We start from the raw sequence: 56737 nt of genomic DNA, 5'->3' as shown, positions 1-56737 counted from the left end.
CAGGAGAGGTGATGAAAGCGTAGTGTGACGTTGTCACTAATGGCGGCTCCAACCCGGGGCCGCATCAACGCGGGTTTTTACCCTGCATTGCAATCTGTCCTTTCGCCCCCATATCTTATCAAACTCGTGATTTTGAGAAGCTTTCTCATTAATTTGCTCAGGCGCTGCATTTGTTGCTGAATATCCCAGCAGATCTGCGGTTTTATCGTCTGCCAGGGTTTCCCTGCTACGACGGGAAATGCTAACTTAAGTCATAGGGACGCCACTTAGCGGCAATTACCCGTGGGCGGCAAACCCTGTATTGGGTTCCGGTTTGTGGCCTTGAGGGTAGAGTTCATCCGATTCACTCGGCATTGCGGGAAAGAATGTGAAATATTTACTGATTTTTTTACTGGTTCTGGTGATTTTCGTGGCTTCAGTCACGCTGGGCGCGCATAACGACCAGGTGGTGACGTTTAACTATTTGGTTGCTCAGGGCGAATATCCGGTATCAACCCTGTTGGCCACCCTGTTTGGTGCTGGCTTTGTGCTGGGTTGGATTATTTGTGGGTTATTTTATCTGCGCACACGCATCGCTCTTGGGCGTGCAGAGCGGAAAATCAAAAGGCTGGAACTGCAGCTCGAAGCACCTGTCGAGCCGGCATCGTTGCCCGCAGTCAGCAAGGAATAATCTGTTATGTTAGAGCTGCTGTTTCTGTTGCTGCCTGTAGCTGCCGCGTACGGTTGGTACATGGGGCGCAGAAGTGCTCAGCAGGATAAACAACAGGAAGCCAACCGCCTGTCGCGTGAATACGTGGCTGGGGTTAACTTCCTGCTTTCCAACCAGCAGGATAAAGCGGTCGATCTGTTTCTCGACATGTTGAAAGAGGACAGCAATACCGTTGAAGCTCACCTTACGTTGGGCAATCTGTTCCGCTCTCGTGGTGAAGTCGATCGCGCCATCCGCATCCATCAGGCCTTGATGGAAAGCGCTTCTTTAACCTTCGAACAGCGTCTGCTGGCGATACAGCAACTGGGGCGTGACTATATGGCCGCCGGGTTGTATGACCGCGCCGAGGACATGTTCAGCCAGTTGATCAATGAAGAAGACTTCCGAGTTTCCGCGCTGCAGCAATTACTGGTGATCCACCAGGCCACCAGCGACTGGCAGAAAGCCATCGAAGTGGCAGAGAAGTTGGTCAAGCTGGGTAAGGAAAAGCAGCGCGTCGAGATCGCGCATTTTTATTGTGAGCTGGCCCTGCAGGCGATGGGCAGTGACGATCTGGACAAGGCGATGGGCCTGCTCAAGCGCGCGGCCTCGGCGGATAAACAGTGCGCCCGTGTGTCGATCATGGTTGGGCGTATCTTCATGGCGCAAGAGGAGTATGCCAAGGCGGTAGAAACCCTGACGCGCGTATTGGATCAAGATAAAGAGCTGGTCAGCGAAGCGTTACCGATGCTGCAGGAGTGCTACCAGCATTTGCCTCAACAAGAGCAAGACTGGGCGGACTTTCTCAAACGTTGTGTGGCGGAGAATACCGGAGCCACGGCAGAATTGATGCTGGCGGAAGTGATCGAGCAACGGGAAGGGAGCGATGTGGTACAGGTGTACATCAATCGCCAGCTGCAGCGCCATCCGACCATGCGCGTGTTTTATCGCCTGATGGATTATCATCTGGCTGATGCAGAAGACGGTCGCGCCAAAGAAAGCCTGCTGTTGCTACGGGATATGGTAGGCGAGCAGATCCGTACCAAACCGCGCTATCGCTGCCACAAATGCGGTTTTACCGCCCATTCACTTTACTGGCATTGTCCTTCGTGCCGGGCCTGGTCTTCGGTTAAACCGATACGCGGGCTGGACGGGCAATAAAACAGCTTGTTAGCTAGGGACGCTGCACATGCGGCGCCCGCCAAGATTGTCCGGGTTACTTTTTCTTGCCGCTTTTCGCGCCGCCTTTCAGCAGTTGACGCAGCTTCTTCAGCTCTTTCTGGCTAAGAGGTTGTTCAATCTCCTCTTCGGTGCCCTGATTATCGATATCGTCATGATGCAGCGGAGCCGCTTTCTTACTGGCTTTGGCAGGGACTTCGAAGCTATGTTCCAGCCGTTGGCAAACCTCTGCACTCAATGAAAGCTGGTTCTCCAAGGCAATCGCCTTGATTTGCTCTTTCAGTGCCAGAGGGATCTTGATGGTTAGTGTCGATATCTCGCTCATTTTGCTGCCTTTTACGCGGGAGGTTACCATCAAGCTAAGTCAGCCGTGCAGATCTGTCCAGTGTGTAATAAAAATTTAATAATTTTGTAACATAAATGGGCTACACCAATGCGCTACGCTTTCCTCATTTTTTTGGCCGAGATACTATGAGCCATGACTGAACCCGATCTCAATTTACTTATCGCCCTTGATGCGCTGCTCGCTGAGGTCAGCGTGGCTGGTGCTGCGCGTCGTCTTGGTTTAAGCGCTTCTGCCATGAGCCGCACGCTCACCCGGCTACGCACCGTTACCGAAGATCCCTTGTTGGTGCGTGCCGGCCGCCACATGGTGCTGACGCCTTATGCCGAGGAGCTGCGGGAACGTACGCAAAATGCCGTATTTGCGGCGCGTTCGGTGCTGCGCCCATCCGCCACAGAATTGAACCTCGCCACGCTGGAACGCACCTTTAATATTCGTGCCAATGAGGGGTTTGTGGAGGCATTTGGAGCTTCACTGATTGCGGCAGCCGCCAAGGCTGCGCCTTTGGTGCGCCTGCGTTTTTCGCCCAAGCCAGAGAAAACCTCAAAGCCTCTGCGTGAAGGTCTGGTTGATCTTGAGATTGGTGTTTTGGGGACCATGGGGCCGGAAATACGCGTGCAGGCGCTGTTTAGGGATCGCTTCGTTGGTGTGGTAAGAGCGGGGCATCCGCTGGCGCGGGAACCAGAGGTGAAGGCCAGCCAGTATGCCGCGTTGGGCCATGTTGTCGCTTCCCGGCGTGAGCGTACCTACGGGCCGGTAGACGAAGCATTGGCTGAACTAGGTTTGCGGCGCAACATTGCCGCCGTGGTACCGAGTTTCCCGGCAGCCTTGGCCGTCGCTCAGGAGTCCGATCTGGTGGCGTTGGTGCCTGCCTCATTCCTTATCAATCAACCAGTGACCAATATTGATGGGGGCGTAGCGACACTCTGGGCTTTTGAACTGCCGGTTACGACCAGACTGATTACGATATCGCAGCTGTGGCACCCACGTGCCGAGGCGGATCCGGCTCATCGTTGGTTGCGGCAATTGGTACTGAATGTCTGTCGCAAGTTGGTACCAGAATAAAAACAGGTGGGCTGTGGTGTCGAAGGGGATGGGCGCCTTATGCAGCGCCCGTTCAGATAATCTAGAGGGTGACTCGAACTTATTTATAGATGATCGCGTTGCCATGCAGCATGTTGTTACCACCGGCGGCGACAATGCGATAGCTGCTAGCGCCTTGGGCTTTGGCTTTAGCCGCCAGCTTGGCTTCCAGGCTGCTCAGCGTGGTAACACCACCGGCAGATACTACGCCAACTTCAGTCAGGCTCTGTGCCTGTTGCTGGCTGACTGGTTCAGCGGCAACGCTGGCAAATGAGGTTAGGACCAGAACGGTAGCTGCTGCAAAATATTTGATGCCTTTCATGAGTATCTCCAATTTGGTTTTGAGGGTGAAAGTGTTTCCGCTTTCGATGTGTTGAATGATATAGCATTTATAAACGGATGAAATCGGATAGGCTTGAGCATGTTAATCAAATTATTTGATTAAGAATTTACGCTTCTTTACCGCGTTTTACTCACCCTGGGTTAAGGGCGCAAGGCGTTATTGACAGTCGATGACCAACGCTGTGTTAACATTACGTAACGGCAACGGGTTGCGTGACTGGGATTTCCGCTGTCTGGCATGTAGAATGCGGCGGTCAGTTTTGCTGGCGGCTCACTCATCACGTCCATTTCACACAAGGTAGAAGCTATGAAGTCTGAAAATAACTCAAATAACAATGACTTAAAATCATCGCCCATCATCGTGGCATTGGATTACGCCGACCGTTCCGCCGCATTGGCCTTTGCCGACCGTATCGATCCGCAAGATTGCCGGCTAAAAGTGGGTAAAGAGATGTTCACCCTGTTCGGGCCTGAGATCGTGCGCGATCTGCATCAGCGCGGATTTGAGGTGTTCCTCGATTTGAAATTCCACGATATTCCTAACACCACGGCGCATGCCGTAGCCGCTGCGGCGGAGTTGGGCGTATGGATGGTGAACGTACATGCCAGCGGTGGTGCTCGCATGATGAACGCAGCCAAAGAGGCGCTGCTGCCTTATGGCGCGGATGCACCGCTATTGATTGCCGTCACCGTGCTCACCAGCATGGAGGCGGAAGATCTGCGCGCCATTGGTATCGAACTCAGCCCGGCAGAGCAGGCGGAAAGACTGGCTCGCCTGACGCGCGACTGTGGCCTGGACGGTGTGGTCTGTTCTGCGCAGGAAGCTTCACGCCTGAAAGCTGCTTGTGGCGACCAGTTCCAACTGGTTACTCCTGGTATTCGCCCTGAAGGCAGTGCCGCAGGCGATCAACGCCGCGTGATGACACCGGTGCAGGCTCTGGCCGCCGGAGTTGATTATATGGTGATCGGCCGTCCGATTACGCAATCCGCCGATCCCGCGGCAGCGCTCAGCGCTATTCGAGCCTCACTGGTTTAAGGAACCCAGCATGAATGATGATAACAGCCGCCTGGTGTACTCTACCGACAGCGGGCGTATCAAGCAGGAAGAAGCCAAGCCAGAGCGTGTCAAAGGCGATGGCATCGTGCGTATTCAACGCCAGACCAGCGGCAGAAAAGGCAAGGGGGTTTGCCTGATCACCGGTGTCGATCTGGATGATGCGGCACTGGATAAACTGGCTGCCGAACTGAAAAAGAAATGCGGTTGTGGTGGCTCGGTGAAGGATGGTGTGATCGAAATCCAGGGCGACAAACGTGACCTGCTAAAGCAATTACTGGAAGCCAAGGGCATGAAGGTTAAGCTGGCTGGCGGTTGAGCAGCTAAATGAAATATGCCGCAGTGTGTCACTGCGGCTGCATTCATCGAAATGATAAACGTAAAAATAGACCTGAAAGTTTTTTTCAATTAGACGTCAAAGCGTGAACGCTTTTGTCAGCCTATCGGCAGAGGTATCAGCAAGCCGTGGCTTATTTACTCACCTGGTGACCGATGATGCCACCAACAGCGGCACCGCCGACGGTCCCCAACGCGCTGCCGTTAGTCAGCACCGCACCGCCTACCGCACCTGCACCAGCACCAATCGCCGTGTTGCGGTCACGTTTAGACATATTCGAACAGGCACTCAGCGACAGAGCCAGGGTGATCACCACTGCGGCAGTGGCCAAACGTTGATTAATGATCATAATGAATTCTCCTTAGCATCGGCTATATGGAACTACTTTACTGGCATAGCACAGCTTTAGTATAGGCAGTAATCAGCAAACTGGCCTGAGACTGTCTTCCAGACGACCTTGAAATAAAAAATGGCATTTATTGCACAAAACAGGGCAAATAAAAAATCAGGGCGGTTTTTTCGCCTTGTTTCAGTATAAATCTCTGACGAGGGATAAATAGGGAAATAGTCTTAATTTAGCCTAGGTCGGCAGGCGATTATTCCGAATCCGCCGCCACACATCTTGGTGTATCCAGCAGAAATCTACGTGGTCTTTAGCGATCTATCCCATACCGGCTTGTTGCCCACCTGCTGACAATAGTCGCAGACCAAGCCACAAGGACAAGATCATGCTCAACGAACTAAAACAACAGGTGCTGGAAGCCAACCTTCAACTTCCGCGCCATCATCTGGTGACCTTTACCTGGGGCAATGTCAGCGCCGTAGACCGCCAGCAGGGGCTGATGGTGATCAAACCTTCCGGCGTTGAGTATGATGCCATGACCCGTGAGGATATGGTGGTGGTGGAACTGGAGAGCGGCAAGGTGGTGGAGGGGAGTAAAAAGCCTTCTTCCGATACGGATACCCACCGGGTGCTGTACCTGAACTTTGCTGCAGCGGGTGGGATCGTTCATACCCACTCGCGCCATGCCACCATTTGGGCACAGGCCGGATTAGCCATCCCCGCGTGGGGAACGACACATGCAGACTACTTCTATGGTGATATTCCCTGTACTCGGCTAATGCGGGACGAAGAGATCAATGGCCGTTATGAGTGGGAAACCGGGCAGGTGATCGTCGAAACCTTTAAAGAACGTGGGTTGGATGCCGCTCAGATCCCGGCGGTGCTGGTACATTCCCACGGTCCATTTGCCTGGGGCAAAGATGCTGACGGCGCGGTGCATAATGCCGTGGTGTTGGAAGAGTTGGCTTATATGGGGATCTTCTCGCGTCAGCTAGCGCCAGGGCTGGGCAATATGCAGCAGAGCCTGTTGGACAAGCACTATCTGCGCAAGCACGGAGCACATGCCTATTACGGGCAGTAATCTCACCACGGGGCCGAACGGCCCCGCAGCCGTTATTCGTTAACCAGATCCAACTTGATACCCTGGCGTTTAAGCAACTGCTGGTAGTCGTTGGCGATACGCGAGTCGGTGATCACCCGCCCAATCTGGCTCATGGGTTCCAATGGATTAGGTTGGATCTGGCCGAATTTTGACGAGTCGGTCAGCACTATGTTCTCTACGCCTTTGGCTAATACCGCATTGACCACGTCGGCACGCATCATATCGCGGCCGGTGAAGCCGGTCTCCGCGTGATAGCCATCCACCCCGATAAACGCCTTGCTGAAGTGCACCTGCTGGATACACATGCGGGTTAACGGGCCGACCACGGTTTCACTCTTCTTCTGGAACATGCCGCCGAGAACGATCACATCGCAGTCGGTCTCTTTCAGCAGATGGGCGATGTAATGGCTGACGGTGATCAGCGTGACGCGCTTGCGCTCGGCCAGATAGCGGGCCAGTAAGGCGTTGGCACTACCGCTCTCGATAAAGATGGTTTCGCCATCGTTGACCAGCGATGCAGCATTTTGTGCCAGCTTCTGCTTAAGCGTGAAGTTGGACATCATGCGGGCATCAACGTCGTCGCTTTCCAGCGCAACGGCAGAACCGTGAACGCGTTTCAGATAGCTGCGTTTTTCTAACAGATTGAGATCCTGACGGATCGTCACCTCAGAAACGCCAGAGGCGCGCGCCAGTTCGCCAACGCTGATGCGCCTGCGGTCATTCACCAACTGCAAAATGGTTTGTTGTCTTGAATTCATAGCGGCCTGATAGGCGGCCACCAAAGGGTGACCGCAACGATTCACTGATTAAAGAGTATGTTCGGTACGCGCGATAATGTCATCCTGCGCATCTGGGGATAATGCGGTAAAGAAGGCAGAATATCCAGCTACGCGTACCACTAAATCACGATATTGGTCAGGATGTTGCTTCGCGGCCAACAGCGTTTCCCGCGACACGATATTATACTGCACGTGCCAGCCATGGTAAGCCTCGAAGAAAGTGCGCAACATCAGCATCAATTTTTCTCGGTCACGCGGGTTCTCCAGCGTGGACGGGTTCAGCTTCTGGTTCAGCAACACGCCACCCAGAATCGATTCGGTAGGCAGTTTGCTCAGCGAGTTGAACACTGCCGTTGGGCCTAGATGGTCGGTGCCGGAAGCCGGGCTAGCCCCTTCCGCCAATGGCGTATGCGCTTTACGGCCGTCTGGCGTAGCCATGGTGGCAGCACCAAACGGAACGTTGGCCGAAATGGAGGAGGTGCCCGCATAGTAGGTACCTCCGATCGGGCCACGGCCAAAGCGGGTGTTGTGATACTGCTTCAGCTCGTCGATATAGGTCTGATAGGCACGTACCAGCAGCTGATCGACATCATCCACGTCGTTGCCGTACTTTGGCGCCGCATTGATCAAGCGTTGGCGCAGCTGTTCGCCGTCCAGGCCAGCAAAATCGTTAGCAAGAGCCTGAGCCAGCTGTTGCTGACCAATAATCCCCTGATCGAACACCAGCTTGCGTACCGCTTCCAGGCTGTTACCCAGGTTGGCGATCCCGACCTGCAGACCGGATACCCAGTCATATTTCGCACCGCCTTGTTTGACACTCTTGCCGCGCTCGATGCAATCATCCACCAGAGCCGAGCACACAATGTCGTGGGCATTTTCTTCCAGCACGGTATCGACTACACACTCAATCTCAATCGATTTGCGGGTGTAATAGCGGATCTGCGTATCCCAGGCATCCAGCACCTGGTCAAACTGGCTAAAGTTACCCTGAGACAGCCCCAGCTCCTGCGGCAGGAAAATCTTGCCGGAGGTGGCGTCGCGCCCTTGCTCCAGTGCTGCCAACATCACGCGGGCAAAGTTGATAAAGCTCATCCCGGTGCAGCGGTAGCCCCATTTGCCGCCAACGGCGGTCTCGATACAACCGATAGCGGCATAATCGTAGGCATCCTGTGGTTCGACGCCCAGCTTGATAAACTCGGGGATCACGATCTCATCGTTGTTAAACGCCGGCATGCCGAAGCCGCAGCGGATCACCTGCACGCAGGCGTCAAGGAAATCATTACTGATCCCGGCGTGATAGCGCACGCTGAGGTTAGGCTGCGTTGAACGCAGACGGCCACAGGATTCCAGAATGGTGTAAGAGAGCGGGTTGACCGCGTCACAAGGCTGGCCATTGACCAGTTTCTGGCCGCCGATGGTGACGTTCTGATACAGCGGGCTACCGGCGGAGGCTTTGGAGTGCGAGCCGGAACGGATCTTGTTCACTTCCAGCAGTTTCAACCAGCAGCTGTGCAGCATCTCGATGGCTTTTTCGCGCGGCAGGCTTTGCTCCAGCTCCACGTCACGGCGATACCAAGGATACAGATATTGGTCGAGGCGGCCGAAGGAAACCGAGTGGCCGTTGGATTCGATCTGCAGGAACAGCTGAATGAAGTAACACAGTTGCAGCGCCTGCCAGAAGGTCTGTGGCGGTTGATGGGCGATCAGTTCGCAGTTGGCTGCCATGGTCAACAGCTCTTCACGCCGCCAGATGCGTTGCTCTGCCTGGGCCATTTCACGGGCCAACTGGGCAAAGCGCAGGATGTGCTCGCTGAGAGCGTCCAGCGAGATGTCGACGGCCTTGAGGAACTGTTCCTTATGCAGGTCGTCCCAGTCCGTCAGGTGCAGGCGTTCACGGCGCTCAGACACTTTCTCACGCAGGCCATCCAGACCTTTTTCCAGCAACAGCGGGAAGTTGACCGCCAGGTGCGCATCGCCAGACGTCATGTTGCCTTCCGCCTTGATGATACCGGTAGCCAGCAGGGCTTTTTGCTCATCGGTGAACATGCCGTAGCAGCGATCCTGCACGGTCTGACCACGCCACCATGGGCACAGGGTGTGTAATACCTTTTTATCCTGTTCGCTGACGGAGAAGCCAGCGCCGGGGCGATCGGCCAACTCGTCAATTTCGCTTTCGATCCAACTGACGGTGTATTCCGGGAAGATCGGCGCGGCACGTAACTGGCTAGCCTGGTTACCGATAATCAGCTCATCATTCTTGATCCAGATGCTCCGTTTGGCCAGATGGTTGGCCAACGCCATGGCACGCCTTACCGGCAGCGGCTTATCCTGATGCTGCTGGTACGTTTCGGTATAGTGCTGTGCGCGTTCGGTACAGACCGGTGGCTTGACGATATGGATCAGCGCGTTCTTGTGCGCTAGCGTGCGTTCGGTCAGGGTAGTCAGATCCAGCGTTGTCATGGTGTTATCCTCGCAAAATGGCGGTCAGACCTTTGGCGCTGGCGTAATCTTCGGCATAGGCCAGCAGTTCGGGGTCGTCAAGTGGGGTACGGGAAGCGTAATAAGGCGCGCCGAGCAGATGGTATTTATTCATCCCCAGCGTGTGGTACGGTAAAAAATGGATCTCTTTGACGCCGATTTCATCGGCGGCAAAGTCGGTAATGGCGCGGATTGAGTCGCGATCGGCGTTAAATTCGGGGATTAACGGCACCCTCACGGTGATCTGAGTGCCAGCGGCGGCCAAACGGAGGAAGTTATCCATCACCCGTTTGGCGGAGCCTTCGGTCCATTGCTTGAAGCGAACTTGATCGACGTGTTTCAGATCGGCCAGCATCAGGTCTAGCCAGGGCAGAGATGGCTCGATATAGGACCAAGGCGTATGCAGGCAAGATTCTACGGCGGTATGGATACCGGCCTCGCGCCCGCGTTTGAGCAGTTCAGCCGCAACCTCTGGCTGCATAAACGGCTCGCCACCGGATAGCGTCAGGCCACCGCCGGTACGCAGATAGTAAGGTTTATCGCGCATCACTTCGGCCATCACCGCATCAAGGTCGAGCGCCGTGCCGCAGACGCTCAGCGCGCCAGTTGGGCAACAGCCGTTTAATGCGTCATAATCGGCGGCAGTCAGTAACGAACGTTGCAGGGTTAGGGTGTTGTCGTCAACGCGGGTGATAGCGTGCGGGCAACTCTCACTGCACAGGGTACAGGCCGCCAGACACAGGCGCTCATCAAACAGCAGTTCTTGCTGGCGCGAACGGCTTTCCGGGTTCTGGCACCAGCGGCAGCCAAGCGAGCAGCCCTTAAGGAACACCACGCTGCGGATGCCTGGGCCGTCATGTGTTGAGTAGCGCTGTAGATTGAAAAGCATTCGTCACCTGTGAAGTCTAAAATCTTCTTACGTAAATTAAATAGGTTTCGAATGAAAGTTGATTTGATTTTAATCAAATGATGGCGGCTTTTTTCGCTTATTATGTTCAGAGTTTGAATCTGCCCACAAAAGAATCAGGAGAAGGTTATGGAACTGTATCTCGATACCGCCGACGTCAGCGCAGTGAAACGTTTGGCGCGCGTCTTGCCGCTGCACGGCGTGACCACCAACCCAAGCATCGTTGCCAAAGAAGGCAAGCCGATCTGGGAGGTTCTGCCGGCCTTGCGTGATGCGTTAGGCGGTACCGGCAAGCTGTTTGCCCAGGTGATGGCTAACGACGCAGAACGTATGGTTGCCGAAGCCGTCCTGCTGAGTCAACGGGTGCCGGGCCTGGTAGTCAAGATCCCCACCACCGCAGAAGGGCTGGCGGCAATCAAGAAGCTGAAATCCATGTCGATCCCCACTTTGGGTACCGCCGTTTACGGCGCTGGTCAGGGGCTGCTGGCGGCGTTGGCCGGGGCAGAGTATGTGGCACCTTACGTTAACCGTCTGGACGCACAGGGTGGCGACGGCGTTGAAATGGTGCACGAGTTACAACAGCTGTTGTCGCTGCATGCTCCTCACGCCAAGGTGTTGGCGGCCAGCTTCAAAACGCCACGTCAGGCGTTGGAGTGTCTGTTGGCAGGTTGCCAGTCGATCACTTTACCGGTGGATGTGGCAGAACAGTTTATTTCCACTCCGGCGGTTCAGGCGGCGGTAGAGAAGTTTGAACAGGATTGGCAGGGGGCTTTCGGCACGACGCTGATAAGCTAAAGTGCATTGAAAAGGGCGGCACCTGGCCGCCCTTGTAGGCATTCGATGAGACTGTTTCAACTGGCTCATCCCGTAGCCTGGCCGTTCAGTTAGACACGCCCGGTTTCCTCACGCAGTACAATAGTGCTTTCACGTACCGTAGGCGTTTTGGAACCCAACGCGCGGCGCACCACGAAGAAGGCCGAAACCAGCATCGTCACCGCAACCAGCATAAAGAAGGCGCACAACGCGGCGTTAATCTGATTGGCAAACACGATGGTCTGCATATCCGCAATGGATTTGGCCGGGGCGATAACCGTGTTCGATTCAATCCCGGCAGAGAATTTCTTCGCCTGCGCCAGGAAGCCGATGCTTGGTTTTTCATGGAAAATCTTTTGCCAGCCCGCCGTCATTGAGGTGATAAACAGCCAGATGGTCGGCAAAATGGTCACCCAGGCGTAACGCTGTTTCTTCATCTTGAACAGCACTACGGTGCCCAGGATCAGCGCCATTGAAGCCAACATCTGGTTACCAATGCCGAACAGCGGCCACAGCGTATTGATCCCACCTAACGGATCCACGACGCCCTGATAAACAAAGAAGCCCCAACCGGCCACGGCCACGGTGGTGCCAGCCAGGTTGCCGAACCAGGAGCGGTTGTTCGCCAGTCGTGGAATGGCTACGCCAACCAGATCCTGCACCATAAAGCGACAGGCGCGGGTGCCCGCATCCACCGCAGTGAGGATAAACAGGGCTTCAAACAGGATGGCAAAGTGATACCAGAAGGCCATCATCGCCCGGCTGTTAAACACCTCGCTGATGATATGAGCCATGCCAACGGCAAAGGTTGGCGCGCCACCGGCTCTGGACAGCACCGACTTCTCGCCCACATCATGGGCAATCTGCGTCAGCGTTTCCGGGGTGACCATAAAGCCCCAGCTGTTAATTGCCTGTGAAGCACTTTCCACCGTGGTGCCGATCAGCGCCGCCGGTGAGTTCATGGCGAAGTAGACGCCTGGGTCGATCACCGAAGCGCAAATCAGCGCCATGATGGCCACGAAGGACTCCATCAGCATGCCGCCGTAGCCGATAAAGCGGATATGGCTCTCACGCTCAACCAGCTTCGGTGTGGTGCCACTGGAGACCAGGGCGTGGAACCCGGAGATTGCGCCACAGGCAATGGTAATAAACAGGAACGGGAACAGTGAACCGGCAAACACCGGGCCGCTGCCATCGATAAAGCGTGACACCGCCGGCATTCTCATTTCCGGCATCGCGAACACAATGCCCACCGCCAGCCCCACGATCACACCGATTTTCAGGAAGGTAGAAAGATAGTCACGCGGAGCAAGCAACAACCACACCGGCAGCACCGAAGCGACAAAACCATAAATCACCAGCACCCAGGTCAGGGTGGTGCCGTGCAGGGTAAAGAACGGCCCCCAGTATGGATGCATGGCGATGTTGCCACCGTAGATGATCGCCATCATCATCAGCACAAAGCCGATCAGCGAAACCTCGGCAATCTTGCCTGGGCGGATAAAGCGCATGTAAACGCCCATAAACAGCGCAATCGGGATGGTGGCAGCAATGGTGAACAGACCCCAAGGGCTGTCTGCCAGCGCTTTAACGACCACCAACGCCAGCGCCGAGAGGATGATGATCATCACCCCAAGTGCGCCCAGCATGGTTACCACACCGGCAAAGGCGCCTAACTCCTGCTTGGCCATTTCCCCCAGCGAGCGTCCGTCGCGGCGGGTGGAGATAAACAGGATCAGGAAATCTTGCACCGCCCCAGCCAACATCACCCCAACCAATATCCAGATGGTACCAGGCAGGAAGCCCATCTGCGCAGCCAGGATCGGCCCAACCAGCGGGCCAGCACCGGCAATCGCGGCAAAGTGGTGACCAAACAGCACCCATTTGTTGGTGGGTACATAGTCCAGGCCATCGTTATGGCGTTCCGCTGGCGTTAACCGACGGTCATCGAGTTCAAAGACGTTCTTGGCAATAAACCGGCTATAGAAGCGGTAGGCAATGCTGTAGCAGGCGACGGAAGCCACCACCAGCCAGACAGCGTTGACGTGTTCCCCACGGCTCAAGGCAAGCATGCCGAAAGCGAAGGCACCGACCAGCGCCACCGCGAGCCAGATTATGGCTGACTTGACGTTTTTCATGTTCCGCAACTCCTTGTTGTGCAGAGGTAGAAAGGTGATTTTTTTAGTTTGTGAGTCCGTCAAAACGTTAACGACTCATTAAACGTAGGAGGTTTGAACGCGGACGGTGGCTGGTCGGATCAGAAATGTGAACTCAGTTGGAGTTTGCTGAAAGAAGCGTGCCATACGGGGACAGAATAGGTTGTTGCAGGCATAAAAAAAGGCGATACCGAAGTATCGCCTTGATCGAACACGGATAACGTTAGGCCACCGGTCTGGCAATTACGCTGCGGGTTTCCATACGCACTTCGGCAATGTTCACCTGCAGACTATCGCTCTGGCGATAAACCACTTCGCCCTTCACCTGCACGGTGCCGGTCTCTTGGCTACACACCATCTCGTCGCGAACCGCGTGGATAAACGGGGCAGGGATAAAGGCCATCGCGCCGTTGTCCAACAGGCGTACGCGCAGGCCACCACGGGTTACGTCGATGATCTCGGCGTTGAAACGTTCATCGGTTCCGGCCTTATCCTTGAGGAAACGGGCATACAACCAGTCACCAACGTCGCGCTCTGCCATGCGGTTCAAACGGCGACGCTCGGCCAGTTGCACGGTGACGTCGTCCTGCGGTTTTTCCGCTGCCTGCTCGCTGATAATAGCTTTCAGCAGACGATGGTTGACCATATCGCCATACTTACGGATCGGAGAGGTCCAGGTGGCGTACGCCTCCAGCCCCAGACCGAAGTGCGGGCCAGGCGTGGTGCTGATCTCGGCAAAGGTCTGGAAGCGGCGGATGCGGCTGTCCAGGAACTGGGTTGGCTGCGAGTCGAGGTGACGGCGCAGTTCGCAGAATCCTTCCAGGGTCAGCAGCTTCTCGGCATCGGCTTCAACGCCGTTGGCCTGCAATACGGCGACCGCTTGCTCAACCAGGGCCGGATCAAAGCCGTTATGCACGTTATAGATGCCAAAGCCCAGACGATCGCGCAGCACCAGGGCGGCACAGACGTTGGCGGCGATCATGCACTCTTCAACAATACGGTTGGCGGTGCGGCGCTGTTCGGTCACGATGTCCAGCACTTCGCCTTTCTCGCCTAGGACAAAGCGGTAGTCCGGGCGATCCTTGAATACCAGGGCATGCTGATGGCGCCAGGCGCTGCGTGCATCGCAAACCTGTTTAAGCAAGGTGATCTGCAGTGCGATGCTCTCGCTCGGTGGCTGCCAGCCTGCGACGCCGTCCAGCCAGTCAGAAACCTCGTCATAAACCAGTTTGGCTTTGGACTCGATTTCGGCGGCGAAGAAATGGATATCGTTGCCCAGCGCACCGTCTGCGGCGATAGTCACGCGGCAAGCCAGCACCGAGCGGCGTTCATTCGGGCGCAGCGAGCACAGGTTGTCGGACAGATCGCGCGGCAACATCGGAATATTGAAGCCCGGCAGGTAGTTGGTGAACGCGCGCTTGCGGGCGATTTCATCCAGATTGCTGCCTTGCTCGACGTAGGCGGTAGGATCGGCAATGGCGATGGTCAACAGCAGCGAGCCGTCACCGTTGTCTTGCACGTGCAGCGCATCGTCCATATCTTCGGTGCTGGCGCTATCGATGGTGACGAAGTCCAGCGCGGTCAGGTCCTCACGGATCAGAGCGGTCTCTTGTTCGGAGATCGCGACCATGTCTGGCGCTTCTTTTTCAAGATTATGACGAGCCAGCGTGACCCACCACGGCGCGAAGTGATCTTCACCGTCGGTGATGAACTGAGTCAGATCGGCATTGAAAGTGCGATCGCCTTTCAGTGGATGACGGCGCATTTCTGCGACGGCCCAGTCACCGGCCTGGAAGTTATGGGTGACTTCACGCGCCGGACGGCATGGGATCGCGTCTTTCAGCAACGGATGATCGGGGATAATCGACAGGCGATCGTCTTTTTTCTGCACCCGGCCAACAAAGCGCGACAGGAAAGGCTCAACCAGGGTTTCCGGTTCAGCGATTTCGCGCTCTTTTTCGGTATGCAGGGTGGCGACGATACGATCCCCATGCATGACTTTTTTCATGTACGGCGGCGGAATAAAGTAACTTTTCTGCCCGTCGACTTCTAAAAAGCCAAAACCTTTCTCAGTCCCTTTTACTACGCCTTCAACACGCGGGGTTTGAGAGTGAAGTTGCTGTTTAAGCTGCGCCAGCAGCGGGTTATCTTGAAACATATCGTCCAGTGAATGGGTTGTGAGTGGCAAGATTTGCGGCTGACAGTTTTACGCGAATCACTCCTTGCGGGCAAGCCAAACGTCACGCTTTTCCGACGAAGGCTCGCGATTATTAACGCAATACTGCTCCAGGGACGCGACATGCCACGTCCGTTCAAACTAAACGATACGCAACGTAGGGGCTTGAGCGCAGCGGCGGATGGCGACGGGAACCGATTTGGAGGTCGGCGTGCCGGTGCCATCACCAAAACTGGCCAGCGGCACCAGCGGGTTGGTTTCGGGATAGTAGGCTGCCAGATTACCGCGTGGGATATCGTAGCTAACCAGCTTGAAGCCGCTGACCTTTCTGGTTACGCCATCGTTCCACAAGGTTTCGATTTCCACCAATTCCCCATCCTGCAGACCAAGATCGGCTAAATCTTCGGGATGAATAAACAGCACTTCGCGCTGGCCGTAAACACCGCGATAGCGATCGTCCAGTCCATAGATGGTGGTGTTGTACTGATCGTGTGAACGCAGGGTTTGCAGTACGAACGGCGCTTTTTCTGCCCCGATTTGCGGGAACAGCGTATCGGGTAGTGGAGCGGCACTGAACTCAGCTTTGCCGCTCTGAGTTGCAAAGCGCAATTCGGCAGCGGCGTTGCCCAGATAGAATCCTCCTGGTTGCTCACAGCGTTGGTTAAAATTCTCAAAGCCGGGAATGGTGGCCTGGATATGCTGGCGGATCAGTGAATAATCGTCGGCCAGCTCCAGCCAGTCCAACTGTTGGTTGCCCAGCACTGCGTCGGCAATGCCGCAGACAATCGCGGTTTCAGAACGCTGGGTGTCTGCCAGCGGTTTGCCGATGCCTTCGGAGGCGTGCACCATGCTGAAGGAGTCTTCCACCGTAATGTATTGCGGGCCGCTGGCCTGCATATCCAACTCGGTACGCCCCAGCGTCGGCAAGATCAAAGCATCTTTGCCGGTGATCAGATGGCTGCGGTTCAGTTTGGTGCTGATATGCACCGTCAAATCACAACGGCGCAGGGCTTGAGCGGTACGCTCGGTATCCGGTGCCGCTGCTGCAAGGTTACCTCCAAGCGCAATCAGCACCTTGACCTCACCACGCAGCATCGCTTCAATGGCCTCGACCGTATTGTGACCGATCTCGCGGCGTGGGCTAAAGCCAAAATGCTGCTCCAAACTATCCAACAGCGCCTTGGGGGCTTTCTCATCGATGCCCATGGTGCGGTTGCCTTGCACGTTGCTGTGGCCGCGTACCGGGCATAGGCCCGCACCTGGCTTGCCCAACTGGCCGAACAGCAATTGCAGGTTGGTGATCTCGCGCACCGTCGGTACGGAGTGCTTATGCTGCGTCACGCCCATCGCCCAGGTGCAGATAACTCGCTCTGCGCCTTGGTAAATCGCCGCCGCATGACGTAGCTGGGTTTCACTCAACCCGGATTGCGTGGTGATCTGTTGCCATGAGGTGGCATCCACCTGAGCCAGATAATCTTCGATGCCCACGCAATGCCGATCGATAAACGGCTGGTCGAACAGTCCTGGTTTTTTGGCGGCAATCCGCTGGCGATGGGTTTCCAGCAGTGCCTTCACCATGCCGCGCACTGCCGCCATATCGCCACCCAGGTTGGGCTGGAAGTAGGCCGAACTGATGGGGGAGGATTTGGGCGTCAGCATCTGGATCGGGTTTTGCGGGTCGGCAAACCTTTCCAGCCCGCGTTCGCGCAGGGTATTGAAACTGACGATGCGTGCCCCCCGGCTGGCTGCGTGTTTCAGGCTGTGCAGCATGCGCGGATGGTTGGTCCCGGGGTTCTGGCCAAAGACAAAAATCGCATCGGCTTGCTCGAAGTCATCCATACGGATGGTGCCTTTGCCGACGCCAATGCTCTGCTTGAGGCCTACGCCGCTGGCTTCGTGGCACATATTGGAACAGTCCGGGAAGTTGCTGGTGCCCAGCATCCGGCCAAACAGCTGGTAAAGGTAGGAGGCTTCATTGCTGGCGCGGCCTGAGGTGTACAGCTCAATCTGGTTGGGATTATCCATTGCCTGGATATGGCTGGCGATAAGTTTTAGGGCATCCGGCCAGGTGATGGGCTGATAGCGATCGGTCTTGGCGTCGTAGCGCATTGGATGCGTCAACCGGCCTTGATACTCCAGGAAGTAGTCGCTTTGCTCGCGCAGGGTGCTGACGCTGTGGGCCGCAAAGAATGCCGGTTCCACCGCATTGCGGGTCGCCTCCCAACTGACCGCCTTGGCCCCGTTCTCGCAGAAGCTGAAGGTGCTGTGGTTGTCATCGCCCCAGGCACAGCCGGGGCAGTCAAAACCGCGCGCTTTGTTAACGCGCATCAGGTTGCGCAGATTTTTTAGCGCCTGTTTGCTGTCGAACACATAGCGGGTGGTGGCTTCCAATGAGCCCCAGCCGCCCGCCGCGCCGCGATAAGGCTTGATTGACGGTTTAAATTTCATGATTTTCTTCGCAGGTGATTAATGTAGCTAAAAGGTAAATGCCTTTTTAAGCATTTTGAGTATTTATGTGGCAAGTCTAGGGGCGTGAGGGCTTGGCGTCTAATCGAATAGAGCAATGATGGGATAGACGACACTTATCGCAACTGCCAGCAAGGCCATAGCAAATGATATACTTCGTGCAGAAACCATTTTCCGGGCCAATACATGGATATTAAGCAACTGATCTACCTGTGTAATCTTGAGCGGGAACGCCACTTCGGCCGCGCCGCAGAGGCCAGCTTTGTCAGCCAGCCGACCTTATCCATGCGGCTGAAAAATCTGGAAAAAGAGCTGGGTGTCTCGTTGATCAACCGTGGCAACAACTTTGAGGGCTTCACCGCCGAAGGTGAGCGGGTCTTGGCTTGGGCGCGGGAAATTGTTTCCGTTTATCAGGGGCTGAAGCTGGAAGTAGAGTCGCTGAAACACGGGTTGAACGGCACGTTGCGCATCGGCACCGTGCCGCAGTGCAGCATTTCGTTAGCGCAAATGTTGAAGGCGGTCAGCGAGCGTTACCCGCAGTTGGACTATCGCGTAGCGGTATTGAGCGCCGATCAACTGCTGGAAGCGCTGACCGCGCACACGGTGGATATCGGCATCGGTTTCTTTGAGCTACCAACGCTCAAGGAACTGCATTTCCAGTCCCAATCTTTGGCCGACAGCGGCATTGACCTGGTGTTTCATCCGCAGCATTTTCCCGAGCTGGTGGGGGAAAGTCCACTAACGCTGGCAACCGTGGCCGAACTGCCATTATGTCTGGCTGAACCGACGCGTTACTTCCGTCGTTACCTGGATCAGCAGTTTCGTGATGAGGGCTTAACGTTGCATACCCGGATGGAAACCACCTCGATCTTCCAACTGCTACAGGGGATTTTTGTCGGTTTGGGATGCGGGTTATTCCCCAGCGGAAATTTGCAGATGGAAATGGTGCCGCAGCTGCAACGGCGCAGCGTTGCCATTGCGCCGATGTCACGTCATGCCGCCTTGGTGATCGCCGAGCCAGCAAGGGCCACGCCGCTGGCACAGCACTTTTTTGATGCGGCTCAGGCGTGGTTATTGCGCTAGCTCGACTTCTACTGCATCGCCAAGACTGTAACGCAGCCGGTTTTCCCAGGCGTACAGCGCGCCGGTTAAAATTACGTCCAATGCCTGCGACCGATCCAATCCGCTGTTAAGCAACGGCTGCACGTTTTGTGCCGTGAATTTCTCAGGTGTTCGCGTCAGATCGGCTGTCACGCCGATCACGGCAGCGGTCACCGGATCGTCGGCCACCTCAAGCGCGTTATCAATCCCAGCCACTAATGCCAGTGCCAACTCCCGATCGGCAATGTTATGGGCTAGCGTGCCGGCACAGTAATGGCTGCCATTAATGCGTGATGTCACCAGAGCAACCAAAGCCTTCAGGCGTGCAGATAGTCCGTTAACTGGGTGATTAATACTGTTAAATACCGCATTGCGCTCATGTAGGGCAGGCGCGTCGTGAGCCAACAGCAGGTAATAAGACTCGCTGCGGGCGTCCGGGTGGCTTTGGTCCAGAATGTCGAGCTGCCGAGCCTGGGCCTGCTCGACAACGATCTCCGGCAGGCGAGCTTGCCATGACCGTTCCGTACAGGAAAATCCTGCCGGAGCGGCATCTTCGATTTGGGGAAAACCGGGTAACACCACGGCGGGTCTGCCTGCAAGTGCTGCAATACCGGCGACCACCCGTGCTTGATAGCTAATGAAACCGATGATTTGCGAAAAGGTCACAGTATCTTGCGTGCTCAGGCCAACTTCGCCGAGCTGTTGTATAGCCTTGGAGCAAATCAGGGTCGGCTGGCTGGCGAGTTGGCGGGCGTATTGGGTGATTTGTGCCAGGCGGACATTGCTTTCCCGCGTAGCATCCGGGCTGTCCAGAGGGGCGAGGCGAGCGGCGTAATGGCTACAAAGCGATTGTACGCCGGTGACCTGCGCCACCGTCAGGGCCGTCGACAGACGATCGTAAGGTGACAATGTCACTTCTCGCGAAGCGATAACTTGCTCGGGGAACAGCACTGAATAGCAGGCCGAAGACGCAGTAAAAACGTCAATGCGATGGCTGAGGGCGGCGTTCAATCCCTCGTCGGTAAACGTACCCAGGCCTAACAAAAAACGCTCCCGCAAGCTTGCGGCGGCAGGCTCGAGTGGCGAACTGTCGCCTGAACTACGCTGGGTTTCGTGGTACCACTGGAAAGGGGTTAGGCGATGGTCCATCGGATAAAATCCTTCTTCAATACAACAAGCCACCGCTGCGGTTGGCAACGGTGGCAGGGTAAAAAACCACGGAGCAGGCGTCAGTCATGGCTGCATAGACCATGACCATAAATAGCGAAGCCGGCGGCGAAGATGAGCATCAGTTGTGAGAGGCGTTGGTGGCGAGCATTGTTCATCAGCGCGATATCCTGTTGTTTGCATGGCTCAACGTAGCGGATATCCTCACCGATTCGTTTGGCGAGATAAAATAATGTTAAGTGCTAATTAATAACGTAAAGGAATAAAATAGTTAGCGGTCGGATCGATGAGTAGCAAGATGGCATCCCCAAGGCTCCAACTACCGCAGCATACAACATGGCTGGTAATTAAACGTTTACTGAGATGATGTAACCTTGCTCAAGATTTGCACCATGGCACGGCATAACTACGCCGTGCCATGGTTGTAATGGCGCTAGATTAGCGCCAGTTATGGGTAATTATCACGGATTTTGGCAACTAATTGCGGCACAGTAAGATATCGAGTGTTAGCGGAATTAAAACCTGCCGCCGTCACGTCGCCAGGCATCGGCAGTGAGCGCTTCGCCAAAGTGGCTGGCAATCAGCCGCTTGGTGAGGTCGTGCAGCGGTGCGGCCAGCACTTCGGCGGTGCTGCCACGCTCCACGATTTCCCCTTCATGCATCACCATCACCTGGTCGCTGATATGCTTCATCATCCCCAGATGCTGCGTCACATAAATATAGGCGATACCGTGCTTTTCCTGGAGCTCCAGCATCAGGTTGATGATCTGCGAACGCATCGACATATCCAGCGAAGCCAGCGCCTCGTCGGCAACAATCACCTTGGGTTGCAGGATCAACGCCCGAGCCAGCGCCACGCGCTGTTTCTGCCCGGAGGCGAGCATGTGCGGATAATAATAAGCATGGTCCGGCAGCATCCCCACCTGGCGCAGGGTCTGGTTGATCCGCACCTCGCGTTCTGCGGCTTCCAGATCGGTATTCAAACGTAGCGGAGCATCAAGCAACTGACCGATGCGCTGGCGTGGGTTGAGCGAGGTGCTCGGATCCTGGAAAATCATACGAATGCGCTGGCTGCGGTAGCGATAATCGCCATAGGTCAACGCATGGTCGTCGATCAGCACTTCACCCGAAGAGGGTTCCACCATGCCGGAAAGCATCTTCGCCAGAGTTGACTTACCCGAGCCGTTCTCACCGATGATCGCCAGCGTCTGGCCTTCACGCAGGGTAAAACTGACCGACTTGACCGCTTCCACATGCTGGCGGCGGAACAGCCCGGTACGATAGCGGTAGGTTTTGGTCAGGTTGCGCACTTCCAACAGCGTTTCCATGTTATTGCTCCTCCATGTTCAGCGGGAAGTGGCAGGCGAACAGGTGATTCTTCACCGGGCGCAGGCGTGGGGTTTCAATACATTGCTTTTGCGCATACGGACAGCGTGGCCCCAGGCGGCAGCCGATCGGCAGATGCTCCAATGAGGGGATCGCTCCCGGCAGCGTATTCAGACGGCTCTTATGCGGCAGTGAACGACCAAAGTCCGGCATGGCGCGGATCAGCGCCTGGGTATAAGGATGATGAGGGGCGGCAAGCAGATCTTCACACTGCGCACTCTCCACCGTCTGGCCACAGTACAGCACGTTAACCCTGTCAGCCCATTTGCTCATCATCTGCAAATCGTGGCTGATCAGCAGGATGGTGGTGTTATTGTTTTGGTTCAGGCGCGCCAGCAGGCGGAAGATCTGCGCCTGCGTGGTGGGTTCCATGGCGTTGGTTGGCTCATCGGCAATCAGTAATCTTGGCTGATTGGCCAACGCAATGGCGATCATCACCTTCTGGCATTCTCCTTCGGTGAGTTCGTAAGGGAAGCTGCCCATGATATCGAGGTGATCCTTGATACCGACGCGGTGCAACAGCTCAATCGCCCGCCGCTTGCGCCAGTTAAAGCGCTGCCACCAACGGCCCTTGTAAGTCCAGCCGGGAATGGCCTGGGCCAACTGGCGGCCAATGCTTTCGGAAGGATCAAGACAGGATTGCGGCTCCTGGAAGATCATCGAAACGTTGTGGCCCACCAGTTTGCGCCGTTCGCGCGGGCTGAGCTGCAACAGGTCGATGTCGTCAAAGCGGAAGCGGTCGGCGGTAACACGCCAGTTATCTTTGGTCACGCCGCAGATGGCTTTGGCAATCAGGCTTTTTCCTGAGCCGGATTCGCCTACCAGGCCGCGCACTTCACCTTCGGTCAGCGTCATGCTGACGCGATCGACGGCCTTCACCGGCCCTTCGGCGGTCATAAATTCAATCGTCAGATTGCGGATATCGAGTAACGGCATTATTCCACTCCCGCATTGATCGCGCGGCGTATTCCGTCGCCCAACAGGTTAACCAGCAATACGCTGATCAGAATAGCCGCACCGGGCAGCATCACGGTCCAAGGTGCCACATAGACCAACTCCAACGAGTCGCCTAACATGGCTCCCCATTCCGGGGAAGGCAACTGCGCCCCCAGATCGAGGAAGCCCAACGCCGCGATATCGAGAATGGCCATCGACAACGCGCGGGTGAATTCAGTGATCAGTACGGCGGCAATGTTCGGCACCACGGCGTACCACAGGATCTGCATCGTCGAAGCGCCATCCAGACGGGCTGCGACCACGTACTCTTTTTCCAGCTCATCGTGCACTGCGCTGTAGATGGTACGCACCATCCGTGGCAACAGTGCGAGCCAAACGGCAAGCATGGCGTGCTCCAGCTTCGGCCCGAGGAAGGCCACCACGATAATCGCCAGCAGCAGTGAAGGGATGGAGAGCAGGGTATCGAGAATATGGTTGAGCATCGCAGACAGCAGGCCACGGGTGACCCCCGCAAACACGCCCAGGATCACACCACAGACGGCGGCGGCAATGGTCACAATCAGTGCCGAACCATAGGTAGCGGCGGCGCCGGTCAGCAAGCGGCTGAGGATATCGCGGCCCAGATCGTCGGTGCCCAGGAAGAACGACACGTTACCGTAGCGTGACCAGGACGGCGGTAGCAACTGATATCCCAGGAACTGCTGATCGAGGGCATAAGGTGCCAGCAGGCTGCCGAACAGGGAGAGAAACAGCAGGCCTAGCACCCCATAAAAACCAATCATCGCCAAAGTGTCGCCGTAGAAAATCCGCCAGGTATAGAGCAGCGGACTAGGCATTTTCTTTTCGCGGTATACGTTATCGAAGGGCATACCATTCCTTATGTTTCAGCGGGTTGGTCGCCGCGCCCAGAATGTCGGCCAGCACGTTAATGGTGATCACCAGCGTGCCGATCACCATCACGCCTGCGGAGATGGCCGCGTAGTCCTGTTGGCGGATGGCGTTAATCAGCCAGCGCCCCAGCCCTGGCCAACTGAACACCACCTCGGTGATCATGGCCAGCGTGAGCATGGTAGAAAATTGCAGACCGAGTTTTGGGATAATCGGCGGTAACGCGTTGTGCAACACGTGACGGCGGATAATGGTAAAACGTGACAGGCCACGGGTTGCGGCAGCCTTGATGTAGTTCTGGCTGAGGACATCGTCGGTGCTGATGCGCATCAAACGGATCACCTCGGTGATTGGGGCCACCGCCAGAGCGGCAATCGGCAGCACCATATGGCGCAGTGCACTGGCAATCATCTCATTGCGATAAGGCGAGTCAGACAGCCAGGCGTCAACCAGCGCCAGACCCGTGACCTGCTTGACCTGATACAGCAGATCGAAACGGCCCGACACTGGCAGCCAGCCAAGATGCAGTGAAAAATAGAGCATCAGCAGCAGTGCCAGCCAGAACACCGGAATGGAAAAGCCCAGCAGGGCAAAGGTACTGATGGCGGTATCCTGCCACTTGCCGCGCATCACACCGGCAATAATGCCCAGCGGAATGCCGATAAACAGGGCCAGCGTAAAGGCTAAAATGCACAGTTCCATGGTGGCCGGGAACACTTCGCGCAGCTGTTCGCTGATCGCCTGGCCATTGATGCTGGAAACGCCAAAGTCCCAGTGCAGCAGGCTGACGAAATAGAACTGGTAGGCATCCAGCAAGGCGGCACCGTTTAACGGCGCGCGCGGGGTAAAGTAGCTCAGGCTGAAGCTGACCAGCGTCAGGAAGAACAGCGTGATCAGCAGCAACAGGATGCGGCGTAAGGTAAAGATAATCACTTTTTCGCGGCCTCCGCCGGTTCACGGTATACCCCGGCAAATGATGAGTTGCCGAACGGGCTCAACACCAGTCCTTTAATATCATAACGGTAGGCCTGCAAACGCAAAGAGGAGGCCAGCGGCAATACCGGCAACTGCTGTTCGAGGATCTTCTGCGCCTGCTGATAATGCTCGATACGCTGTGATAACTGCTGTGACAACAAGGCGTCCTGCAACTGTTCATCAAAAGCGGGATCACACCAGTGAGCATAGTTGGTTTGCGAACGGATTGCCGCACAGCTCAGCAGCGGACGGAAGAAGCTGTCCGGATCGTTACTGTCGGTTGACCAGCCGGTGAGCGTCAGATCGTGGTTCATTTCCATCAGCCGGGCTTCCTGGAAGCGGCCTTCTACCGGCACGATGGTGACATTAATGCCGACCTGAGCCAAATCCGCCTGTAGCAGTTCCGCCGTTTTCAACGGGCTGGGGTTATAGGATTGCGATGCGGTTGGCACCCAGAGCTTCAGATCCAATGGCCCCACACCGGCTTCACGCAGCATTTCTCGTGCCTTGGCCGGATCGTATTCGGTGACGTGGGCATCATTATCATAGGCCCAGGAGGCGCGTGGCAGGATCGAGGCGGCGGTCTCTGCCGTGCCGTAATAGATCGATTGCATCAGGCGCTGGTTATTAATGGCCAACGCAATGGCCTGGCGCACCTTCAGGTCATCCAGCGGTGGCTTGCGAGTGTTGAAGGCCAGATAGGCGATATTCATCCCAGGGCGCAGCGTCAGGCGTAAACGCGGATCGTCGCGCAGGATCGAAAGCTGGCTGGCGGCGGGGTAGGCCAGCACATCGCACTCGCCGGTCAGCAATTTAGACAGGCGGCCCGTACCCCCGGCCCCCATGTCGATCACCACCTGCGGCATGCGCGGTTTCCCTTTCCAGTAAACGTCATTACGTGCCAGACGAATATATTGCCCGGAACGGTATTCGTTCAACAAGAATGGGCCGGTGCCGACCGGTTCACGATCGATCATTTCCTGGGTGCCATCCAGCGTCAGGTTGTCGGCATATTCTGCCGATAGCACCGGTGCATAATGGGTCGCCAGATGCCACAGGAAGGACGCATCCGGCGCCTGCAAGCGGAACTCGACGGTGTATGGGTCCAGCTTTTTCACGCTTTGCACGGAGTCGGCAAACTGCAAACTGTCGAAGTATGGGTATTCACCGCCGTTGACATTGTGGAACGGATGCTTCTGATCAAACACCCGCTGAAAACTGAATACCACATCGTCGGCGTTCATTTTGCGCGTGGGCTGGAACCAGGCGGTGGTCTGGAAAGGCACATCCCGGCGCAGGTGTAAGCGGTAGGTGGCACCGTTGTCCAGCACTTCCCAGCTTTCTGCCAATTCCGGGATCAGGCGGTAAGTGTAGGGGTCGACGTCCAGCAGCCGATCGTAAAGCTGGGCGGCCAGGGTATCGACCGTCAGACCGCTGCTGGCCATCTGCGGATTGAAAGTGTTCAGAATGCCGCTGACGCAATAGACAAAGCCACTCTGGCGGATGTCTGCTGGCGGTGGTGCTGCGCTGGGCACAGCCGGTGTCGCGGCCAGGGCAGACGTTGCCAGGCAGCCGAGCGACATTATCCAAAGAGGTAAACCACGCATAGACGCTTCATGGGTTATTAAGCAATAACGTTAGTGTATCGCACTCTGACCAACAGCCCAATTCCTTGAGCAAAATGGCTGAAATTTCGGCGGTTTGGTTAAGCTTGCCGCTGTTTTCTGGCGTGTCGGCCTCCGTCCGAAATCCGTGCTGGTGGATAATGACCCAAGCTTAGTGTGGTAATGAGAAAAATTCTCAACAAAGTGCTTTACAGATGATACTGAGAACTATTATCATCATTTGGCAGTTCACGGAAGGCCACACCTTGTGGCCCTTTGTGGAAGGCACGACATTGCTCACATTGCTTCCAGTGTTTACTTAGCCAGCTCGGGTGCTGGCTTTTTTTTTGCCTCTATTTCAGGTGAACGGCAAAACCGGCGCGGCCAGGGGCAATGTCTTCTCGCAGCGTTAACTGTGGGATCGCATAATCGCCAAAGTTTTGCTTACGGAATGGCAAAGGCTCGGTGCTTGCCAGCGTATCCAGTCGTTCCCCCAGCGCCGCACAAAGCTCAGGAAATTTCGCCTCGTCGAAGCGATCGGTACGGTACGCCACAAACGGTGGCAGCACGTCAAAGCCGGGGTAATACAGAATGCCATGGTGAATCGGGAACAGAATATCCGCTATCGGGCCGTTGATACCGCGTGGGCTGTAATGAGACTCCCAACCGCCCGCAGTGACCAGCAGCATAGCCCGTTTCCCTGCCAGCGTACCTTCGCCATAACGATCTCCCCAATGCGTATCGGAATGCTCGCCAACGCCATACGCGAAGCCATAGGCATACACGCGTTCTACCCAACCCTTGAGGATGGCTGGCATGGAGAACCACCACAGCGGAAACTGGAGGATCACTGTATCCGCCCAGAGTAACTTCTCCTGTTCCAACGCAATATCTGCGCTTTGCGTTCCTTGCTCCAGAGCGATCCGGGAATCCATCGCCGGATTAAACCGGGCAGCGCTATCCCGATCCGTACGGTCTTCACCATCCAAAGAAGCTTTCCATTTCATGGCGTACAGATCGGAAACCTGTACTTGATGCCCAGCGTCCTGCAGATGTTTGACCGCAAAGTTTTTTAGTGAGCCATTAAGCGATTGAGCTTCTGGGTGAGCGTAGACCAGCAGAATATTCATCATTAAGTTCCATTGCTGTAAAGAGAGCAACAGAGTAGGTTAGCGCCAGGTATAGTTAAAATTGATTTAGATGATGACAGGTATTTGCATGAGTAATTTCGGCAGACTGGATCTCAATCTATTGGTGACGTTGGATGTGTTGCTGATGGAATTGAATGTTACGCGCGCGGCGGAGCGGTTGTCGCTGTCGCAACCTTCGGTAAGTGCTCATCTGGCCAAACTGAGAGCGTTTTTCGACGATCCGCTGCTGCTGCCTGGCCCAAGAGGAATGCGGCCAACGGCCAGGGCGGAGGCTTTACGTGAACCTTTGCGGGAGGCGTTGGAAGTGCTCGAACACACCGTTTCACCCATCAGCCCTTTTGAGGCGGCCAGCGCGAATATCACCTGGCGCGTTGCCGCATCCGACTATGGCGAATCTACGGTGCTGTTACCTGCATTGGCACGGCTTCGTCAGGCTGCTCCCAACAGCCGATTGGCGGTGTTGGAACTGGCACCGACCAGGATTGCCCGGCAGGCGGAGATGGGGGAGATCGATCTGGCCTTTCACACTCCGGACAGTGCGCCGGCGGGGATGCGTCAACGCGTGTTATTCAAGGAGAAGTATGTGTTGGTGGGCCGCTTCGGTCATCCTGCGTTGATGGCTCGCCCCACGCTGGCGCAATTTAGCCAACTGGAGCACGTGGTGGTTTCGCCAAACGGCGGGGGATTTAGCGGCATCACCGATCACACGCTGGATCAGGTTGGGCTTTCACGGCGGGTGGTGCTTTCCGTCCCGCATTTTCTGTTTGTGAAATCGGTGATCGCCAAGACGGATCTGGTGGCGATGTTGCCCGAACGCCTGGTACGAGACAGCCCTGAGGTACAGATTGCCGAGCCACCAGTGGAGATCCCAGGCTATGAGCTGGCAATGCTATGGGATGAGCGTTCGCATCGCGATCCCGCCCATCAATGGTTACGCGAATTGATCGCCCAGTCGGTTTAACTTCCCTCAGGGTCGCTACCTTGCAGCAGCGCATGCTTTTTCAACATGCCGCGGAGCTGATGATAGGTCAGCCCCAGTAAATCGGCGGCTTTGCGCTGATTGAAACGGCCCTGTTTCAATGCCATTTCCAGCAGGGTTTTCTCTTGTTGATGCTGCCAGCTTTTAAAATCCAGCGGCAATGCAGGTAACTCACTGGTCGGCGCGGTTGCCTCATCATCAAGCGGCGCTGAACGCTTGGCAAAGGGGTTAATGATGATCTCATCCAGTTCATCCTGGCCTGAACCATGGCGGTAAACGGAGCGCTCAACCACGTTTTTCAGCTCACGCACGTTACCCGGCCAGGAGTAGCCGAGCAGCGTCGCCCGCGCATGTTCACTAAAGCCGGGGAACAACGGCAGTGACAGCTCGCGGCACATCTGAATGGCGAAATGCTCGGCCAACAGCATGATGTCTTGCTGGCGTTGGCGCAGCGGCGGCAGTTGCACCACGTCGAACGCCAGGCGGTCCAGCAGATCGGCACGGAATTTACCGGCGGCGGCCAGCGCGGGCAAATCGTCATTGGTGGCGCACACTAGCCGAACATCCACCCGCAGCGGTTGGCTGCCACCCACGCGTTCCAGATGGCCGTATTCAATCACCCGCAACAGCTTTTCTTGCACCAGCATTGGCGCGGTTGCCAATTCATCCAGAAACAGGGTGCCGCCATCGGCACGTTCAAAGCGGCCAAGATGGCGTTTTTGTGCGCCGGTAAACGCGCCAGCCTCATGGCCAAACAGCTCCGAATCCAGCAGGTTTTCATTCAGCGCCGCACAGTTGAGGGAGATAAACGGTCCTTGCCAACGGTTGGACAGATAGTGCAATCGGTGGGCGATCAGCTCCTTACCGGTGCCGCGCTCACCGATCACCAGCACCGGTTTGTTGAGCTTGGCCAACTGTGAAACTTGCTCCAGCACCTCCACAAAGGCGTTGGCCTCGCCCAACAGGTTCTCTAACGGTTCGCTCATGATGAAATTCGCCAATGTTTGGTGAAAACACTCACTCTACAGCAAGCGTGGCGAGAGTCAAAAACAAATAATCTTTGTATTTCAATGAAATAAAAGTTGGCACGCTTCTTGATTAACTCTTAGGGCAAGTTGTATAACTTAACTCGGCGCTTCAGACGCCTTCAGAACCAAGAGGAAGTAAATTATGGGTATCTTTTCTCGTTTTGCCGACATCGTGAACGCCAACATCAATACTCTGCTCGATAAAGCAGAAGACCCGCAAAAGCTGGTGCGTTTGATGATCCAGGAAATGGAAGACACGCTGGTTGAAGTGCGCTCCACCTCAGCGCGTGCCCTGGCGGAGAAAAAACAGCTGCTGCGCCGCATTGAGCAGGGTGAAAACCAGATCAATGACTGGCAGGACAAAGCCGAACTGGCGCTGCGTAAAGATAAAGAAGATCTGGCCCGTGCGGCGCTGATCGAAAAACAGAAAGTGGCCGATCTGCTTGCTACACTGAGCCAGGAAGTGGCTACCGTAGAAGAGACGCTGGCCCGCATGAAGAGTGAAATTGGCGAGCTGGAGAACAAGCTGACCGAAACGCGTGCGCGTCAGCAGGCATTAACGCTGCGCCATCAGGCGGCTTCTTCTTCACGGGATGTGCGTCGCCAACTGGACAGCGGTAAACTGGATGAGGCGATGGCGCGTTTTGAACAGTTTGAGCGCCGTATCGACCATATGGAAGCCGAAGCGGAAAGCGTCAGCATTGGCAAAAAGAAAAGCCTGCATCAGGAGTTTGCCGAACTGCAGGCGGATGATGCCATCAGTGAGCAACTGGCGGCAATGAAAGCCAAGATGAACCGCCCGGAATAATGCTTAAGCGGCCACCCAGCGTGGCCGCCACACTACGGCCAATAAGAAGGAATTGAGATGAGTGCTCTATTACTTGCCATCCCGTTGACAATCTTTGTGTTGTTTGTCGCACCGATTTGGCTTTGGTTGCATTACAGCAACCGGCAACAGAGCGGCGTTCAACTGAGTCATCAGGAGATGCAACGTCTGACGCAGCTGGCGGAGCAGGCCTCACGCATGCGCGATCGTATTCAGGCGTTGGAAGACATTCTTGATGCGGAACACCCGAATTGGAGGCAGTCGTAATGCGTAGAGACCAGGACAGAGGAAAGTTTGGCGATCGTCGCGATCGTTCTTACTACAACGACGACAGCGGTTCATACAAGGGCAACACGTTAGGCAGTAAAAAACTGTACCGTGTGCCTGAAGAAGGCATGCTGAAGGGCGTTTGCGCTGGCCTTGCTCACTATTTTGACGTGCCCGTGCGTTTGATCCGGGTGATTGCCGTGCTGTCGCTGTTCTTCGGGCTGTTTTTCATTACGGTGGTCGCCTATATCGCCTTGGTCTTCGTGCTTGAGGAGGCTCCAGCCAGCCGTTATCAGGATGAACATCAGGCCACACCGCGCCAGTTGCTCGATAAGCTGGAATACGAATTGAGCAGCGGGGAGCAGCAGTTGCGCAAGGTCGAGCGCTACGTCACGTCTGACACCTTTGGCGTGCAGAGCCGTTTTCGCCAACTGTAACCTCTCTTAACGATGCACGGGCCTGCGTATGCCGCAGGTCAGGCATTGCACCGACTTTTTCCCCAACATTTGCCAGAGGGCCGCAACCATGAGCAAAACCTATGCGATTAATGCCCCAAAAACTGCTTCACCAAAATGGGGAGTAGGTGCATTGTTGAAGACCTTGTCGAAAGTCATCATCATAGCGCTAATGAGTTATGGCCCGGCGGGGGCAACCGCGTGGTTGCTGAAAACCGTCAGCCGCAAACCGCTGCGTTACGTGTTGGCCCTGTTGCTGGAACCGCTGGTTCGCAAAGGGCTGAACAAGGCGTTCGGGCGCTATGCCAAGGAGAACAATGAAACGACTGCAAAATGAGTTAACTTCGCTGGTCAATCGCGGGATGGATCGTCATCTGCGGCTGGCAGTCACCGGCTTGAGCCGCAGCGGTAAGACGGCGTTTATCACCGGATTGGTCAATCAATTACTCCATGTTCACAGCGGCGCACGTATGCCGCTGTTTTCCCCTGTGCGGGAAGAAAGGCTGTTGGGGGTGAAACGCATTCCTCAACGCGACCTCGGTATCCAACGTTTCACCTACGACGAAGGCCTGGCGCAGCTGTATGGCAATCCGCCAAGTTGGCCAACGCCAACCCGTGGCGTCAGCGAAATCCGCTTGGCGCTGCGCTATCGCTCCAATGATTCACTACTGCGCCATTTTAAAGAAACCTCCACGCTGTATCTGGAGATCGTCGACTATCCGGGCGAATGGCTGCTGGATTTGCCGATGCTGGAACAGGACTACCTGGCCTGGTCACGTCAGATGGCTGGGTTGTTGCAGGGCGACCGCGCGCGCTGGGCCGAGCCTTGGCTGGCCTTGTGCAAAGATCTCGATCCGTTGGCCCCGGCGGATGAAAACAAGCTGGCGGCAATCGCCCAGGCTTATACCGACTACCTGCTGCGCTGTAAGGCCGAAGGATTGCACTTTATTCAGCCTGGGCGCTTTGTGCTGCCTGGCGATATGGCCGGAGCGCCTGCGCTGCAGTTCTTCCCGTGGCCGAACGTCGATGCGGCAGGGGAATCGCGCCTGGCACAGGCGGACAAACATACCAATGCGGGCATGTTGCGCGCCCGCTTTAACTATTACTGTCAGTCGATCGTCAAGGCGTTTTATAAAGAGCACTTTGTGCGTTTCGATCGCCAGATCGTGCTGGTGGATTGCCTGCAACCGCTCAACAGCGGGCCGCAGGCGTTTAATGATATGCGTTTGGCGCTGACTCAGTTGATGCAAAGTTTCCACTACGGCAAGCGTACGCTGTTCCGCCGCCTGTTTTCGCCGACCATCGACAAACTGATGTTTGCGGCCACCAAGGCGGATCATATCACCGCCGATCAGCACGCCAATCTGGTTTCGCTGTTACAGCAACTGGTGCAGGAGGCCTGGCAGAATGCCGCGTTTGAAGGCATCAGCATGGACTGCGTCGGCCTGGCTTCGGTACAGGCGACTGAAAGCGGCATTGTCGATCATCATGGGCAGCCGATCCCGGCATTGAAAGGCCACCGCCTGGACGATGGTGCACCGCTGACGGTCTTCCCCGGCGAAGTGCCTGCGCGCCTGCCTGGCCCGGCGTTCTGGCAGCAACAAGGGTTCCATTTTGACCAGTTCCGCCCACGTATGATGAGCGTTGACAGCCCGCTGCCGCATATCCGTCTGGACGCGGTGATGGAGTTTTTATTGGGAGATAAATTACGATGAGCGAGCCGTTAAAACCGCGTATCGATTTTGCCGAGCCGTTGCAGCCGCCACAGGAACCGGTGTTGCGCGCAGGCTTGGAATTTGACGAACAGCAAGCCGAGAAATTCTATCCGGCAGCGCCAGAGATGGAGCTGGAAGAGGAGGAAGGGCGCGCGGAAGGCATTGTTAACGCCGCGTTGAAACCCAAGCGCAGCCTGTGGCGCAAAATGGTTAACGCCGGGTTGATGCTGTTTGGCGTCAGCGTGGTGGCTCAAGGTGTCCAGTGGGTGCATACCTCCTGGGTGCAGCAGGATTGGATTGCGCTGGGTGGTGGGATCGCCGGTGGGTTGATCGTCTTCGCCGGTATCGGTTCGGTGGTCGGGGAATGGCGCAGGCTATACCGCCTACGCCAACGGGCAGAAGAGCGTGACGAAGCTCGGGAATTGCTGCATAGCCACGGCCTGGGGAGAGGGCGAGAGTTTTGTGAAAAGCTGGCGCGTCAGGCCGGGTTGGATCAAGGGCACCCCGCTTTGCAACGCTGGCAGGCTTCATTGCATGAAACCCAGAACGACCGCGAAGTGGTTGCGCTGTATGCCAAGCTGGTGCAGCCGGTGTTAGATAATCAGGCGCGGCGCGAAATCAGCCGTTCGGCGGCAGAGTCGACGCTGATGATCGCCGTCAGCCCTTTGGCCTTGGTGGACATGGCCTTTATCGCCTGGCGCAATATCCGCCTGATTAACCGCATTGCGGCCCTGTATGGCATCGAACTGGGCTATTTCAGCCGTATTCGTCTGTTCCGTCTGGTGTTGCTGAATATCGCCTTTGCTGGCGCCTCCGAGCTGGTTCGGGAAGTGGGTATGGACTGGATGTCGCAGGATATTGCGGCGCGGTTGTCTGCGCGGGCAGCGCAGGGGATTGGGGCAGGTCTGTTGACGGCGCGATTGGGCATCAAGGCGATGGAACTCTGCCGCCCGTTACCCTGGTTAGAAGGCGATAAGCCAAAACTGGGTGATTTCCGTGGTCAATTGATTAACCAACTGAAAGACACCATGAAAAAAGGTCAAAGCAAAGTCTGACTCCACCAGGCTGCGTCAATCAGACGCAGCCTGGTGGCCGCACCGTCCAAAACTCCCTTCTTTTTGTACACCGCTGCAATACCCATTAATTGTTAATGATAAGTTAATCAAGTGTTTGTTTTGCGGTCTTGGTCACGAAAAATCCCACGGACCGCGGCAAAGAAGACGGTATATTTGACTAACAATTAATCTGAATATCTGACTACGCCAGCGGGTAATCCCGCCGTATTCACTTGCTGCTTCAGCACCAAGACATCAATCCCAAGGACAGGAGGTAATGAACATGCCGCACCGTGACCCAAATTTAGAGACCTTCCAACCCTATGCCGATGAAAGCCAAACCCTCCGTCGACATATTCATCAATACCCTGAACTGGGATTTGAGGAACGACAAACCGCCGATCTGGTGGCGGGAAAGCTTGAGGCGTGGGGGTATCAGGTGACACGTGGGCTCGGTATCACCGGCCTGGTTGGGACGCTGAAAAGAGGTAACAGCCCCCGCACGTTAGGTATTCGGGCAGATATGGATGCCTTGCCGATCCTGGAAAATACGCAACTCCCTTACAGCAGCCAGCACGAAGGCATCATGCATGCCTGTGGGCATGACGGCCACACCGCGATGTTGCTTGGTGCGGCACATTATCTGGCCGATCACGCCTGTTTCGATGGCACCTTGCATCTCATTTTTCAACCTGCAGAAGAGGGGTTGGCAGGTGCCCAGAAGATGATCGACGATGGCCTGTTTAAACGCTTCCCCTGTGACGCCGTTTTTGCCATGCACAACATGCCGGGCTTCCCGCAGGGGCAGTTTGTCTTTGGTGAGGGGGCGTTTATGGCTTCCAGTGATACGGTCACCATCACCATTCACGGCAAAGGGGGCCATGGAGCGATGCCGAAAGGCACCGTTGATGCCGTGGTCGTCGGAGCTAGCATTGTGATGGCATTGCAGACGATCGTCGCGCGTAATTTGGGGGCGCAAGAGCCGGGCGTGATCACCGTAGGTTCATTCCAGTCAGGCATGGCCAGTAATGTCATCGCCGACTCTGCGGTATTAAAACTCAGTGTACGCGCGTTGGATCCGCAAGTCAGGGAGCTGTTGGAAGAGCGCATCAAGACGTTAGTGGCGGCCCAGGCGGCCTCATACGGTGCCAGGATCGATATTGACTATGATCACACCTATCCCGTGTTGGTTAACCAACCGGAGATGACCCGTTTTGCCAAGCAGGTGGCGCAAAATTTAATGGGTGAAAGCCATCCGCAGCAGGTAATTGATATTCCAGAACCGTTGATGGGCAGCGAAGACTTTGCCTTTATGCTGAACCAGTGCCCTGGCAGTTATTTACTATTAGGTAACGGCAAGGGTGAAAACAGCTGCATGGTACATAACCCCGGCTATGATTTTAATGATGAAATTATACTCAGAGGGATCGCCTATTGGTCTGCGTTGACGCAGGAATTCCTGAAGGAATAAACCTCGGCCTTTAATAACTTGCTAATGCTGCTGAATTTGTCGGGGTCGAACATGTTTGATCCTGGCATAACATCGATTATCTGGACGGACGCCGCATGTGGCGTTCCTACATAAAAGGACAGGCCATGGATAGCGTCAAGGAAAGAAAGTCCCCGGCAAGGGCCATTGTGGCTACCACGTTAGGCAATGGCTTAGAGTTTTTTGATTTGGTGCTTTACGCATTTTTTGCGACCTACATTGCAAAAGCTTATTTCCCCGCGACAGATCCTTTGGTGAGCATGACGATGACCTTCCTGATCTTTGGGATGGGTTATCTTGCCAGGCCGTTGGGGGCGCTGGTCATCGGCCATTATGCCGATAAAAAAGGGCGCAAGCCCGCCATGACGCTGACGTTCCTGCTGATGGGGCTCAGTACCCTGACGATTGGTATCACCCCGTCATATGAGAGCATCGGGACTGCGGCCCCGATCATTATTACCCTGGCCAGGCTGATGCAAGGCTTCTCCGCAGGCGGTGAGTTAGGCGCATCAACCACCCTGCTGGTGGAGTATGCTAAACCCCATAATCGCGGGTTTTACGGGGGATGGCAGGTCGCGAGCCAAGGTGCGGGCAACGTATTTGCCGCCATGACGTTGGTGATCCTGGTCAATTGTATGCCAGAGGCGAGTGTGGAAGCCTGGGGTTGGCGTATTCCGTTTCTGTTTGGCATCGTGATTGTTCCGGTGGGGCTGTATATTCGCTTTAAGCTGGAAGAAACCGCCACTCACACCTTACCAACGGCCAGCGAAAGCGTCAGCAAAATCCCCCTGCTGGAAGTGATAACTACCTACTATAAAGAAACCTTGGCGGGAATTTTGCTGACGATGGGGGGAACCATTCCGCATATGATCATCATGTTTTATATTCCCAACTACGCCATCAGCATATTAAAGCTGGATACCAGCTATAGCATGTTGATTGGTGCCGTCGCCGGTTTGATTACGTTGATTGGTGGCCCGCTGGCCGGGATGTGGTCAGATAAGGTCGGCAGAGTTCGGTTGATTGCGTGGGCGAGAATAGCGATTGTTGTACTGATTTATCCGGCCTTTTATTTACTCAGCACTCACCCCAGTGTTGAAATGCTGTTTGCGGTGATGATTGTGCTGAGCATTATCAATATTATCGGTGCTTCGCCTTCCATCACCATTTTGCCGGAAATATTCCCAAGACGGGTAAGAACCACCGGGTTATCGTTGGTGTATAGCGTTGCCGTGGGGATCTTTGGTGGTTTCTCACTATCGGCGGCTTCCTATCTAATCAAGCTAACCGGCAATACTACGGCTCCGGCGTTTTACGTGATTGCTGGCTGTGTTTTATCGCTGTTTGCCTTCCTGTACATCAAGGAAACCAGCCAGACGCCGCTAAATTAATGACCTCCCCCTGCAACCCTCTCAATGAGCGAGAGGGGTTGCTCTTTTGGGTAAGCAAGGTTACTTGGACACCCACGATCATGCGGCTGAACAGGTCTACTATCAGGACGCTTAAAGCATCATTACCATTTATAGCCCATGTTCACGCTGTAATCAGGATCCTGATTGGTGGAGTAGGGATCGGACTGGCGCAGGCGATCGGTTTTTTTCACCGGGCCATTAAGCCTAGAATACGATTTGTCGCGTGGGCGGCTGCAGCTGGGATGGTCGCATTCAAGATTGGCACTGAAGCCGGTTTCATCTTTTGATTCTGACCAAACCATTGGTGCCTTGGCAGTTTTTTCTGCGGGCCCTGGTGTCGCCTTGGGGGCGGGGGCGTCTTTAATGCTGGGTTCCGGCGCCTTGTAGGATAGGTCCAGCGCCTGGGTTGGGGCGCTCAACAACAGCGTGGTGCAGCAGAATGCTGCCAGTGTATGCTTTCTAAGCATGGTCAATTTCCCGTTAATAGTTACTCTGCGCAACTATAAAATAGTCAGACGAGAATTACTATCATTTGTAACCAGTGAGGTCGCTTTTTTTAGTTTGTAACCACAGATTGACGAAAGAACATCCGCCTGTAATCGCGTGATAATCCGCTGCCAAAATAATGCAGAATATAATAACTCTCTAGAAATAAGCTAAAATTACGCCGATGGTGTTATTGGCTGGCGTTTAAAACCGCTAATAGCAGTGATAAACTGGAGCTCTGTCAACTTTTGCTGACAGATCGCTTCTTCCTTCCGGGGTGAGAGGTTATCATCATCACCAGACATCCCCGCACCTGCAGAGATAAGGCCAATACTGATGCGTTTGGAAGTATTTTGCGAAGACCGTCTCGGTCTCACTCGAGAATTACTCGATCTTTTGGTATCGCGCAGTATCGACCTGCGCGGCATCGAAATAGATCCTATCGGCCGTATTTACCTCAATTTTTCCCAGCTGGATTTTGATACCTTCCGCGCGCTGATGGCGGAGATCCGGCGCATCAGCGGTGTGACCGATGTGCGCACCGTTAACTTTATGCCTTCTGAACGTGAACACCGTGCGTTACGTGCGTTGCTGGAGTCGATGCCGGAACCGGTGTTTTCCATCGATATGAAAGGCAAGGTGGAGCTGACTAACCCGGCGGCCCAGACGCTGTTCAACTTCAGCGAAGACAAGATCCGCAATCAAACGGCGAGCCAGCTGATTGGCGGCTATAACTTCAGCCGCTGGCTGGAGAGTGAAGACACTAAGCCGCATTCCGAGCGGGTGGTGATCCGCAGCCAGGATTTCCTGATGGATATCACCCCGATCTATCTGGAAGATGAGCAACAACAGAATTCCCCTGTGGGCGCCGTGGTCATGCTCAAATCCACCGCCCGCATGGGCCGCCAACTGCAGAACCTGTCGGTTAATGACGATACCGAGTTTGACCATATTGTCGCCGTCAGCCCGAAGATGCGCCACGTGCTGGAGCAGGCGCGCAAGTTGGCCATGCTGGATGCCCCATTGCTGATTGTGGGCGATACCGGCACGGGGAAAGATATTTTGGCGCGGGCCTGCCACCTGCGCAGCCCACGTGGTAAACAGCCGTTCCTGGCGCTGAACTGTGCCGCCTTGCCTGATGATGTGGTGGAGAGCGAACTGTTTGGCCATGCGCCGGGCGCTTATCCGAATGCGTTGGAAGGTAAGAAGGGGTTCTTTGAGCAGGCCAACGGTGGCTCAGTGCTGCTCGATGAGATTGGCGAGATGTCGCCACGGATGCAAACCAAACTGTTGCGTTTCCTCAACGACGGTACTTTCCGTCGAGTAGGGGAAGAGCATGAGGTGCATGTGGATGTCCGGGTGATCTGTGCCACGCAGAAAAACCTGACCGAACTGGTGCAGCGCGGTGAATTCCGTGAAGATCTCTATTACCGCTTGAACGTGCTGACCATCACCATCCCACCGCTGCGCGAACGCCCGCAGGATATCATGCCGCTCACCGAGCTGTTTGTGGCGCGTTTTGCCGATGAACAAGGGGTCGCCAGGCCGAAACTGGCCAACGATCTCAGTAGCTTCCTCTGCAAGTACGGCTGGCCGGGCAACGTGCGACAGCTGAAGAACGCTATCTATCGTGCCTTGACCCAAACGGACGGCTACGAGCTGCGCCCGCAAGACATCGTTCTGCCGGATTTTGAGGTGGAGATAGCGCTAGGGGATGAAGTGATGGAAGGCTCGCTGGATGATATCAGCAAGCGTTTTGAACGCTCGGTGCTGACTCGTCTGTATCGCACTTATCCCAGCACCCGCAAACTGGCCAAGCGCTTGGGCGTCTCGCATACGGCAATTGCCAATAAGCTGCGGGAGTACGGGCTGAGCAATCGCAAACTGACCGACGACAGCGAAGAATAGCGCTACTTTATTTCAGGTATAAAAAAGCCCGGTTTATAAGCCGGGCTTTTTGGTATTTACAGGCTTATTTCAGCGCGGCAAGCGCGGCATCATAATCTGGCTCGGTGGTAATTTCGTTTACCAGCTCGCTATACAGCACGTTGTCCTGGCCATCCAGCACCACCACGGCGCGGGCGGTCAGACCGGCCAACGGGCCTTCGGCAATCTCTACACCATACGCCTGCTTGAAATCACCGCCGCGCAGGGTAGACAGAGTAACCACGTTGTTCAGGCCTTCTGCACCGCAGAAGCGTGACTGGGCGAACGGCAGGTCGGAAGAGATACACAGGACCATGGTGTTATCCAGGCCACTCGCCAACTGGTTGAATTTACGCACCGATGCGGCACAGACGCCGGTATCAATGCTTGGGAAGATGTTCAGGACTTTGCGTTTACCCACGAAGCTGCTCAGGGCAACGTCTGACAGGTCTTTGGCAACCAGGGTAAAGCTTTTTGCCTGCTCGCCCTGCTGTGGCAGTTTGCCTGCTACAGTGACAGGGTTGCCTTGAAAATGTACGGTCTGAGTCATTGCTCGGTTCCTTTCAACGATGTTTATACAAAGATGTGAAGCCGATTAACACCGGGTTCACAATCTCGAAGCAGTTTAAGGCAACAATCGCACCTTGGATAGATAAAGTTTATAAACTGCAGGTATAGTGGACTGACTTTATGTGGTTTTTTCGCTCGGGAGCCGTTATGAGAAGCATGCGTTTTTACCCTGAAGCCTGGCCATTGCATACCGCCTTTGTGATCGCACGCGGTAGCCGGACCGAAGCCAAAGTCGTGGTGGTAGAGATTGAACAGCAGGGGATGTGCGGTGTCGGTGAATGCACCCCTTATCCGCGCTATGGCGAGAGCGAAACCTCAGTGATGGAGCAGCTGGCCGAAGTGTCCACGGCCATCGCACAAGGGGTAACCCGGCAGGAGTTGCAGCGCCTGATGCCCGCAGGGGCGGCTCGTAACGCGGTCGATTCGGCATTATGGGATTTGGAATGCCGCCTTGCGGGCAAAGATCTGTGGCAATTGAGCGGAGTTACCGCGCCGGAACGAGTAGTGATGGCGCAAACGCTCAGCATTGGCTCGCCGGAAGCGATGGCGTTTGCCGCTAAAGAGCTGGAACAACAGGGCGCGACGCTGCTGAAAATCAAGCTCGACGATCACCTGATCAGCGAAAGGCTGGTGGCGATCCGCACGGCGGTGCCGCAGATGACGTTGATCGTCGATGCCAATGAATCCTGGCAGGCGGAAGGTTTGGCATCGCGTTGCCAACTGCTGGCGGATTTAGGCGTGGCGATGCTGGAGCAACCCTTACCGGCCAGCGACGACAGCGCCCTGGAAAACTTCATCCATCCATTACCGATTTGCGCCGACGAGAGCTGCCATACCAGCGGCGATCTGCCTCGGTTGGTGGGGCGTTATCAGATGGTCAATATCAAGCTGGATAAAACCGGTGGGCTGACCGAAGGATTACAGCTTGCCGCACAGGCACGCGCGCAGGGCTTCGAGATCATGCTTGGCTGTATGCTCTGCACCTCAAGAGCCATTACGGCGGCGTTGCCGTTGGTGCCTGGTGCCCGTTTTGTGGATCTCGATGGCCCAACCTGGCTGGCAAAAGACGTAGTGCCCGGTTTGGCCTTTGAGTGCGGTGCTATTGAGCTTTCACGCTAGTCAGCATAGGTCAGCAACTCGACCATGGCGGCAAGGTAGTTTTCACTAGCGGCGTCGGCTGAGATCGGCGGGAACTCGGCGGTGATGCAGGGCAAGGACAAGTCTGCGCACCAACTGCCGAATGAACCCGGGGTTTCATAGCCAACGCTGGTCACCAGTGGCAGGGCAAACTTATGCGCCAGCCAAACGCCCAGCGCGGAGCTTTCCGGATCTTCTATACAGGCCAATGGCTCATGGAAGGACACCACCCAGCGTGGCTTCAGGCGATGGATCAGATGGCATAATCCCTGGGTTTCCGGTTCGGAACCTGGCCTGCCGCCGGTGGAGAGTCGCACGTCACGAGCCTCCGCCGCGCTGTTCCAACGGTAGACCGTATCGCCTGAGCGCCAGTTGGCCGACGGGAAATTACGGTTCAGATCGACGCCGTTGGCATTGGAGCGCAGCCCAAGCTGGCAACCATCCGGATTGACCGCCAGGATCACATGATGGCGCAGTTGGGCGGGGGCGATACTGCGCAATGCGCAGGATAACGTCACCACTGCGGCAGTCTCGTCCCCGTGGGTGCCTGCAATCACCAACCCGGTATCCGGGCCGCTTCTGGCCGCCGGGAAATACAGCAGTGGGGCGCCTAACATCGATTTACCGTAAGTTTCACCTGCAACTGCCAGCTGGCCACGCTCACTGCGCGGTCTGTGTTGGGTCATGGGGTTTCCCTTTAAGCCAAAGTCAGAAAGAAATGCGATGTTATTGAGTGTATTACGCTTTCGCTCATCTTTCCCAGTCTGTTAAGCGAATAAAGTGATGTCTATTGTTATACTATCGGCAAGTGCTAACGATAAAGAGGATTTAACATGCCAGTTGCCAGAATAGTCGCGCGTTACAGCGAAAACGAAAAAGACACCATCACCCTACTGTGCGGCGTGGATGCAGAAAACCAGATCCGCCAGGGTGAATGGTTTGGCGTAGTGAAAAATGACGATGGGCGTGGTGACGAGTCCAACTATCCGTTCACCTTGCACGTGGATCATCAGAAAGGGGAGTTTTTCCTCGATTATGGTTTTGACGACGCCGAATCACGCCAGTTGCAAAAAACCGATATCCATCTCAACCCGTTGGTAGAGAAAGGCTATTTCACCATCTTCGATGAAGAAGAAGGGGAAGAGTTCAGCTATAAGATCGCCAGTATTCATCTTTACGACTGATCCTGCCTAAGCAATCAGCCCGCATTGCCGATAATGGCTGCGGGCTTTTTTTTGGATCAAACATCCACTTTTTACATTCTTGTTACGCCAGGCTATAGGTGGCGGGCATCTTTGTGCTATATGATAAAAAATTCATGGGGTTAACTGGGGCATATCTAACATGACGAGAAGAAAAATTCTGGCGAGTTTTCGTTTAACGCTTTGCGCGGTCACCATCAGCGCGGGTATTAGTGGCGCTATGGCAGCTCAGGTTCCCCCAGGTACCGCTCTGGCGGAGAAACAGGAGATCGTGCGGCACATCAAAGATGAGCCGGCGTCGCTCGATCCGATTAAAGCCGTGGGCCTGCCAGAAGCGCAGGTGGCACGCGATCTGTTTGAAGGGCTGGTGAATCAGGACGCGCATGGCAAAGTGATCCCCGGTGTCGCCACCCGCTGGCAGACCTCGGATAACCAGACCTATATCTTCACGCTGCGCAAAGATGCCCGCTGGTCCAACGGTGACCCTGTCACGGCGAAAGACTTCGTTTATAGCTGGCAACGGCTGGTCGATCCGAAAAGCCTGTCGCCGTTTGCCTGGTTTGCTCAGCTAGCCGGGATCCAGAATGCCGAAGAGATTATCGCCGGTAAGCTGCCTATCGATAAGCTTGGCGTGGTGGCAGTGGATGACCATACGCTAAAAGTGCAGTTGAACAAGCCTGTGCCCTATTTTGTCAGCCTGACGGCGAACTTCAGCCTGTTCCCAGTCCCCAAAGCCGTGGTTGAGCAATACGGCAACGATTGGACCAAAGTGGGTAATCTGGTAGGCAACGGCGCATTCAAACTGCAAGAGCGAGTGGTTAACGAGAAACTGGTATTGGTGCCGAACAACCATTATTGGGATCATAAACACACGGTGTTGACCAAGGTGACCTTTGTACCGATCAACCAGGAATCTAACGCCACCAAGCGTTATCAGGCTGGTGATATCGATATTACCGAATCCTTCCCGAAAAACATGTACCAGAAGCTGTTGAAGGATATCCCAGACCAGGTTTACACGCCGGATCAACTCGGCACTTATTACTACGCGTTCAATACCCAACGTGCGCCAACCAATGACGTACGGGTGCGCAAAGCCTTGTCTTACGCTATCGATCGTAAAATCATCGCCGAAAAAGTGCTGGGCACCGGCGAGAAACCGGCCTACCACTTCACCCCTGATGTCACTGCGGGCTTTAAGCCGGAAACCAGCCTGCTGCAGCAACAGTCGCAGGAAGAGTTGAACGAGCAAGCCAAGGCGCTGATGCAGGCGGCGGGTTATGGCCCGAACCATCCCCTGAAATTGACCCTGCTGTATAACACCTCAGAGAGCCACCAAAAGATTGCCATTGCCGTGGCGTCAATGTGGAAGCAAACCTTGGGTGTTGACGTTAAACTGCAAAATCAGGAGTGGAAAACCTATATCGACAGCCGTAACACCGGAAATTTCGACGTGGTTCGCGCCTCCTGGGTGGGGGATTACAACGAGGCCTCGACCTTCCTGTCGCTGCTGACCTCTTCACACAGCGGGAATATCGCCAAATTTAACAGCCCGCAATACGACCGTCTGTTGGCCGATGCCAGTCGCGAGACTAATCCAACGGCGTTAACCGCGGATTATAACAAGGCCGAGCAGATGATTGCGGCCGAGGCTCCGATCGCCCCGATCTATCAATATACCAACGGGCGTCTGATCAAGCCTTGGGTGAAAGGTTACCCAATCACTAACCCAGAAGATGTCGCCTACAGTCAGGAAATGTATATTCTGAAACATTGATGTTCAGAGTCCTGACGCCTGCCCAAGCCCTCGCCAACGCGGGGGCTTTTTACTTTAAGATCCCGTTATGGCGTTGCCACTTTGATCCCTAAGGCAATAACGCTAGACTCTGTATCAACGGCAAAATAATGAGGGTTTTGAATGGATGTCATTGAGGGGCGCGAACTGCAGGTGCCCGACGCGGTCTATGCCTATCAACTCGACGGCAAGGGTGGCACCACGCCAATTGAGAATGACGATAAGATCACCAGCGAGGAGCCGTGCTGGCTGCATCTGGACTACGCCCACCCGGCCAGCGCCGAGTGGCTTGCCAACACGCCTCTGCTGCCGGATCTGGTAAGACAAGCGCTGGCGGGGGAAAGCACCCGACCACGCGTCACCCGGTTGGGCGACGGGACGCTGATCACGCTGCGTGGCATCAATTTCAACACGGACTCGCGGCCTGACCAACTGGTGACGTTCCGCGTTTATATCAACGATAAGATGATTATCTCCACCCGCCATCGTAAGGTCTACTCGATCGATGAGGTGGTCAATGAATTGCGCAATGGCCAGGGGCCGATTAATAGCGGTAACTGGCTGGTAGAAATCGCTGATGCTCTCACCGATCACACCAGTGAATTCATCGAAGATCTGCATGACAAGATCATCGATCTGGAAGATGCACTATTAGAGCAGCAAATCCCTGAGCGTGGGCAATTGGCGCTGATCCGCAAACAGTTGATTGTGCTTCGCCGCTACATGGCGCCACAGCGCGATGTTTTCTCGCGTTTAGCAAGTGACCGCCTACCGTGGATGAATGACGATGAGCGCCGCCGCATGCAGGACATTGCCGATCGCCTGGGGCGCGGATTAGATGATCTGGATGGCAGCATCGCCCGCACGGCGATCCTGTCTGATGAGATCACTACCGTAATGGCCGATGCCATGAACCGCCGTACTTACACCATGTCGCTGATGGCGATGGTCTTCCTGCCAACCACTTTCCTGACTGGGCTGTTCGGGGTCAACCTGGGGGGGATCCCAGGCAGCGGTAGCCCGCTGGCGTTTGCCTCTTTCTGCTTTATGTTAGTGGCATTGGTCGGGGGCGTTGCCTGGTGGCTGAGGCGTAGCCGCTGGTTGTAACGACAAATAGTGGCGAAAACGCGAGTAAAGTTGAGCAGTATCAACATTTGCTTACGCGAACTGCGGCATTCTTACTCCCGCAGGTGAATGCAACGTCAAGCGATGGGCGTTGCGCTCCATAATTGTTTTATTTACTTATTTTTAGAATTATTGCATAGCACATTTAATTCAATACGATGCCGGTTTAATCACCGGCATTTTTTTATGCTTTTTTCCCTTTGGCGAATCCCAAACAACCGGCTCACTCCGTAGGGGCGCTGCATGCTGCGCCCAGTTAGCGACATGCCGTCCAAGATCGCCCAATTAACAACACGTCGCCTCGATTAGGCTAAGCCGCGCTTTCGTCCCAGAAGCTGGCCTCTATCTTGTGGCCATCCAGATCGCGGACGAAACAGCCGTAATAGGCGGCACCGTAATGTGGCCGTGACCCCGGTGCACCGTCTCCTTGTGCCCCAGCGGCGACCGCCTGCTGATAAAACTCATCAACCTGCTGCTTGCTGGTGGCGAAGAAGCCAACATGCACACCGTTTGCGGTGCCTGCGGGTTTGCCGTCTATCGGCAGTTGCAACCAAAATTCAGGATAGTCACGGCCATAGCCGATAGCGCCAGGGTGTTCCAGCACGCGTCGGCAGCCTAACGCGCCGAGAACCTGGTCGTAAAACTGCGCGGCGGCATTGAAATTGTTGGTTCCCAGCGAGACGTGGGAAAGGCAGGGGGTGATATTCATCGTTGGTCTCCTTTGACTGTATAAATAAACAGTATAAGGTAAAAGCCGCACTGTCAGGCATTTTATGCGTGAATTGTGAACAGGATCTAACATTAAGCGGGGAAAAAACTTCCGCCTGCGGGCACAGGCGGAGAGAGGGACTATTTGATTTCCAGCACGTTCAGGCGTTCAAACGCGGGCGAGCCGTTGTCATCCGAGTCTTCCGGCTGCCAACCCACCGGCTGCAGCGGAATATCTTCACGGTCAAACGCCAAATCGCCACCATCGACTACTTCGCTGCCGTGGTGAATACCTTTGAAGTCAAACAGTTCGGTATCGCACAGATGCGAAGGCACCACGTTCTGCATGGCGCTGAACATGGTTTCGATGCGGCCTGGGTAGCGTTTGTCCCAGTCGCGCAGCATATCGCCAATCACCTGGCGTTGCAGGTTTGGCTGTGAACCACACAGGTTGCACGGGATAATCGGGAATTCTTTCGCTACCGAGAAACGCTCGATGTCTTTCTCGCGGCAATAGGCCAGCGGGCGGATCACCACGTGTTTACCATCGTCGCTCATCAACTTGGGTGGCATACCTTTCAGCTTGCCGCCGTAGAACATGTTGAGGAACAGCGTTTGCAGGATATCGTCACGGTGGTGGCCAAGGGCAATCTTGGTGGCACCCAGCTCGGTGGCGGTACGGTAAAGGATACCGCGGCGCAGGCGTGAACATAGGGAGCAGGTGGTTTTGCCTTCAGGGATCTTATCCTTCACGATGCTGTAGGTGTTCTCTTCAACGATCTTATATTCCACCCCCAGGCTTTCCAGATAGGCTGGCAGGATGTGCTCGGGGAAGCCGGGCTGTTTCTGATCGAGATTCACCGCGACCAATGAGAAATTCACCGGAGCGCTTTTTTGCAGATTGCGCAGGATTTCCAGCATGGTATAGCTGTCTTTCCCGCCGGACAGGCAAACCATGATGCGATCGCCTTCCTCAATCATGTTGTAGGCGGCGATGGCTTCACCCACGTTGCGGCGCAGGCGTTTTTGCAGTTTGTTCAGGTTGTACTGAGCTTTTTGGCTAATTGTTTGATTTTCTGACATTTAAATCGTGCTCGTTCTCATTTGGGTGCGCTACGGCGGTATGACACTTTTAGCGGGCAAGTTTAGCATTCTCTGGGAGGATTTGGTCATTATTCGTTTGAGCTGTGGTAATGTCAGGTCAAGGTTCATGGCCATTCAGGGATAGACTGTGGTTGGCAACACAACAGATTTAAAGGATCTCCTCGCAAAGACGAGACCTGATTTTACCATTCAAAACTTACGTGACTTCACTGACTGGGCTGAACAGAGGGTATTGGCTGGTGATCCTTCTAGCAATTTGCTGATATTGGCTTCGCTAGGGCTGGACAAGGATTTAGTCAGGGAAGAGGTACAAACTTATTTTGCTGCATACCTCAAAGATATCGGTAAGCCCTATCCAGATAGCTTGGAGGCCACGGTCTACTATTTTCGACGATGCTTTAAGATTTTGGCCTGGTCTGAGGATGAAAACGTCGTTTGGGGCGCGTTAATCGACACGTTCGATCGCTGGTATGATTTTGATAGCCCAATGTTAAGTCGAATTGTTAACTATTGGGATGGGGTCCGAAGCGATTTCGTTGATTGCTTTGATGAGGAGTATGGTTATTTACATGTTATGTTCCCAAGGCACTTCGACATTCCACGTCAAAAACAGTGTGATTACATCAGGGAAACCGCAAAGCGCTTTTTCTGGCTCTTGGAGTGCGAATACACTTGCTCACTGATATTAAAAAACAGCTCGTAAGTGTTCAGGTGACCACGATCGTTTGTATGGGCGTAGCATGCAGCGCTTCTTCATGGCGAACCAGAGCAAAAAAGGGCGCGAAACCGCGCCCTCAAAAGTGTTACTCCGAAGCTGCCTTCTCCGACTTCCCAGCCAGCAGGCTTAGGAAATCATATTTCTCCTTCAGCTCTTTTTCTGCTGCTTCATACAGCGCGGCGGCAACCTCAGGCTGCTGCGTGTTGAGGCGGCGGAAACGCTGTTCCTTGTTCAATGTCGCCGTCAGCTCACTGTTCGGTGGCCGGGAGTCCAGCGCCAACGCGGCTTTGCCTTCCGCAGTACGACGTGGATCGAAGCGATACAGCGGCCAGAAGCCGGTCGCGGTTAGCTGCCGCATCTGGTCGTGGCTCAGAGCCAGATCGTAACCGTGTTCCTCACAAGGGCTGTAGGCGATGATCAGGGAAGGGCCGGGATAGGCTTCCGCTTCCTGAATCGCTTTCACCGTTTGGTTAAGCTGCGCCCCCAACGAGATCTGCGCAACATACACATGGCCGTACATCATCATGCTGACGCCAAGATCCTTACGAGCCTTGCGCTTGCCGTGTTCACCAAACTTGGTCACGGCCCCCAGTGGAGTGGCCTTGGATTGTTGCCCGCCGGTATTGGAGTAGCACTGCGTATCCAGCACCAACACGTTGACGTTTTCCGTCAGGCTCAGCACATGATCCAGACCGCCGAAGCCGATATCGTAGGCCCAGCCGTCACCGCCGATCAGCCAGATAGACTTATCTACCAGATAGTCGGCATCGGTAGCTAGCTGACGGGCGTCGTTACCTGCCACGTTAGCCAACAGGCTACGTAATTCGGCGATCTGCTGGCGGCGCGGGCCGGTGGCGATCTCGTCTACCTGCAATGAGGCCACCAACTGGGCAGGTAATTGCGGAGCCAAGGTATCGAGCAGGCGCAATACGCGGCGGCGGTGCTGATCCACCGTCAGGCGGAAGCCCAGACCAAATTCGGCATTATCCTCAAACAGCGAGTTTGCCCAGGCTGGGCCACGGCCATCGGCGTTGGTGGTGTAAGGCGTGGTGGGCAGGTTACCGCCATAGATAGAAGAACAGCCGGTGGCGTTGGCAATCAGCAACCGGTCGCCATATAGCTGGGTCAGCAGCTTGATATACGGCGTTTCGCCACAGCCGGAACAGGCACCCGAATATTCAAACAGCGGAGAGATCAGCTGTGAGGTGCGGATATCGATGCGTTCCAACTGCGAGGCGTCGATCTCTGGCAGTTGCAGGAAGAAGTCATAATGAGCCTTTTCCTCTGCCAGATGATCGAGGCGGGATGCCATATTGATCGCCTTGATTTCCGGGTTCTGGCGATCTTTCGCCGGGCAAACCTCTACGCACAGGTTACAGCCGGTGCAATCTTCAGGGGCGACCTGCAATACGTATTTCTGGCCGCGCATATCACGGGATTTTACATCCAGCGATTGCAGCGTGGCAGGGGCGTACTCCATGGCTTCTGGTGGAACCACTTTGGCGCGAATGGCAGAATGCGGGCAGGCGGCGACGCAGTGGTTACACTGGGTACACAGGTCCGGCTGCCAGATCGGCACTTCTTCGGCGATATTGCGTTTTTCCCACTGCGTGGTGCCTACAGGCCAGGTGCCGTCCGGCGGGAATGCAGAAACCGGCAGGGTATCGCCCAGCCCCGCCAGCATCACGGCGGTAACGGTTTTGACAAAATACGGCGCGGCGTCGGAAACCACCGGTGGACGTATCGGACTGTTGCTGTCGAGTGGGCGCAGCGGGATTTCCGTCAGCTCACTCAGCGTGGCGCCCAAGGCCTGCCAGTTACGTTCGACCACCTCTTGGCCCTTGTTGCTGTAGCTGCGGGCAATCGCTCCCTGTAGCTCCTGCAACGCCACTTCACCCGGCAGGATCTTTGTCAGATGGAAGAAGGCCATCTGCATAACGGTATTGATGCGAGCACCCAAATGACATTCGCGCGCCAGCTTGGCCGCGTTGATGATGTAAAGCTTTGCCTGGCGCTGATGCAGGATCGCCTGGACCTCCTGCGGCAGGCGCGACCAGACTTCATCCGCGCTATAAGGGGTATTAAGCAGGAAAATACCGCCAGGTTTTAGCCGCTCCACCATTTGATACTTGTCGATAAACTGCCATTGGTGGCAACCGACAAAGTCGGCGCGGTCGATAAGATACGCCGAATTGATCGGCTTATCGCTAACCCGCAGGTGTGACACGGTCAGGCCGCCGGCCTTTTTCGAGTCGTAGACAAAGTAGCCTTGGGCAAACATCGGCGTGCTGTTGCCGATAATTTTGATGTTGTTCTTGGTGGCAGAAACCGAGCCATCGCTGCCCAAACCATAGAACAGCGCCTCCAACGAGGCCCGCTGAGGGAGCGTTTCTTCGTGGAGCGGTAGTGACAGACCGGTAATATCGTCGAAAATACCCACGGTAAAACGGGGGCGGGGCTTATCCAGCATCAACTCGCGGAAAATGGCCAACGCGCAGTCTGGGCCAAACTCCTTGGAAGATAGCCCATAGCGCCCGCCAATCACCATCGGCATGCTGGCACGTTCACCACGGCTAAAGGCTTCTGCCAGCGCGGTCATTACATCCAGGTATAAAGGCTCGGCCAGAGCACCCGGTTCTTTGGTGCGGTCAAGTACCGCAATTTTTTGTGCGCTTTCCGGCAGTACGGCGAGCAGATGTTTGGCGGAGAAAGGACGGTAAAGCCGAACTTTAAGAACGCCCACTTTTTCACCGCGGGTCAGCAGGTGGTCGATCGCTTCTTCACAGGTACCGATGGCGGACCCCATCAGGATCACCACGCGTTCGGCCTGCGGGTGGCCGTAATACTCAAACGGCTGATAGCTGCGGCCGGTGATGGCCGCAAACTTGTCCATCGCCTGCTGCACATGCTGGTAAGTATTGTCGTACCACGGATTGGTCGCTTCCCGCGATTGGAAGTAGGTATCCGGGTTGGCTGACGTGCCGCGTATGACGGGATGATCCGGTGAGAGAGCCCGGCTGCGGTGGGCGTCGATGGCGTCCTGTGGCATCATCTGCTGTAGCGTTTCGTCGCTCAGCGGGGCGATCTTGTTGATTTCGTGCGAGGTGCGGAAACCATCGAAGAAATGGATGAACGGCAGGCGGCTGTTTAGCGTGGCCGTCTGGGCGATCAACGCGAAATCCTGCGCTTCTTGCACGTTGCTGGCACACAGCATGGCGCAACCGGTCTGGCGTACGGCCATCACGTCGGAGTGATCGCCAAAGATGGATAATGCATGAGTGGCGACGGTGCGAGCGGCAACGTGCAGGACAAATGGCGTTAGCTCCCCGGCCAGCTTATACAGCGAAGGGATCATCAACAGCAATCCCTGGGACGAGGTGAAGGAGGTGGAAAGTGCGCCGGTTTGCAACGCACCGTGCACGGTAGCAATGGCTCCGCCTTCGGACTGCATTTCCACCACGTTGGGGACGTCGCCCCAAATGTTTTTCCTGCCGTCACTGGACCAGGCAGCGGTTTGTTCCGCCATGGTCGAACTCGGGGTAATTGGGTAAATGGCAATCACTTCACTGGTGCGATAAGCCACGGAAGCGACAGCGTTATTACCATCTGTAGTAATCATCTGCAGTACCTTTCTGTGCTCACAAAGCTGCAAAAGTCAGCTTCTTATAATCATCAGTAAAGTCTAACAGAGGGGGTTATTTGTGCTTTATCGCATTTGTGTGGCGCACAAAATCTGGATGTAAGGTGATATTTCGTTAAAAAATAATTACTATTTGCAGCGTAATGGTAAAGCGTTGCCGCGATGTAACGCTAATTTAATCTCCGCGTCCTAATTTTGATGTGACGCGAAACAGAAAGAAGAAGTTGAAAATGACCGCATTTATCTATTTAGCCATGGCGATTATCGCCGAAGTGATTGCCACCACCTTGCTGAAAGCCTCTGAAGGGTTTACCCGCTTGTGGCCATCGGTGTTTGTCGTGTTGGGTTACGCGGTAGCATTTTGGGGGCTTTCGATGGTGGTAAAAACCATGCCGCTGGGGATTGTCTATGCCATCTGGTCGGGATTGGGGATCGTGCTGGTGTCGATTGCCGCGGTGTTTTTTTACCAGCAGAAGCTGGATATGCCTGCGGTGATTGGTATGGGGCTGATTATTGCCGGGGTGTTGGTAATTAATCTGCTGTCCAAGTCGGCAGGGCACTGATCGAGAGCGAAATGCTTTCAGGTCAAAAAAAAGCCAAATTAATGGCTAATCATATTTCTATTATTAAGCTAACAAGCTAGATTACTAAAGTTGTCTTTCCGGTTGCCGCTTGATGATGAGCAGGCGGCAACTTGAAGCTCAACGGGTGGACATCAAAGATAACCAAACGGGCCCATCGTTCCAGTGGCTCGGGTTATCAGCAATGGCAAAATTACACAGCATCGTTTCGGTTCAGGGGTATGAATAATGATCACAGCAAAATGGCTGCTTGCCGGCGCCATACTCTCTTTGGCTGCCTGCAGCAGCAATAACGACCAAGAACCACAGCAGATCGCCACCAGTGCCAATATTGGTGCGATACCTACCAGCGAAAGCTGTGCCAGCGTGGGCGGAGTAACCACCATTGCCCATTCGCTCAACGGCGATACGCTCAGAATGTGTCAGATGCCGAACGGCAAGCAGTGCGAAGAGTCGGCGCTGGGCCGTGGAGCCTGTTCCCGGTAAGTCCATTTTATCCCGGACGTAGCGTGCTACAGGTTGGCAACCGTTGTTACCTTCATCACCGTGCCAGCTCCCTCTCCCTTTGGGAGAGGGTTGGGGTGAGGGGGAAAATTAATTGACCCAGTCTTTCAGGGTATATACCAGTTGGTGATCGCTGCCGCTCAGGGTCAGCTGTTGGCCGTTGAGAGAGACTTTTGCACCGTTAGCCAGCAGTGTGCCTATGGTTTGATCCCATTGGTTACGTTGCGGATCCGCGCACATCATGCGGGTAGTGGCGAGGTTTTTCACCGTCAGCACGCCGTTTTCTAACTGGCCCTGGCCGAAGAAACGGTTGCACATAGATCCGGAAATATTCATTTTCTCGCCGAACTCGATGCTCGGGCCGCTGCCTTGTTTCGCCTCAACCGCTACACCATCCACGCTTTGCAACACAAAGTTATGATGCAGCAGATCGCTTTCTACTACGGTTTGTTGTTTGGTTTGCGCGGAACCACAGCCAGCCAATAGCGCACTGGCCATTGCTAAAGGGATCAGTTTTTTCATTATTGTGAACCTGTTCAGGTTTTGTCGGAAGGATCAGGGGCGCTAAGCGCGCCCCAAAGTATTAGGCATTAAGCTGATTAGGGCAGGCTTCACCCCGCGCAAGCTGTTCAATATTTTTCAACGTGGTTTGCGAGATACTGGTCAACGCCTCTTCCGTCAGGAACGCCTGGTGCCCGGTAAACAGCACGTTATGGCAGGCGGACAGGCGGCGGAAAACGTCGTCCTGGATCACGTCGTTGGATTTGTCTTCAAAGAACAGGTCGCGTTCGTTCTCGTATACGTCCATCCCCAGCGCACCAATCTTCTGCTGTTTGAGGGCATCGATAGCGGCGGAAGAGTCGATCAAGGCACCGCGGCTGGTGTTAATCACCATCACGCCGTCCTTCATCATGGAGAACGCGTCCGCATTCAGCAGGTGATGGTTTTCCGGCGTCAACGGGCAGTGCAGGGTGATCACGTCCGCCTGGGCATACAGCGTTTTAAGATCGACATATTCGGCACCCAGTTCTAACGCCTGCGCGCTTGGGTAGGGATCGTAGGCCAAGAGCTTCATGCCAAAGCCTTTCAGAATACGCATGGTGGCTACGCCGATCTTACCGGTGCCAATCACGCCTGCGGTGCGGTTATGCATATTGAAGCCGATCAGCCCTTCCAGCGAGAAGTTGGCATCGCGGGTGCGCTGATAAGCACGATGAATGCGGCGGTTCAGGCACATCATCATGCCCACGGCGTGTTCGGCTACGGCTTCAGGTGAATAAGCTGGAACGCGCACCACCTTGATACCCAGCTCTTTCGCCGCATCCAGATCGACGTTATTGAACCCGGCGCAACGCAGGGCGAGGATCTCGACCCCAAGCGCGGCCAGTTCTTCCAGCACTTCCCGGCTACCGTCGTCATTGACGAAGATGCATACGGCCTTACAGCCGATAGCCGTTTTGGCGGTTTTCTTGCTTAGCAGAAAGTCGAAAAACTCCAGCTCATAACCAAACTGCTGATTTACCAATTCAAGATACTTACGGTCATACTGTTTGGTGCTGTAAATCGCCATTTTCATCGTGGTTTCTCCCGCGTGATTATGTGATCAAATTAACATATTTTGCCAAATACGACAATGGTTTAGCGACCTGTGACGGCGCAGGTCTTTTAGGGTTTTATGCTGATAATCAGTGTATTAGCCATTTTCTATATTCACTGGGTAAATATCAAAATTGCGAAACCTGCTCTATAAATGATGAGATGGGTTCACCTTCACCTGCCAGGGGATCCGTGTCATCATTGCACTTGGCTAATCGATGTTTATCAGGAACTAAACCTGCGCTTAATGACCAAGAGATTAAAAGTATTTGTAGCGATCGTAACGGGCATCATCCTGTTGATCATCGCGCTGTGGCAAACCCTGCCTCGTTGGTTGCCGCGTGCGATAGCGCCTTGGTTACCGCAGGGTAGCCAGCTGGTTTTGCAAGGGCCCTTGCGTTGGCAGCAGGGGGCTTTGCATCTTGATGGGCTGAAGTTCAGCGCCCAAGGCTGCGCCATCGCCAATGTCAGTGAACTGCAACTCGCCTACCAAATGGGAAGTTGGCATTTAAAGGGTGAACGAGCGGACGTGGATACCGCCTGCCTGTCAAAATTGCCCGCCTCCGAGGGGGACAGCACGCCATTGGCGCTAGACCGATTGCAAGCGATGCTGCCGCCGTTTGACCTGAATATCAATCTTCTCACGCTCACCCCATGGCAAGCCTACGCCGGTAAATTGCAACTGTCGTCTGCGGCCACTGGCCAACGGTTGCATTATCAAGGTAAGAACGTCACCGCCGAGGCGCAGTTGGATGAACATCAGCAACTGACGTTAAGCAAGCTTAGCATCACGCCACCCAACAGCACGGTTCCTGTTCAACTGACAGGCAAAGTCACCGTACCGCTGGATATGGACAGTTTGCCGATCCAAGGGGCGTTGCAAGGTGAGATACAAACCGCCTATCTGGAAAAACCCTTGCTGCTGGATTTGCACTGGCAACAGCAGCAGGGCGTATTGACCCTGACGGAAAAGGGCAGCGACCAACCGTTGGCGACGCTCCCTTGGGCACTAACGCCAAAACAGATCAGCATCGAAAAAGGCGAATGGCGCTGGCCTTATCTGGAGCAACCGCTCAGCGGTGGTTTGAATGTGGCGTTGCATGACTGGAGCCAGGGGTTTGACGAAACCCAAATTACCGCACGTTTGAACGTGATCACCGCCGGGCACAACGGCAAGGGCAACGCGGTGCTGACGTTGGGGCCGGGTAGCCTGAGTCTGACCAACAGCGATCTGGGATTCCAGCTGACCGGGCAGGCAAACCTGGCCAATCTCTCGCTTACGGCGTCAATCCCCGGCATTATCAGCGGCTCGGTCCTTAACCCAACGCTGGTGCTACAGCCGGGGTCTTTACTGCGCGCCTGGGGCCGCCCGGCACCGGACATAAAACTGGAAGAGGCTCGGCTGCCGCTGGCTGGAGTAAAAGTCACCGCTCTTGGGATCAGTGGCCGTTTGCAGGCGATTATCAGCGCCAGCGAAAGTTACTGGGGCCGTTTCAAGCTGCATTTGGACGGTCAGGCACAAGATTTCTGGCCAGATCATGGTCAGTGGCAATGGCGCGCTTGGGGTAACGGCAAGTTACCCCCGCTACAGGCCGCCTGGGATGTTGCAGGCAGTGGGCGTTGGCAGGACACCAGCATCATCCTGGATCGACTTTCCACCGGTTTTGATCGGTTGAAGTACGGCATGGTCACGGTCGCGACGCCGCGCATGACGCTCAGCCAGCCGATCCAGTGGCAGCGGGATAGCAAAGCACCGAGCCTTACCGGCGGTGTGCAACTGGTGGCTGACAAAACCAGTTTTGGTGCAGGCCGTTATTTGCCGCCTTCGGTACTGGATTTGCAGTTGCAAGGTACGGGGCCAGACAGTTTCCAATGGCAAGGCGCGTTGCAGGCCGAGCAGATTGGTCCAATCAAGTTGCGGGGCCGCTGGGATGGTGAACGCCTGCGGGGTGAAGGCTGGTGGCCAAAACAGTCGTTAACGGTATTCCAACCGCTGATTTCACCCGATCTGAACATCAAACTGCGGGCAGGCGAGTTCTATGCACAGTCGGCATTTTCTGCTGCGCGAGTACAGGGGTTTGAAGCCGGTGGCCACTGGGTGGTGCGCAATGGCGGCATGTGGCTGCAAGATGGCGAATTGAGCGGGCTGGACTTTGTCTTGCCCTATCGGTTTAAGAACCACCTGTGGCAGCTTGGGGCCAAACGGCCGATCATGCTGCGCATCAAATCCATCAAGACGCTGTTTGAGATGCAGAATATTACCGCCGATCTGCAAGGTACCTATCCCTACAGCGAAGCGTATCCGTTGACGTTGAGCAACATCGGTGTGGATATGCTGAACGGTCATATCAGCCTTTCGGCATTACGGATGCCGCAGCATGATGCGGCGGTGCTCAAACTGGAAGAAATCGACCTCAGCGCACTGTTTACCGCGCTCAAACCGAAGCAGTTCGCCATGTCTGGCCGCATCAACGGCGAGTTGCCGCTCTACCTGAACCACCCCAAATGGCTGGTGCAAAATGGCTGGATCGCCAATGCGGGGGTCATGACGCTGCGGCTGGATAAAGATATGGCCGATGCCATTGGCAGCAATAACCTGGCCACCGGTGCCGCCATCGACTGGCTACGCTACATGGAAATCAACCGCTCAAAGGCGCGGGTCGATCTCGATAACCTGGGCGAATTGACGCTAAAGGCGCATATCGATGGCGTAAATCCGCAGAAAAATGCCAAGCGTGAGGTTATCCTTAACTATAGCCATCAGGAAAACGTGTTTCAGCTGTGGCGCAGCCTGCGCTTCGGCGACAATTTACAAGAGTGGCTGGAGCAGACGCTCTCTAAACCCGAGGAACAACAATGAAGAACGCGACAGGGCCATTGCTGGCAGCCGTGTTGGGCGCATCCTTGCTGAGCGGTTGCGTACCGCGCATTGAGGTGGCGACGC

52 protein-coding genes (1 of these 52 only partly in view) are annotated in these 56737 nt (G+C 55.2%); 27 read left to right on the top strand and 25 right to left on the bottom strand.

From position 1 onward, the window contains the following. Window positions 1-367: 367 nt before the first annotated feature. Both KGP16_RS14065 and lapB read left to right on the top strand, forming a co-directional pair. Window positions 368-670 carry a LapA family protein gene (locus KGP16_RS14065; protein ID WP_059200939.1) on the top strand — a complete coding sequence of 101 codons (303 nt, stop codon included), beginning with the start codon at window positions 368-370 and terminating at the stop codon, window positions 668-670. Between the two features lie 6 nt (window positions 671-676). Then, window positions 677-1849 carry a lipopolysaccharide assembly protein LapB gene (gene lapB / locus KGP16_RS14060; RefSeq protein WP_179251656.1) on the top strand — a complete coding sequence of 391 codons (1173 nt, stop codon included), beginning with the start codon at window positions 677-679 and terminating at the stop codon, window positions 1847-1849. Between the two features lie 55 nt (window positions 1850-1904). Here lapB and KGP16_RS14055 read toward each other — a convergent pair whose 3' ends face one another. Further along, on the bottom strand, window positions 1905-2192 hold the full coding sequence (locus KGP16_RS14055; RefSeq protein ID WP_021806568.1) for an Arc family DNA-binding protein: 288 nt from the start codon (window positions 2190-2192) through the stop codon (window positions 1905-1907). A 153-nt stretch (window positions 2193-2345) separates the two neighbouring features. On the opposite strand from KGP16_RS14055, the gene KGP16_RS14050 reads away from it, so the two are divergent. Then, window positions 2346-3275 (top strand): LysR family transcriptional regulator, encoded by a 930-nt coding sequence (locus KGP16_RS14050; RefSeq protein WP_094981322.1) that lies wholly within the window; start codon window positions 2346-2348, stop codon window positions 3273-3275. Window positions 3276-3354: 79 nt separating this feature from the next. Here the strand turns inward: KGP16_RS14050 and KGP16_RS14045 are convergent, their stop codons facing one another. Next, entirely contained in the window at window positions 3355-3615 is a 261-nt protein-coding gene (locus KGP16_RS14045) for a YdgH/BhsA/McbA-like domain containing protein (protein WP_059200936.1), read from the bottom strand. 327 nt (window positions 3616-3942) lie between these two features. Between KGP16_RS14045 and pyrF the strand changes: the two genes are divergently transcribed. Together pyrF and yciH are read left to right on the top strand one after the other, a co-directional pair. Continuing rightward, the gene (gene pyrF, locus KGP16_RS14040) at window positions 3943-4671 is read left to right on the top strand and encodes an orotidine-5'-phosphate decarboxylase (protein ID WP_021182086.1); all 729 of its coding nucleotides are present in this window, start codon (window positions 3943-3945) and stop codon (window positions 4669-4671) included. Window positions 4672-4681: 10 nt separating this feature from the next. Further along, window positions 4682-5008 carry a stress response translation initiation inhibitor YciH gene (yciH, locus tag KGP16_RS14035; RefSeq protein ID WP_021806564.1) on the top strand — a complete coding sequence of 109 codons (327 nt, stop codon included), beginning with the start codon at window positions 4682-4684 and terminating at the stop codon, window positions 5006-5008. A gap of 151 nt (window positions 5009-5159) precedes the next feature. Here yciH and osmB read toward each other — a convergent pair whose 3' ends face one another. Continuing rightward, window positions 5160-5378 (bottom strand): osmotically-inducible lipoprotein OsmB, encoded by a 219-nt coding sequence (osmB, locus tag KGP16_RS14030; RefSeq protein WP_037375983.1) that lies wholly within the window; start codon window positions 5376-5378, stop codon window positions 5160-5162. Between the two features lie 376 nt (window positions 5379-5754). On the opposite strand from osmB, the gene araD reads away from it, so the two are divergent. Then, a complete protein-coding gene (gene araD, locus KGP16_RS14025) occupies window positions 5755-6450 on the top strand; it encodes an L-ribulose-5-phosphate 4-epimerase (protein WP_059200935.1) in 696 nt (231 codons plus the stop codon). Between the two features lie 32 nt (window positions 6451-6482). On the opposite strand, the gene KGP16_RS14020 is transcribed toward araD, so the two are convergent. From KGP16_RS14020 to KGP16_RS14010, 3 genes are read right to left on the bottom strand one after another with little or no spacing between them, the layout of a single operon-like run. Continuing rightward, window positions 6483-7229 (bottom strand): DNA-binding transcriptional regulator YciT, encoded by a 747-nt coding sequence (locus KGP16_RS14020; RefSeq protein WP_223499876.1) that lies wholly within the window; start codon window positions 7227-7229, stop codon window positions 6483-6485. A 48-nt stretch (window positions 7230-7277) separates the two neighbouring features. Then, window positions 7278-9710 carry a formate C-acetyltransferase/glycerol dehydratase family glycyl radical enzyme gene (locus KGP16_RS14015; protein WP_223499875.1) on the bottom strand — a complete coding sequence of 811 codons (2433 nt, stop codon included), beginning with the start codon at window positions 9708-9710 and terminating at the stop codon, window positions 7278-7280. 4 nt (window positions 9711-9714) lie between these two features. Beyond that, complete coding sequence (locus KGP16_RS14010) at window positions 9715-10617, bottom strand: glycyl-radical enzyme activating protein (protein ID WP_059200933.1); 903 nt, start codon at window positions 10615-10617, stop codon at window positions 9715-9717. Between the two features lie 147 nt (window positions 10618-10764). Between KGP16_RS14010 and fsa the strand changes: the two genes are divergently transcribed. Beyond that, window positions 10765-11430, top strand: coding sequence for a fructose-6-phosphate aldolase (gene fsa / locus KGP16_RS14005; RefSeq protein WP_021806558.1), 666 nt, complete (start codon window positions 10765-10767; stop codon window positions 11428-11430). Between the two features lie 89 nt (window positions 11431-11519). Here the strand turns inward: fsa and KGP16_RS14000 are convergent, their stop codons facing one another. From KGP16_RS14000 to KGP16_RS13990, 3 genes are all read right to left on the bottom strand, one after another. Beyond that, window positions 11520-13586, bottom strand: a complete 2067-nt coding sequence (locus tag KGP16_RS14000) for a carbon starvation CstA family protein (protein WP_021806557.1) — start codon at window positions 13584-13586, stop codon at window positions 11520-11522. Between the two features lie 241 nt (window positions 13587-13827). Next, entirely contained in the window at window positions 13828-15762 is a 1935-nt protein-coding gene (locus tag KGP16_RS13995; protein ID WP_223499874.1) for an exoribonuclease II, read from the bottom strand. 159 nt (window positions 15763-15921) lie between these two features. Next, a complete protein-coding gene (locus KGP16_RS13990; RefSeq protein WP_223499873.1) occupies window positions 15922-18228 on the bottom strand; it encodes an FdhF/YdeP family oxidoreductase in 2307 nt (768 codons plus the stop codon). 204 nt (window positions 18229-18432) lie between these two features. On the opposite strand from KGP16_RS13990, the gene KGP16_RS13985 reads away from it, so the two are divergent. Then, window positions 18433-19329, top strand: a complete 897-nt coding sequence (locus KGP16_RS13985; RefSeq protein ID WP_021806554.1) for a LysR family transcriptional regulator — start codon at window positions 18433-18435, stop codon at window positions 19327-19329. On the opposite strand, the gene KGP16_RS13980 is transcribed toward KGP16_RS13985, so the two are convergent. The 7 genes from KGP16_RS13980 to KGP16_RS13950 all read right to left on the bottom strand — a co-directional run bounded on the left by KGP16_RS13980 (window position 19318) and on the right by KGP16_RS13950 (window position 27454). Further along, entirely contained in the window at window positions 19318-20496 is a 1179-nt protein-coding gene (locus KGP16_RS13980; protein ID WP_021806553.1) for a hypothetical protein, read from the bottom strand. The two genes, KGP16_RS13985 and KGP16_RS13980, sit on opposite strands and share 12 nt — an antisense overlap. 533 nt (window positions 20497-21029) lie before the next feature. Next, window positions 21030-21842, bottom strand: a complete 813-nt coding sequence (sapF, locus tag KGP16_RS13975; RefSeq protein WP_021806552.1) for a putrescine export ABC transporter ATP-binding protein SapF — start codon at window positions 21840-21842, stop codon at window positions 21030-21032. 1 nt (window position 21843) lies between these two features. Next, window positions 21844-22836, bottom strand: a complete 993-nt coding sequence (sapD, locus tag KGP16_RS13970; RefSeq protein ID WP_021806551.1) for a putrescine export ABC transporter ATP-binding protein SapD — start codon at window positions 22834-22836, stop codon at window positions 21844-21846. Continuing rightward, the gene (gene sapC, locus KGP16_RS13965; protein WP_021182070.1) at window positions 22836-23726 is read right to left on the bottom strand and encodes a putrescine export ABC transporter permease SapC; all 891 of its coding nucleotides are present in this window, start codon (window positions 23724-23726) and stop codon (window positions 22836-22838) included. The genes sapD and sapC overlap by 1 nt, the downstream gene beginning before the upstream one ends. Further along, a complete protein-coding gene (gene sapB / locus KGP16_RS13960) occupies window positions 23713-24678 on the bottom strand; it encodes a putrescine export ABC transporter permease SapB (RefSeq protein ID WP_021806550.1) in 966 nt (321 codons plus the stop codon). The genes sapC and sapB overlap by 14 nt, the downstream gene beginning before the upstream one ends. Beyond that, window positions 24675-26327, bottom strand: a complete 1653-nt coding sequence (gene sapA / locus KGP16_RS13955) for an ABC transporter substrate-binding protein SapA (protein WP_223499872.1) — start codon at window positions 26325-26327, stop codon at window positions 24675-24677. Before sapA ends, sapB begins: the two co-directional genes overlap by 4 nt. A gap of 350 nt (window positions 26328-26677) precedes the next feature. Next, the gene (locus KGP16_RS13950) at window positions 26678-27454 is read right to left on the bottom strand and encodes an NAD(P)H-dependent oxidoreductase (protein WP_094981315.1); all 777 of its coding nucleotides are present in this window, start codon (window positions 27452-27454) and stop codon (window positions 26678-26680) included. 88 nt (window positions 27455-27542) lie between these two features. Here KGP16_RS13950 and KGP16_RS13945 point away from each other — a divergent pair, with 88 nt between their 5' ends. Next, on the top strand, window positions 27543-28436 hold the full coding sequence (locus KGP16_RS13945; RefSeq protein ID WP_021806547.1) for a LysR family transcriptional regulator: 894 nt from the start codon (window positions 27543-27545) through the stop codon (window positions 28434-28436). Here the strand turns inward: KGP16_RS13945 and pspF are convergent. Beyond that, complete coding sequence (gene pspF, locus KGP16_RS13940; RefSeq protein WP_179247535.1) at window positions 28433-29440, bottom strand: phage shock protein operon transcriptional activator; 1008 nt, start codon at window positions 29438-29440, stop codon at window positions 28433-28435. The two genes, KGP16_RS13945 and pspF, sit on opposite strands and share 4 nt — an antisense overlap. A gap of 184 nt (window positions 29441-29624) precedes the next feature. On the opposite strand from pspF, the gene pspA reads away from it, so the two are divergent. The 8 genes from pspA (at window position 29625) to KGP16_RS13900 (ending at window position 36680) form a co-directional block, all read left to right on the top strand. Further along, window positions 29625-30290: a phage shock protein PspA gene (gene pspA, locus KGP16_RS13935; RefSeq protein WP_021182065.1), complete on the top strand. Its 666-nt coding sequence runs from the start codon at window positions 29625-29627 to the stop codon at window positions 30288-30290. A 57-nt stretch (window positions 30291-30347) separates the two neighbouring features. Then, complete coding sequence (gene pspB / locus KGP16_RS13930) at window positions 30348-30575, top strand: envelope stress response membrane protein PspB (RefSeq protein WP_021182064.1); 228 nt, start codon at window positions 30348-30350, stop codon at window positions 30573-30575. A gap of 128 nt (window positions 30576-30703) precedes the next feature. Next, window positions 30704-31012 (top strand): envelope stress response membrane protein PspC, encoded by a 309-nt coding sequence (pspC, locus tag KGP16_RS13925; RefSeq protein ID WP_046808503.1) that lies wholly within the window; start codon window positions 30704-30706, stop codon window positions 31010-31012. An 88-nt stretch (window positions 31013-31100) separates the two neighbouring features. Beyond that, window positions 31101-31367 carry a phage shock protein PspD gene (pspD, locus tag KGP16_RS13920; RefSeq protein ID WP_021182062.1) on the top strand — a complete coding sequence of 89 codons (267 nt, stop codon included), beginning with the start codon at window positions 31101-31103 and terminating at the stop codon, window positions 31365-31367. Beyond that, entirely contained in the window at window positions 31348-32745 is a 1398-nt protein-coding gene (locus tag KGP16_RS13915) for a YcjX family protein (RefSeq protein WP_021806545.1), read from the top strand. The genes pspD and KGP16_RS13915 overlap by 20 nt, the downstream gene beginning before the upstream one ends. After that, the gene (locus KGP16_RS13910) at window positions 32742-33800 is read left to right on the top strand and encodes a YcjF family protein (protein ID WP_021806544.1); all 1059 of its coding nucleotides are present in this window, start codon (window positions 32742-32744) and stop codon (window positions 33798-33800) included. Before KGP16_RS13915 ends, KGP16_RS13910 begins: the two co-directional genes overlap by 4 nt. A gap of 283 nt (window positions 33801-34083) precedes the next feature. Then, window positions 34084-35271 carry a M20 aminoacylase family protein gene (locus tag KGP16_RS13905; protein WP_223499871.1) on the top strand — a complete coding sequence of 396 codons (1188 nt, stop codon included), beginning with the start codon at window positions 34084-34086 and terminating at the stop codon, window positions 35269-35271. Between the two features lie 125 nt (window positions 35272-35396). After that, on the top strand, window positions 35397-36680 hold the full coding sequence (locus tag KGP16_RS13900; RefSeq protein ID WP_037375979.1) for an MFS transporter: 1284 nt from the start codon (window positions 35397-35399) through the stop codon (window positions 36678-36680). A gap of 122 nt (window positions 36681-36802) precedes the next feature. Here KGP16_RS13900 and KGP16_RS13895 read toward each other — a convergent pair whose 3' ends face one another. Then, window positions 36803-37168, bottom strand: a complete 366-nt coding sequence (locus KGP16_RS13895; protein ID WP_059200923.1) for a hypothetical protein — start codon at window positions 37166-37168, stop codon at window positions 36803-36805. Window positions 37169-37523: 355 nt separating this feature from the next. On the opposite strand from KGP16_RS13895, the gene tyrR reads away from it, so the two are divergent. Beyond that, window positions 37524-39095, top strand: coding sequence for a transcriptional regulator TyrR (gene tyrR / locus KGP16_RS13890; protein ID WP_039996264.1), 1572 nt, complete (start codon window positions 37524-37526; stop codon window positions 39093-39095). A 64-nt stretch (window positions 39096-39159) separates the two neighbouring features. Here tyrR and tpx read toward each other — a convergent pair whose 3' ends face one another. Continuing rightward, window positions 39160-39663, bottom strand: a complete 504-nt coding sequence (tpx, locus tag KGP16_RS13885) for a thiol peroxidase (RefSeq protein WP_021806539.1) — start codon at window positions 39661-39663, stop codon at window positions 39160-39162. Window positions 39664-39830: 167 nt separating this feature from the next. Between tpx and ycjG the strand changes: the two genes are divergently transcribed. After that, complete coding sequence (gene ycjG, locus KGP16_RS13880) at window positions 39831-40802, top strand: L-Ala-D/L-Glu epimerase (protein WP_059200922.1); 972 nt, start codon at window positions 39831-39833, stop codon at window positions 40800-40802. Here ycjG and mpaA read toward each other — a convergent pair. Beyond that, entirely contained in the window at window positions 40799-41506 is a 708-nt protein-coding gene (gene mpaA, locus KGP16_RS13875; RefSeq protein WP_059200921.1) for a murein tripeptide amidase MpaA, read from the bottom strand. The two genes, ycjG and mpaA, sit on opposite strands and share 4 nt — an antisense overlap. Before the next feature lie 147 nt (window positions 41507-41653). On the opposite strand from mpaA, the gene KGP16_RS13870 reads away from it, so the two are divergent. The 3 genes from KGP16_RS13870 (at window position 41654) to zntB (ending at window position 44924) form a co-directional block, all read left to right on the top strand. Beyond that, window positions 41654-42004, top strand: coding sequence for a hypothetical protein (locus KGP16_RS13870; protein ID WP_021182239.1), 351 nt, complete (start codon window positions 41654-41656; stop codon window positions 42002-42004). A 160-nt stretch (window positions 42005-42164) separates the two neighbouring features. Further along, complete coding sequence (locus tag KGP16_RS13865; RefSeq protein ID WP_021806536.1) at window positions 42165-43799, top strand: ABC transporter substrate-binding protein; 1635 nt, start codon at window positions 42165-42167, stop codon at window positions 43797-43799. Window positions 43800-43940: 141 nt separating this feature from the next. Continuing rightward, window positions 43941-44924, top strand: coding sequence for a zinc transporter ZntB (zntB, locus tag KGP16_RS13860; RefSeq protein ID WP_071683442.1), 984 nt, complete (start codon window positions 43941-43943; stop codon window positions 44922-44924). A gap of 328 nt (window positions 44925-45252) precedes the next feature. Here zntB and KGP16_RS13855 read toward each other — a convergent pair whose 3' ends face one another. Both KGP16_RS13855 and ttcA read right to left on the bottom strand, forming a co-directional pair. Next, on the bottom strand, window positions 45253-45651 hold the full coding sequence (locus tag KGP16_RS13855; RefSeq protein ID WP_071683443.1) for a VOC family protein: 399 nt from the start codon (window positions 45649-45651) through the stop codon (window positions 45253-45255). A 140-nt stretch (window positions 45652-45791) separates the two neighbouring features. After that, window positions 45792-46733: a tRNA 2-thiocytidine(32) synthetase TtcA gene (gene ttcA / locus KGP16_RS13850; RefSeq protein WP_059200917.1), complete on the bottom strand. Its 942-nt coding sequence runs from the start codon at window positions 46731-46733 to the stop codon at window positions 45792-45794. A gap of 148 nt (window positions 46734-46881) precedes the next feature. On the opposite strand from ttcA, the gene KGP16_RS13845 reads away from it, so the two are divergent. Beyond that, window positions 46882-47457: a hypothetical protein gene (locus KGP16_RS13845; RefSeq protein ID WP_223499870.1), complete on the top strand. Its 576-nt coding sequence runs from the start codon at window positions 46882-46884 to the stop codon at window positions 47455-47457. A 100-nt stretch (window positions 47458-47557) separates the two neighbouring features. Here KGP16_RS13845 and nifJ read toward each other — a convergent pair whose 3' ends face one another. Beyond that, window positions 47558-51091, bottom strand: coding sequence for a pyruvate:ferredoxin (flavodoxin) oxidoreductase (gene nifJ, locus KGP16_RS13840; protein ID WP_223499869.1), 3534 nt, complete (start codon window positions 51089-51091; stop codon window positions 47558-47560). A gap of 251 nt (window positions 51092-51342) precedes the next feature. Here nifJ and KGP16_RS13835 point away from each other — a divergent pair, with 251 nt between their 5' ends. Both KGP16_RS13835 and KGP16_RS13830 read left to right on the top strand, forming a co-directional pair. Next, on the top strand, window positions 51343-51675 hold the full coding sequence (locus KGP16_RS13835) for an SMR family transporter (protein WP_223499868.1): 333 nt from the start codon (window positions 51343-51345) through the stop codon (window positions 51673-51675). A gap of 246 nt (window positions 51676-51921) precedes the next feature. After that, window positions 51922-52179: a DUF333 domain-containing protein gene (locus tag KGP16_RS13830; RefSeq protein ID WP_021177845.1), complete on the top strand. Its 258-nt coding sequence runs from the start codon at window positions 51922-51924 to the stop codon at window positions 52177-52179. A 108-nt stretch (window positions 52180-52287) separates the two neighbouring features. Here the strand turns inward: KGP16_RS13830 and hslJ are convergent, their stop codons facing one another. Then, a complete protein-coding gene (gene hslJ, locus KGP16_RS13825; protein WP_094981306.1) occupies window positions 52288-52719 on the bottom strand; it encodes a heat shock protein HslJ in 432 nt (143 codons plus the stop codon). A 61-nt stretch (window positions 52720-52780) separates the two neighbouring features. Then, entirely contained in the window at window positions 52781-53773 is a 993-nt protein-coding gene (locus tag KGP16_RS13820; protein ID WP_024486550.1) for a 2-hydroxyacid dehydrogenase, read from the bottom strand. Between the two features lie 267 nt (window positions 53774-54040). Between KGP16_RS13820 and KGP16_RS13815 the strand changes: the two genes are divergently transcribed. After that, window positions 54041-56653 carry a YdbH family protein gene (locus tag KGP16_RS13815; RefSeq protein ID WP_223497761.1) on the top strand — a complete coding sequence of 871 codons (2613 nt, stop codon included), beginning with the start codon at window positions 54041-54043 and terminating at the stop codon, window positions 56651-56653. After that, a protein-coding gene (locus KGP16_RS13810) for a YnbE family lipoprotein (protein ID WP_021177849.1) crosses the window boundary here: on the top strand, window positions 56650-56737 show its beginning. The gene runs 110 nt beyond the window's last position; 88 of the gene's 198 nt are visible here — the first part of the coding sequence; the start codon lies at window positions 56650-56652; its stop codon lies beyond the right edge, outside the window. The genes KGP16_RS13815 and KGP16_RS13810 overlap by 4 nt, the downstream gene beginning before the upstream one ends.

Origin of the sequence: Serratia sp. JSRIV006 (assembly GCF_019968685.1) — a bacterium.
Classification (GTDB): domain Bacteria; phylum Pseudomonadota; class Gammaproteobacteria; order Enterobacterales; family Enterobacteriaceae; genus Chania; species Chania fonticola_B.
This window is presented reverse-complemented; position numbering and strand designations above follow the sequence as displayed.

What these genes read in the sequence shown, in the direction of transcription:
- lapB (WP_179251656.1), top strand. Translation starts at nt 677, where the DNA reads ATGTTAGAGCTGCTGTTTCTGTTGCTGCCTGTAGCTGCCGCGTACGGT.
- KGP16_RS14055 (WP_021806568.1), bottom strand. Translation starts at nt 2,192, where the DNA reads ATGAGCGAGATATCGACACTAACCATCAAGATCCCTCTGGCACTGAAA.
- KGP16_RS14050 (WP_094981322.1), top strand. Translation starts at nt 2,346, where the DNA reads ATGACTGAACCCGATCTCAATTTACTTATCGCCCTTGATGCGCTGCTC.
- KGP16_RS14045 (WP_059200936.1), bottom strand. Translation starts at nt 3,615, where the DNA reads ATGAAAGGCATCAAATATTTTGCAGCAGCTACCGTTCTGGTCCTAACC.
- pyrF (WP_021182086.1), top strand. Translation starts at nt 3,943, where the DNA reads ATGAAGTCTGAAAATAACTCAAATAACAATGACTTAAAATCATCGCCC.
- yciH (WP_021806564.1), top strand. Translation starts at nt 4,682, where the DNA reads ATGAATGATGATAACAGCCGCCTGGTGTACTCTACCGACAGCGGGCGT.
- araD (WP_059200935.1), top strand. Translation starts at nt 5,755, where the DNA reads ATGCTCAACGAACTAAAACAACAGGTGCTGGAAGCCAACCTTCAACTT.
- KGP16_RS14020 (WP_223499876.1), bottom strand. Translation starts at nt 7,229, where the DNA reads ATGAATTCAAGACAACAAACCATTTTGCAGTTGGTGAATGACCGCAGG.
- KGP16_RS14015 (WP_223499875.1), bottom strand. Translation starts at nt 9,710, where the DNA reads ATGACAACGCTGGATCTGACTACCCTGACCGAACGCACGCTAGCGCAC.
- KGP16_RS14010 (WP_059200933.1), bottom strand. Translation starts at nt 10,617, where the DNA reads ATGCTTTTCAATCTACAGCGCTACTCAACACATGACGGCCCAGGCATC.
- fsa (WP_021806558.1), top strand. Translation starts at nt 10,765, where the DNA reads ATGGAACTGTATCTCGATACCGCCGACGTCAGCGCAGTGAAACGTTTG.
- KGP16_RS14000 (WP_021806557.1), bottom strand. Translation starts at nt 13,586, where the DNA reads ATGAAAAACGTCAAGTCAGCCATAATCTGGCTCGCGGTGGCGCTGGTC.
- KGP16_RS13995 (WP_223499874.1), bottom strand. Translation starts at nt 15,762, where the DNA reads ATGTTTCAAGATAACCCGCTGCTGGCGCAGCTTAAACAGCAACTTCAC.
- KGP16_RS13990 (WP_223499873.1), bottom strand. Translation starts at nt 18,228, where the DNA reads ATGAAATTTAAACCGTCAATCAAGCCTTATCGCGGCGCGGCGGGCGGC.
- KGP16_RS13985 (WP_021806554.1), top strand. Translation starts at nt 18,433, where the DNA reads ATGGATATTAAGCAACTGATCTACCTGTGTAATCTTGAGCGGGAACGC.
- KGP16_RS13980 (WP_021806553.1), bottom strand. Translation starts at nt 20,496, where the DNA reads ATGGACCATCGCCTAACCCCTTTCCAGTGGTACCACGAAACCCAGCGT.
- sapF (WP_021806552.1), bottom strand. Translation starts at nt 21,842, where the DNA reads ATGGAAACGCTGTTGGAAGTGCGCAACCTGACCAAAACCTACCGCTAT.
- sapD (WP_021806551.1), bottom strand. Translation starts at nt 22,836, where the DNA reads ATGCCGTTACTCGATATCCGCAATCTGACGATTGAATTTATGACCGCC.
- sapC (WP_021182070.1), bottom strand. Translation starts at nt 23,726, where the DNA reads ATGCCCTTCGATAACGTATACCGCGAAAAGAAAATGCCTAGTCCGCTG.
- sapA (WP_223499872.1), bottom strand. Translation starts at nt 26,327, where the DNA reads ATGCGTGGTTTACCTCTTTGGATAATGTCGCTCGGCTGCCTGGCAACG.
- KGP16_RS13950 (WP_094981315.1), bottom strand. Translation starts at nt 27,454, where the DNA reads ATGAATATTCTGCTGGTCTACGCTCACCCAGAAGCTCAATCGCTTAAT.
- KGP16_RS13945 (WP_021806547.1), top strand. Translation starts at nt 27,543, where the DNA reads ATGAGTAATTTCGGCAGACTGGATCTCAATCTATTGGTGACGTTGGAT.
- pspF (WP_179247535.1), bottom strand. Translation starts at nt 29,440, where the DNA reads ATGAGCGAACCGTTAGAGAACCTGTTGGGCGAGGCCAACGCCTTTGTG.
- pspA (WP_021182065.1), top strand. Translation starts at nt 29,625, where the DNA reads ATGGGTATCTTTTCTCGTTTTGCCGACATCGTGAACGCCAACATCAAT.
- pspB (WP_021182064.1), top strand. Translation starts at nt 30,348, where the DNA reads ATGAGTGCTCTATTACTTGCCATCCCGTTGACAATCTTTGTGTTGTTT.
- pspC (WP_046808503.1), top strand. Translation starts at nt 30,704, where the DNA reads ATGCTGAAGGGCGTTTGCGCTGGCCTTGCTCACTATTTTGACGTGCCC.
- pspD (WP_021182062.1), top strand. Translation starts at nt 31,101, where the DNA reads ATGAGCAAAACCTATGCGATTAATGCCCCAAAAACTGCTTCACCAAAA.
- KGP16_RS13915 (WP_021806545.1), top strand. Translation starts at nt 31,348, where the DNA reads ATGAAACGACTGCAAAATGAGTTAACTTCGCTGGTCAATCGCGGGATG.
- KGP16_RS13910 (WP_021806544.1), top strand. Translation starts at nt 32,742, where the DNA reads ATGAGCGAGCCGTTAAAACCGCGTATCGATTTTGCCGAGCCGTTGCAG.
- KGP16_RS13905 (WP_223499871.1), top strand. Translation starts at nt 34,084, where the DNA reads ATGCCGCACCGTGACCCAAATTTAGAGACCTTCCAACCCTATGCCGAT.
- KGP16_RS13900 (WP_037375979.1), top strand. Translation starts at nt 35,397, where the DNA reads ATGGATAGCGTCAAGGAAAGAAAGTCCCCGGCAAGGGCCATTGTGGCT.
- KGP16_RS13895 (WP_059200923.1), bottom strand. Translation starts at nt 37,168, where the DNA reads ATGCTTAGAAAGCATACACTGGCAGCATTCTGCTGCACCACGCTGTTG.
- tyrR (WP_039996264.1), top strand. Translation starts at nt 37,524, where the DNA reads ATGCGTTTGGAAGTATTTTGCGAAGACCGTCTCGGTCTCACTCGAGAA.
- tpx (WP_021806539.1), bottom strand. Translation starts at nt 39,663, where the DNA reads ATGACTCAGACCGTACATTTTCAAGGCAACCCTGTCACTGTAGCAGGC.
- ycjG (WP_059200922.1), top strand. Translation starts at nt 39,831, where the DNA reads ATGAGAAGCATGCGTTTTTACCCTGAAGCCTGGCCATTGCATACCGCC.
- mpaA (WP_059200921.1), bottom strand. Translation starts at nt 41,506, where the DNA reads ATGACCCAACACAGACCGCGCAGTGAGCGTGGCCAGCTGGCAGTTGCA.
- KGP16_RS13870 (WP_021182239.1), top strand. Translation starts at nt 41,654, where the DNA reads ATGCCAGTTGCCAGAATAGTCGCGCGTTACAGCGAAAACGAAAAAGAC.
- KGP16_RS13865 (WP_021806536.1), top strand. Translation starts at nt 42,165, where the DNA reads ATGACGAGAAGAAAAATTCTGGCGAGTTTTCGTTTAACGCTTTGCGCG.
- zntB (WP_071683442.1), top strand. Translation starts at nt 43,941, where the DNA reads ATGGATGTCATTGAGGGGCGCGAACTGCAGGTGCCCGACGCGGTCTAT.
- KGP16_RS13855 (WP_071683443.1), bottom strand. Translation starts at nt 45,651, where the DNA reads ATGAATATCACCCCCTGCCTTTCCCACGTCTCGCTGGGAACCAACAAT.
- ttcA (WP_059200917.1), bottom strand. Translation starts at nt 46,733, where the DNA reads ATGTCAGAAAATCAAACAATTAGCCAAAAAGCTCAGTACAACCTGAAC.
- nifJ (WP_223499869.1), bottom strand. Translation starts at nt 51,091, where the DNA reads ATGATTACTACAGATGGTAATAACGCTGTCGCTTCCGTGGCTTATCGC.
- KGP16_RS13835 (WP_223499868.1), top strand. Translation starts at nt 51,343, where the DNA reads ATGACCGCATTTATCTATTTAGCCATGGCGATTATCGCCGAAGTGATT.
- KGP16_RS13830 (WP_021177845.1), top strand. Translation starts at nt 51,922, where the DNA reads ATGATCACAGCAAAATGGCTGCTTGCCGGCGCCATACTCTCTTTGGCT.
- hslJ (WP_094981306.1), bottom strand. Translation starts at nt 52,719, where the DNA reads ATGAAAAAACTGATCCCTTTAGCAATGGCCAGTGCGCTATTGGCTGGC.
- KGP16_RS13820 (WP_024486550.1), bottom strand. Translation starts at nt 53,773, where the DNA reads ATGAAAATGGCGATTTACAGCACCAAACAGTATGACCGTAAGTATCTT.
- KGP16_RS13815 (WP_223497761.1), top strand. Translation starts at nt 54,041, where the DNA reads ATGACCAAGAGATTAAAAGTATTTGTAGCGATCGTAACGGGCATCATC.